Raw genomic sequence first — 57,671 nt, forward strand, 5'->3', positions numbered from 1 at the left:
ATGTTTAATAAAACAAAAGTTTTTTTTGAAGACTTTAAGAAAAAAAAATTTAAAGAAACTTGGGTTTATCAAACACAATTATTTAATAATATAATTAATATTAAATTATATAATAGATTAAATAAAAACAAAATAAAAATTGTACCTAATTATTTATTATTTGTAGAACACAACCATGTTTATACTTTAGGTAAAAGAGGATCATATAAAAATTTATTATTTAATAAAAAAAAAAAATCAATTTTAAAAATTGATAGAGGAGGAGATATTACTTATCATGGTCCTGGTCAATTAGTTTGTTATCCGATATTTGATCTTACTAATTTTGACTTAGATATATATAAATATTTACGTTTTCTTGAAGAGGTTATAATAAAGCTTATATATAATTATGGTATTAAAGGATATAGAATATCTAATAAAACAGGGGTATGGGTAAATAATAAAAATAAAATATGTGCAATTGGAATTAGAATAAGTAGATTTGTTACAATGCATGGTTTAGCGTTAAATGTAAATACAGATTTAAGTTATTTTAATAATATTATTCCATGTGGAATTAAAAATAAAGGTGTTACATCAATAAATGTAGAAACAAGATATATAATATATATGTATGAAGTAAAATTACTTTTAAAAAAAAATTTAATATATTTTTTTAAAATAAAATTTATTTAATTATATCCTAATATATGTATTTAAAGCAGTTACAATACCAACATTAAAAATAATTTAATATACAATTATGCTAAAAAAGCATGGGTTTTTATATGCATAATTTATATTTTAAAATTAATTATAGATATTTCACCCAATATTGGGTGAAATATCTATAATAAAATTAATGTATTGTATATATTATATAATATTATCTAATATAGAAATAGTTATGGAAACTAAATTTAATAAATTTTTAATTAATATTTTAATATTATTTATAATAATATCTTTTTTTTTTAAAAAAAAATCAAAATTAGAAAATTTTGAAAATGTATTTCTTACAAATAAATTAATTAAAAATGAGTATTTTAAAAAAAAAAAAAATAAAGATAAAGAAGTAATAATAGAAAATAATGTACTAAAATTAAGTATATCTACGATAGGTGGTAATATTAAAAATCTTTTTTTAAAAAAATATAAAAATTATCATAATAATGATGAAAATCTCTATCTTATTAAAGATAATAGCTCTTTATTTGGTTTAGAATTTACCAATAAATCTTGTAAAAAATTCAATACTTATGAAGTAGAATTTATTCCTAAAATAAAAGAAGATGAATTTAAATATACTATTAATATGCAGGCTAAATTAGATAATAATGTATATATTTCTTATGTATATGTTATTTATAAAAATAATAATTATAATATAGATTTTTATATCAGAACTAAAGGATTCTCTGATTTGTTATCAACTAATTTAGAATGGAATCAAAAATTATTAAGGCTTGAAAAAGACCCCAAAATAGAAAATAATTATAATCAAATTTTTTATAGTATTAATAAATTTAAAAAAAAAATAAATTTTTTAAATCCAAAAAAATCTCTTCATAAGAAAGCTAAAAATCTATATTGGATTGCTAATAAACAACAATTTTTTGTATCAATTTTATTGTTTAAAAAACCCTTAAAAGACAAAAAAATAATTTTTTTTTTAAAAAATGAAAATTTGAATTCAATAAATAAAAGATCTAATTTAAAAATTAAAATAATAAATAAAAATAATAAAGAATTGAATTTATCAAATAAATGGTATTTTGGTCCATTAGATTATAATATACTTAAAAAAAATAAATATGGTTTTGAAAATCTAATTCAATTTGGAGGTGTAGTTGGAAAATATATAAATAGGTATGTTTTTTTCTATCTATTTTCTATTTTAGAAAAAACTAATTTGAATTATGGATTAATAATCATTTTAATGACCATTATTGTAAAATTAATAATTCTTCCAATTACTTATAATCAATATAAATTGAATTCAATAATTGAAATGTTTCGTACATCATTTGATGATATCAATCATTATAAATTGACAAATAAACAATCTCTAATTAAATTAGATAAAAAAATTTTAATGAATAGTATATTATATGCTATAATACAAATACCTATATTTTATTCATTATTTCATTTTTTTCCAACATTAATAAATTTAAGAGGTAAAAGTTTTTTATGGATTGATAATTTAACATATTATGATTCTATTTTAAATTTCAAATTTAAGATTCCAATATATGGAAATCATATAAGTTTATTGACTATATTATATTCAATATCATTATTAATTTTGAGAAAAATTAATAATAGTAAATATCAAACAAATAATAATTCAATTTATATTATGTCTATAATAATTTTATTATTTATTAATAATTATTCTTCTGGTCTTTATTTATATTATTTAATTTCTAATATAATTAATATTATTATATATATTTATTATAAAAAAAATCTATAAATTCGTCGATATAAGAATATTCTTTTTCAATACTAAATTTTAAATTTTTTACTTTTATTTTATTTTTTTTTATTTCTTTTTTACCTATTAAAAATACAAAAGTAATTTTTTTTTTATTAGCATATTTTAATTGTTTTTTTATTTTTATATTATCTGGATATAATTCTGAAGAGATTCCATTTTTTCTTAATTCAAGTATTAATTTATAAGAATAAATAGATTCATTATAACCAAAATTAATAAAAATTACGTCTAAATATTTAAACAAAAATTTATTAAATAAATTCATTTCTAACATAGAAATATAAATTCTATCTAATCCAAAAGATATTCCAATACCAGATAATTTTTTTTTTAATCCAAAAATTTTTGTTAAATTATCGTATCTACCTCCTCCAGAGAGAGATAATATATTATTTTCTGTTAAAACTTCAAATATTATTCCTGTATAATAATTTAATCCACGTGCTAAATTAGTTTTAAAAATTAATTTCGATGATTTTAATTTAAAATTTTTTATTATTTTAAATATAAATTTAATTTCATTTATAAAATGAAAACATTTTTTTAATGGTAAAAAAAAATGATATATTTTTAATATATTTTTTTCTTCTTTAAAAATCCAAAAAATTTTTTTAAGTAAATATTTAGAAATTCCTATTTTAATTAATTTTTTAAAAATTTTTTTTGATCCTATTTTTTCCCATTTATCTAAAATTTTAGTAAATTCTATAAATTTTTTATTTATACCTAAAAAATATGATAATTGTTTAAGAATTTCTATATGATTAAATTTAATTATAACAGGTAAATTTAATTCATAAAAAATTTTATCATAAAGTAAGATAAGTTCTATTTCTTGCCAAATTGATTTGGATCCGATTGAATCTACATCACATTGATAAAATTCCCTAAATCTTCCTTTTTGTGGTTTTTCTGCCCGCCAAACAGGTTGTATTTGATATCTTTTAAAAGGAAATAAAATTTTATTTTTATTCATTACCACATATCTAGCCAAAGGAACTGTTAAATCATATCTTAAAGCTTTTTTAAAAATTTTTTTTTTATTCGATAATAAAGAATAATTTAAAATTATTCCTGAATTAATAATTTTAAAAATCAATTTTTCTCCTTCTTCTCCATACTTTCTTTTAAGAATAGATATATTTTCAATAGAAGTTGTTTCTATTGGAGAAAAACCAAATAATTCAAAATTTTTTTTTATAATATATATGATATAATTTCTTTTTCTAATTTCATTAGTAGAAAAATCTCTAGTACCATATGGTATACTTATATTAGACATAATTTTTTTATTGTAAAGTTTTATTTATATTATTATAATAATATTTATTTCATATATGAATTTTAAAAAAGTATATGATCATAAAAAAATAGAAAATAAAATTTATAAATATTGGATTTATAAAAATTATTTTTCATCTTTTACAGAAAAAAAAAAATCATATACTATAATAATGCCTCCACCTAATATTACTGGTATATTACATATGGGGCATATTCTTAATAATACAATACAAGATATTTTAATACGTTATGCTAGAATGAAAGGATACAATGCATGTTGGGTTCCAGGTACAGATCATGCTTCTATTGCTACTGAAGCAAAAATAGTTTCTCATTTAAAAAAAAAAAATATTTTTAAAGAAAAAATAGGTAAAAAAAAATTTTTAAATTATGGATGGAAATGGAAAAATAAATATGAAAAAATTATTATTAATCAAATAAAAAAATTAGGATGTTCTTGTGATTGGAATAGAAAAAAATTTTCAATGGATAGTATCATTAATGAATCTGTAACAAAAATTTTTGTTAAACTTTATAAAGAAGGAAAAATATATAGAAATTATAGTCTTGTTAATTGGGATCCAGATGCTGGAACTACAATATCAAATGAAGAAATAATTTATAAAAAATATAATGGAAAATTATATTATATAAAATATAAAATTGAAGGAGAAAAAAAATTTTTAACAGTAGCTACTACAAGGCCAGAAACTATACTAGCAGATACGGCAATTTGCATAAATCCAAAAGATAAAAGATATTTTAATATAAAAAAAAAAAAAGTTATAAATCCTTTATGTTCAAAATTAATTCCTATTATTGAAGATGATTACGTTGATATGAATTTTGGGACAGGATGTTTAAAAATAACTCCTGCTCATGATTTAAATGATAAATTAATTGCAGATAGGCATAAAATATCAGTTATTAATATTTTTGATGATAGAGCTGTTATAAATCATAATGGATTAAATTTTTGTGGAAAAGATAGATTTAAAGCTAGAAAAGAAATTATTGAATTACTTAAAAAAGAAAAAAAAATATTAAAAATTGATAAATATATATATAATATAGGTATATCTGAACGTACAAAATCTATTATTGAACCAAAATTATCATTACAATGGTTTGTAAAAATTAAAGATTTTATTACTCCCACTTTATTTTATATAAATAATAAAAATATTAATCTTTATCCAAAGAATATAAAAAATATTTTTAATCATTGGCTTTCTAATATTCATGATTGGAATATATCACGTCAACTTTGGTGGGGACATAGGTTACCTGTTTATTATTATAATGAGAATAATGAAGATTTTGTTGTATCTGAAACAATTGAAGAAGCTTTAAAAGAAGCACGTATAAAAAGTAACAATAAGATTTTATCTTATAAAAATCTTAGACAAGAAAAGGATGTTTTAGATACTTGGTTTTCCTCTTGGTTATGGCCAATATCTGTATTTGATGGAATTAGGTATCCTAATAATAATGAAATTAAATATTATTATCCTACTCAAGATTTAATTACTGCTCCTGATATTTTATTTTTTTGGGTCATTCGTATGATAATGTTAGGACATTATATAATGGAAACTGAACCTTTTAAAAATATATATTTTACTGGAATTGTTAAAGATAAAAAAAAAAAAAAAATGTCTAAATCTTTAGGTAATTCACCGGATCCTATTGATTTAATATATAAATATGGAGCTGATGCTGTTCGTGTTGGTATTTTATTAAGTTCTAATGTAGGAATAGATTTAATATTTGATAACAATTTTTGTTTAAAAGGACGTAATTTAGCTAATAAAATTTGGAATGCATTTCTATTAATAAATAGTATAAAATCAGAAAATGTTTTAAAAATGAAATATTCTGATGAATTAACCATAAAATGGTTTGATAATAAAATTAATAAATCTTTATCTAAAATAGAATTTTCTATAAAAAATTATAGAATTTCTGAATCATTTTTAATAATATATAAATTATTTTGGAATGATTTTTGTTCATATTATTTAGAATTAATAAAATATAACTCAAAAATTTTAAATAAAAAAATAATAAATAAAACTATTTTTTTTTTTAAAAAAATATTAAAATTATTTCATCCTTATATGCCTTTTATAACAGAATATATATGGCAATTTTTTAAAAAAAATGAAAAGGATTTAATTATTACCAACTGGCCAAAACATTATATTTATAATAATTTTTTTATTAAAAAATTTAAAAAATCTCTTTTTTTTATAAGATTTTTACGTAAATTGCGTGTAATTAATAATATTTATAATAAAAAAAACTTAATTTTAATAGTTTTATCTGAAAATAAAGACTTTTTATATTATTCTTTAATTTTAAAATTAGGAAATATAAGCTATATACAATTTTTTAAAAAAAAACCTAAAAAATATTTTTCTTTTATATTTGAAATGAAAGAGTTTTTTTTAAAAAAAAAATTAAAGAATTCTTCTTTAGAAGAAGTAAAAAAAAAAATTTTTTTTTATAAAATTTTTTTATTAAAAATAAATAATAAAATTTCTCATAATAAATTTTTAAAAAAGGCTACATTAAATATAATAAAAAAAGAAAAAAAAAAACAATTAGATTGTATTAAAAATATTTTTTTTTTAAAAAAAAAAAAAAATATTTATTTATATAAAACTTAATTTTTTTAAAAAAAATGAAATTTATATCCTCTAGTAATGATCTTTTAAAATCATTAAAATCTATTTATAATGTTATAAACATTAATAACAAATCACCTATTTTAGAAACTTTTCTTTTTAAAATTAAAAAAAAAAATTTATTAAATATAACCGTTTCTGATTTAGAAATAACGATGATAACTCAAATAAAAATTAATTCAATTAATTTTGGCAGTGCTGCAATTCCTTATAAAATTTTAATAGAAATTTTAAAAAAAATTCCTGAACAACCTTTAACTTTTATTAAAGAAATTGATAATAAATTAAAAATAATATCTCAAAACGGGGAATATAATATATCTATATCTTCTTCAGAAGAATATCCAAAATATTCTAAATTAGAAAAGACAGATTCTTTTTTTATATCGGAAAAAAAATTATTAAAAATAATAAATTATACTTTATTTGCAGTAGGAAATGATGATATACGTCCAGTTATAAATGGTGTATATTTTGAAATAAATTATAATATTTCAAGTTTTATATCAACAGATACTAATTTATTAGTAAAATATTCTATAAAAGAAATTTTTTCTAAAAAAAAAATTTTTTTTATTATTCCTAAAAAACCATTAAATTTATTAAAGAATAATTTAAATTATACAGATAAATCTGTTTTAATAGAATATAATAAATATAATACATCTTTTTTATTTCAAAATAAAAAACTTATATGTACTCTTATAAATGGAAATTATCCAAATTATTTATCTATTATTAATAATAAATATAATAAAATATTAATTATAAATAAAAATTATTTTCTTAATTCTATTAAACGTGTTATATTATTTTCAAATTTATTAACATATCAAATTATTTTAAATTTTTCTAAAAGTAAATCTAAAATTTCATCATGGGATATAAATTCTAATAATAAAGCATTTGAATATTTATTTTGTCATTATGAAGGAGATCCTATAGAAATAGGATTTAATTCAAAATATTTAATAGAAATATTATCAAATATTAATTGTGATGATATAAAATTGGAAATGTTCAATAATAACACTTCTTGTAGATTGACACCTATTATTAATTTATCTAAAAAAGAAGAAATATTAATATTAATAATGCCTATTTTTATTAAATAAAAATAAAATGAAAATATCTTATAATTGTTTAAAACAATATATTTCTACTGAAGTGGAAATTGAAAATATTTGTAATATTTTAACTGATATAGGGATTAATGTTGAAAATTTTTTTTCTTTCAAAAAAGATTATTTAATAGAATTAAATCTCCCCCCTAATAGGGGAGATATTATTAGTCATTATGGAATAGCTAGAGATTTAAATATTGCTTTAAAATTTAGAGGATTTAAATCTAAAATGAGAAAATTACCATCTGTTTTTCTTTTTAAGAAAGATTTTGATATAAAAAATATTAATTTTTTTATTAAAAATTATAAAAAATGTCTAAGATATACATATACGACTATATGTAATATTAATGTTTTTGATTCACCTAAATGGTTAAAAAATTATTTATCTAATAGAGGTTATAACTCTATAAATAATCTATTAGATATAGAACATTTTATAATGTCTGAATTAGGTCAACCTATAAAAATATTTGATTTAGATAAAATAATAAATTTTTCTCTAAAAATAGAAAAATTTAAAAAAAAAATTAAAATAGATAAAAAAAAAATTTTATCTGAAAAAAATTTGATTTTATTAAATAATAAAAATACTATTTCCTTAGCAGGACTATTAATGAATAAATATTTTATTGTGAATAATAAGACAAAAAATATTTTTATTGAAAGTGCAGATTATTCATCAGAATATATATATAAAACTGCAAAAAAATATCATATAAAAAATGATTCATCTATAAGATTTGAAAGAGGAATAGATACTAATTTTATTATTTATGCTTTAAAAAGAGCTGCATTATTAATAAAAAAAATATCTGGGGGGAAAATAACATCAGATGTTATAGATTTATCCCCCCAAAAAAAAAATAATATAGAAATATTTTTACGTTATAAAATAATAAAATATATTATTGGTTATAATATAAATATAAAAAAAATAAAAAAAATTTTATTTCTTTTAGAAATATATATTTTATTTGAAAATTTAAATGGGTTAAAAATTAAAATACCGTTTTATAGAAAAGATATAACTAGGGAAATTGATGTTATTGAAGAAATATTAAGAATATATGGATATAATAATTTTATAAAAAAAAAAAAAATAAATCAAAATTATATTATAAATAATAATCTAAAAATAGAAAATATTATTTCTAATCAATTAAATTCACATGGATTTTATGAAACTTTAAATATTTCTTTAAATAAAAAAAGATATAGAAAATATTATTCTAATAATAGATATAAGAAAATAAATATATTAAATTCTTATAATCAAAATTTATCTATTTTAAGGTTTAGTCTTTTATTTGGTTTACTTGAAAATATTTCCTATAATTTAAATAGAAATAAAAACAAAATAAAATTATTTGAATGGGGGAAAAAATATCTTTTTTTAAAAAAAAATATTATAGAAAATAATACTCTTGGTTTAATTTTTTATGATGAAAAAAAAAAAGATGATAATTATAATTTATTTTTTAAATTTAAAGGAATTATAGAACAAATAATAAGAAGATGTGGAATGATTATTTATCATCAAAATTTTTATAAAAATAATTTTTTAGAAAATGGATTATCATTTTTTTATAAAAAAAAAATTTTTTGTGTTATTGGATATGTTAAAAACAAAATTTTAATAGAATTTGAAATTTATAAAAAAATTTTATATGCAGATATAAATTGGGATATAATTAATATTATTATTAATAATAATTATTATTATAAAAAAATATATAAAAAAAAAGATAATTTTAATAGAGATATAAGAGATATCTCTTTACTTATAGATAAAAATATTTCTTTTGAAGAAATAAAAAATATTTCTTTTTCTTTAGAAAAAGAAAATTTAAAAAAAATTGTTTTATTAGATGAATATAAATCTACAAATTTACCTTTTGGTAAAAAATCTTATACTCTAAGTTTTTATTTTAAAAAAAAAACTTATAAGATTGAAAATCTTATTCATAACCTAAAAACAGAATTTAAAAAAAAAATAAAAGCTAAAATAAGATAATATATGTTTTATAATTTAAATTATATATATGAAAATATTAAAAAACCCATATTATGGGATATATTTTGGTGATAAATTTTATAAAAAATTAAAAAAAAAAAAAAAATCAATAAAAATTATTTTAGTAGATTCTTTAACAAAAAAATATTGTTTACATTATTTTTTATATAAAACAGATTTTTTTAAAAAAAAAAAAATTATAAAAATCTCCTCAGGAGAGAAAAAAAAAAATATTGAAACTTGTCAAATTATTTGGAAAAAATTAATAAAAATGAATGCAGATAGAAATAGTCTATTTCTAAATTTAGGAGGAGGAGTAATAACAGATATGGGAGCATTTGCTTGTTCAGTCTTTAAAAGAGGAATAAATTTTATTAATATCCCTACTACTCTTCTTAGTATGATAGATGCTTCTATAGGTGGAAAAACAGGTATTAATTTTTTTTCATTAAAAAATGAAATTGGATTATTTAATTTTCCTAAACAAATTATTATTGATAATAATTTGTTAAAAACATTATCATTTCCTGAAATGAAATCAGGTTTATCAGAAATAATAAAATATGGATTAATATCAGATATTAATTTATGGAATTTTTTAAAAAAAAGTATTTTTTTTAAAAAAAAAATAAAATATGATAATAATATTATATATCAATCTATAAAAATAAAAAATTCTATAATAGATAAAGATCCTATAGAAAAAGGATTAAGAAAAATTTTAAATTTTGGTCATACTATTGGACATGCAATAGAAAGTTATTTTATTTTTAATTTAAAAAAAAAAATTTCCCATGGACATAGTATAGCTATAGGTATGATATGTGAATCTTGGATTTCATATAAAATGAATATGATAAAAAAAAAAGAATTTAAAGAAATATATAATGTTTTATCAAAAATCTATTCTAAAATAGAAATATATAATAAAGATATAGAAAAAATAATATATTTTATTAAACATGATAAAAAAAATGAAAATAAAAAAATTAAATTTTCTTTAATTAAAAAATTAGGATATTGTTTATCTAATATTGAAGTAGATAATGAATTAATAAAAAACAGTATAAAAAATAGTAAAATAATTAATTTAATTTAAAAAAAAATGAAAGAAAAAGAAAAAATTATTACAATAAATATTGAGGATGAAATGAAATCTTCATATATAGATTATTCGATGTCTGTTATTGTTTCAAGAGCTCTACCTGATGTAAGAGATGGATTAAAACCTGTACATAGACGTGTTTTATATGGTATGTATGAACAAGGAGCGCGTTTTAGTAAAAATTATAGAAAATCTGCTCGTATTGTGGGAAATGTTTTAGGAAAATATCATCCTCATGGGGATAGTTCAGTATATGATGCTATAGTACGTATGGCCCAAAGTTGGTCTTTACGTTATATTTTAATAGATGGTCAAGGTAATTTTGGTTCTATAGATAAGGATCCTCCTGCCGCTATGAGATATACTGAAATTAAACTTAAAAACATATCTGAAGATATGTTACTGGATATTGAAAAAGAAACAGTAGATATGAAACTTAATTTTGATGATTCTTGTAAAGAACCGTTAGTTCTACCAACATGTATACCTAATTTATTAATTAATGGATCTTCAGGTATAGCTGTTGGAATGGCCACTAATATGCCTCCTCATAATATTGTTGAATCTATAGAAGCTATTTGTTCTTATATAGATAAACAAAAAATTTCTATAGAAGAACTTATGAAGTATATAAAAGCTCCTGATTTTCCAACAGGTGGAATTATATATGGATATGAAGGTGTAAAAAAGTATTTTTTAACAGGACGAGGAAAAATCTTTTTAAGATCAAAAGTTCATTTTGAAGAAAAAAATAACCGTATTTGTCTTATTGTTGATGAAATTCCTTATAAAATAAATAAAGAAGAATTAATAAATAAAACATTAAAATTAGTTAAAGAAGGAAAATTAGAAGGACTTTCTCATATTAGAGATGAATCTGATAGAAATGGAATGAGAATTGTTTATAATATAAAACAAAATGTTGATAAACAAAGATTATTAAAGAATCTTTTTAAAGAAACTTCTTTAGAAACTTCATTTAATGTTAATAATCTAGCATTAGTTAATGGAAAACCAACTATACTTAATTTAAAAGATTTAATAAAACATTTTGTAAATCATAGACATGATGTAATTATTCGTAGAACAAAATATGATTTAAATAAAGCTAAAAATAGAGCTCATATAATAGAAGGTTTTTATATAGTTTTAAAAAATTTAGAAACTGTAATTGAATTAATTAAATCTTCTAAAGATAGAAATGATGCCAAAAAAAAAATTTTAATTAAATATAATTTATCCGAAATACAAGTTCAATCAATTTTAGAATTAAAGTTAAATTCTCTTACTAAATTAGAAAATAAAAAAATAAAAGAAGAATATATACATATAAGAAAAAAAATTTCTTTTTTTAAAAAAATTATATCTAATAAATTATTACAAAAGAAAATAATAAAAAAAGAATTAAATATAGTAAAAAAAAAATATGGAGATTTAAGACGTACAGAAATAAATTATTTAGGTTTAGAAAATGAAGTATATAACAATAAATTTGTTATTACAATAACAAAGACTGGATATATTAAAAAAAATAATTTAAATAAATATAAAATTAAAAATATAGGAGGAATTGAAAATTTATTTACTTATAAATGTAAAAAAAATAATTTAGAAAAAATTATAATTGCAAAAAATTATCAAGATATACTTTTTTTTTCTGAAAATGGAAAATACTTTTTGTTAAAAGTCTTTAAAATACCAGAAGTATTAAAAAAATCAAAAGGTCAAGCTATACAAAATCTTCTTAAGATAAATAAAAAAGAAAAAATATGTTCTTCAATTTTAATTGAAAAAAATAAGGATAAAAAATATCTTAATAAGAATTCTGTTATTTTGATTACAAAAAATGGTATAATAAAAAAACAAACACTTATACAATATTACAAAAAAAAAAAAAAATTAATTAAAATTATAAACAAAGATTATCTTATTGATGCTAAATTAACTAGTGAAATATTAATTGCTTCCAAAAGTGGAAAAATAATTAAATTTGATGAATCAACAATTACAAATATTCCATTAAAGTCAAAAAGTGTAACTTTATCAAAAAATGATGATAAAATCATAGACATAATTTGTCTTAATGATTTAAAAAAAATATATATATTAGGAGTGTCTGAAAAAGTATTTGTAAAAATATCAAATTTACGATATAAAAGTATTTGTAAAGGTCTTAAAAAAATTAATGTAACTCATAAAACTGTATTTTTAGTTGCTATTAAAAATGTAATTAATAAAAATGATATAATTATAATTAATAAATATGGGTTAACTTTTCGTATTCCAGTATCAAAATTTTTTCTAAGAGGCCGAATAAAGTTAAAATATTATGATAAAATAACATATGTAGCTAAAGTAGAGTATGATAATAGTTTAAATATTTTAATTACGGAACGATAACATTAAAAAATGTTAATTATATTAACTTTATTAATAAATTATAATATATATGTCTTATAAGACAAAAAAACAAATTTTTTTTTTATTAGAAGATATAAAAAATTTAAATAAAAATGAAAAATTATCAATTTTTGATTGGAAATCTTATGAACTTGGTTTAACTAAAAAAGAACAAAAAGAAAGACAAAAAATTGAAAAATTTTATAATGATACTATTACAAGAATAAATGAATATTATGTATATAATGGAAAAATTATTAAAATAATTGATAGAAATGTTGTTATAGATATTGGATTTAAAGCTGAAGGAATAATATTATTAAATGAATTTCGTGAATATAAAAAAAAAACTAAAGTTAATGATATAATTGAAGTAATTGTAGAAAAAATTGATTATAAAGGACAATGTATAATTTCTTATAATAAAGCAAAAAAAATAATCTACTGGGAAAGTATACAGAAATCATTTATTAAAAATGAAAAAATAATATTTTTTGTTATAGCTCGTACAAAAGGAGGTTTAATAGTAATTTTATTTGGAATTGAATGTTTTTTACCAGGATCACAAATAGATATAAAACCTGTAAAAGATTTTGATTTTTTTGTAGGAAAAATAATTGAAGGAAAAGTCGTAAAAATAAATAATAAAACTAAAAATGTGGTTGTTTCACATAAAATTTTAATAGAAAAAAAACTTGAAAAAAGTAAAAAAAAATTAATTTCTATATTAGAAAAAGGTCAAGTTTTAAGAGGAATAGTAAAAAATTTAACCCATTATGGTAGTTTTATAGATGTAGGTGGTGGAATAGATGGATTATGTCATATTACAGATATAAGTTGGGAAAGAATAGAACATCCTTCAGAAAAATTAGAAATTGGTCAAATAATGAATTTTGTAATTTTATCAATTGATAATACAAAAAATAGACTTCAACTTGGGTTAAAACAATTACAGTCTCATCCTTGGAATTCTTTAGAAAAAAAAATAAAAACAGGTGAAATAGTTAAAGGAACAGTAACGGTTATTACAGATTATGGAGCTTTTGTTGAGATTTTTCCAGGTGTAGAAGGATTAGTACATGTATCTGAAATGTCTTGGGCTCAACAATTAAGATCAGCACAAGATTTTGTAAAAATTGGAGATAAAATAAAAGTATTAATATTAAATTACTCTAATTCAGAAAAAAAAATGTCTTTAAGTATGAAAAGACTTACACATGATCCATGGGAAAATATAGAAAACAAATATAAATTAGGATCAATCCATATTGGTACTGTTAAAAGATTTAACAAAATTGGCGTTCGTTTAGAATTAGAAGCAGGAATAGAAGGGTTATTATACACTTCTGATATATCATGGATAAAAAAACTAAAAAAGTCTTCGGAGATATATAAAAAAGGAGATTTAGTTAAAGTAATTGTGTTAGGTTTAGATGTAATTACACGTAGACTTAATTTAGGTTGTAAACAATTAATACAAAATCCTTGGGAAAAAATTAAAAAAGAATCGACTCTAGGTAGTATCAAGACTGGAAAAATTATAAAAATTTTAAAAAAAGGAGTTATAGTTAAATTTAATAAGATAATTATAGGAGCTTTTGCTCCTATTCGTTTTTTTAAAACTTTAAAGTTAATAAAAAATAAAATAAATTTAATAGAATTTAAAAAATTAGAATATAATAAAAAATTAAAAATAATTTATGTTTCTAATCCAGAAATAATTAGAAAAAAAGAAAAATTTTCTATATGAATATTCCCCATACTAATTTAACCAGAGTCGTCATTATTGGATCCGGATTTGGGGGTTTACAAGTAGCCATTAAACTTAATAAAAAATTATTTCAAATTGTTTTAATAGATAAAAATAATTATCATACATTTCAACCTCTTTTATATCAAGTAGCTACATTTGGGCTGGAACCGGATGCCATAGCAAAATCAATAAGAACTATTATAAATAAATATGATAATTTTTTTTTACGTTTAGCTAAAGTCTATTTTATTAATAAAATAAATAAAATTCTTTATTCCAATATGGGGGAATTATATTATGATTATTTAATTATAGCTACTGGATCTAAAACAAATTTTTTTGGTAAAAAAAAAATTGAAAAATATTCATTTCCTATGAAAAATATTGGAGAAGCTTTAAATTTACGTAATTGTATATTACATAATTTTGAAGATGCTTTATCCATAAAAAAAAAAATAAATTTTGTTATTGTTGGTGGAGGTCCAACAGGAGTTGAGTTAGCAGGATCATTAGCAGAATTAAAACATTACATCTTACCGAGAGATTATCCAGAATTAGATTTGTCTAAAATTAAAATTAATTTAATTCAAGCTACTGAAAAATTATTAGATGGAATGTCCAAATATTCTTCTAACATAGCCTTAAAATATATTAAGAAAATGGGGGTAAATGTTTGGTTAAATAATCCAGTCATAGATTTTGATGGAAAAAAAATTTTCACAAAAAAAGGCAAATTCAAATCATATAATGTCATTTGGGCTGCAGGTGTTAAAGGTGCTCTAATAAAGGGATTAGGAGAAAAATTTTTAGGAAATAATCGTCTTATAGTAGATGTATATAATCAAGTACAAGGAATTTATAATTTATTTGCAATAGGAGATGTTGCAATTATAAAAGGAGATGAAGAATATCCAAATGGTCATCCTATGGTTGCATTACCTGCTATTCAACAAGGAATTCATTTAGCCTTAAATTTTAATAGATTTTTGGTTAAAAAAAAAATAAAACCTTTCAAATTTAAAAATAAAGGTTCTATGGCAATTATATGTAGAAATAAAGCTGTATGTGATTTTTTCAATTTTCCATTAAGTGGATTTTATGCATGGATTATATGGATGTTTATACATTTAATTAAAATTGTAGGGTTTAGAAATAAATTATTAACATTAATAAATTGGATTACACAATATAAAAATTATAATAAAAGTATTAGTATTTTAATCCGTCCATCTGTTAAATATAACAAATTTATAAATTAAGAAAAAATTCTTTGTTATTTTTGGTATTAATTATACGAAATTTGATATATTCCATAGCTTCTACAGGAGTCATATCAGAAAAACGTTTTCTTAAAAGAAAAATTTGGTTTAATGTATTTTTATTTAATAATAATTCCTCTTTTCTTGTACTAGAAGCAATTAAGTCTATAGCTGGATAGATTCTTTTATTAGCAATTTTTCTATCTAATTGTAGTTCCATATTACCTGTTCCTTTAAATTCTTCAAATATTACTTCATCCATTTTTGATCCAGTTTCTATAATTGCTGTAGCAATTATAGATAGAGACCCACCATATTCAATATTTCTAGCTGCCCCAAAAAATCTTTTAGGTTTATGTAATGCGTTAGAATCAACTCCTCCTGATAAAACTTTTCCAGATGTAGGAGAAACAGTATTATATGCTCTAGCTAAACGTGTTATAGAATCTAATAATATTACTACATCATGCCCACATTCAACCATTCTTTTTGCTTTTTGTAAAACGAGATTAGCCACTTTTACATGTTTTTCTGCTGGTTCATCAAAAGTTGATGATACTACTTCACCATTTACGTTTCTTTGCATATCTGTAACTTCTTCTGGTCTTTCATCTATTAAAAGTATTAATAAGTATACTTCTGGATGATTATAAGCTATTGTATTGGCTATTTCTTTTAATAAAGTTGTTTTTCCAGTTTTAGGAGGTGCTACTATAATTCCTCTTTGTCCTTTTCCTATAGGAGCAAATAAATCTATAATTCTTGTAGAAATAGTTTTGTTTTTACCTGAAATTTTAAATTTTTTATTAGGAAATAATGGAGTTAAATCTTCAAAAGACTTTCTAAATTTTAAATAAGAAGGGAAACGTCCATTTACTTTAAAAATTCTTATTAAAGTAAAATATTTTTCTCCTTTTTTCGTAGGACGAACTTCTCCTATGATAGTATCACCAGTTTTCAATTTAAAAAGTCTTATTTGAGATGGTGATACGTAAATATCATCAGATGATGATAAATAATTAAAATAAGAAAATCTTAAAAATCCATAATTTTCAGGCATTTTTTCTAAAACTCCTTCACTAATTACAAGTCCTTCAAATTTATAATTTGGATTAATAAATTTATTATAATCATTTTTTTTATAAAAAACCCAATTATATTTTAAATTAAAAAACTTTTTTTGTTTATAAAAAAAAACTGATATTTTCAGTTAAAAAAACTAAAAAATCTTTTCTTTATAAGAACAATGATTCTATTTTTTTTAATAAAAAAAATATAATTCATATAAAATTAATAATAATATCATTTGGATGTAAATATAATACATTATTTAAATGTGAATTTTTTTTTATTTAAGATTATACATAATTAAAACAAAAGAAATATTAACTTTTATTTATAAAAAATCCTTATCATCATCAAAATGATTAAAATTGATAATTTTTTTTTAAAAAAAATAGAATCTATAAAAAAAAGATTTTCTGAATTATATTCTTTAATAATAAAACCTGATATTATACATAATAATAAAAATTATATTAAAATATATAAAGAATATAAAAATATAAATAAAATAATTAATTATTATAATAATTATAAAAAAAAGCTAAAAAATTTAAAAGAAATAGAAAATTTAATAAAATTAGATTCCGATAAAGAATTTTTAGAATTAGCTAATATTGATAAAAAATCTCAAATATTAGAATTAAAATTAATATTAAAAAAAATTAAAATTTTTTTTGAAAATAAAAATAATAATAAAAATGCTCTAATGGAATTAAGGGCAGGAACAGGAGGAGATGAAGCATGTATTTTTGTAGAAGATATATTTCGAATGTATACTATGTATTTTAAAGAATTATGTTGGAATTATGAAATATTAAACATGCAGCATGGTCCAATAAAAGGATATAAAGAAATAATATTAGAAATACAAGGTCAAAATGTATATGGAACATTAAAATTCGAATCAGGTGTACATAGAGTACAGAGAGTTCCATATACTGAATCACAAGGTAGATTACATACATCTGCAATAACAGTAGCTATTTTTCCAGAAGAAGATTCTAAAAAAAATATCAATCTAATTTTATCAGATATAAAAAGAGATACTTTTAGAGCAAGTGGGGCAGGAGGTCAACATGTTAATAAAACAGAATCTGCAATACGTTTAACTCATATACCTACTGGTATAATAGCAGAATGTCAAGAAGAACGTTCACAACATAAAAATTATGAAAAAGCAATTAAAGTTTTACGTGCTAGAATTTATCAATCAGAATTAAATAAAAAAAATGAAAAACTTTCTAAAGAAAGAAAAGATCTTATATCTACAGGTGATAGGTCTGCAAAAATAAGAACATATAATTATCCTCAAGGAAGAGTAACAGATCATCGTATAAATAAATCAATCTATAATTTAGATCATTTCATGAATGGTCAAATAAATGAAATGATAACAGCTCTTAAAATTCTTGAAAGAAATAATTAATTATATTATATGTTACATAAATTTTTAGGTTTTCTATTATTTTTCTTAATAAGTATATCTGGTTTTTGGTGTATAATATTTTTTGCAATTATTATTCCATATTGGATAATTCTTTATTTAGTAAAAAAAAAATTTAAATGAAATTTCTTATTTTTAAGTTCTTTTTATTCTCTCTTAGAAGGAGATTCTATCATTAAATCTTTTCCATCCTGACCTTTAGGGAATGCAATAAAATCACGTATATTCTCTTTGTAAGCAAAAACAGAAATTAATCTATCTAATCCAAAGGCAATTCCTCCATGGGGAGGAGCTCCATATTTAAAAGATTTTATTAAAAATCCAAATTCTTTTTCTATTTTTTTTTTAGAAAAACCTAAATGATTAAATATAATTTTTTGTATTTTATTATTATTAATACGTATTGATCCTCCACCAATTTCTTTTCCATTAATAACAAGATCATAAGATTTTGATTTAATTTTTTCGGGATTTTCTTTTAAAAATTTAATATCTATAATCTCTGGAGAGGTAAATGGATGATGTAAAGAATTATAACATGATTTTTCTTTATTCCATTTAAAATATGGAAAATTTATTATCCATAAAGGGGAAAATATTTTATTTTTTATTAAATTTAAACGTTTTGACATTTTTATACGAAATAAACCTAAGTTTTTTACTATTATATTTTTTTCACCTAATAATATTATTAATAAATCTCCACATTTTGAATTAATACGTTTAGCCCAATTTTTAATTAAATTAATATTAATTTCTATAGAAGATTTAAATTTCTCTTTTTTAAGATATTTTATCCAAATTAATTGTTTAATTTTTTTTTTTTTAAAAAAAAATAATATTTCTTCTATTATTTTATAATTAAAACAAACAGGAAGAGATATACCCATTATATATTCTTTTTGATTTGAAAAATCATTTAATTCAAATAATTTCATATCAAAACGTATATCAGGTTTATCTGAACCATATTTATTCATGGCTTCTTCGTATGTTAAAATTGGAAATTTATTTAAATTTATTCCTTTTATTTTTTTTAATAAAAAATGTATAAATTTTTCAAAAATATTTAATATATCATTTTCATCTACAAAAGACATTTCACAATCAATTTGTGTAAATTCAGGTTGACGATCTGATCTAAAATCTTCATCACGAAAACATTTAACAATTTGAAAATATTTATCTATACCCCCTATCATAAGTAATTGTTTAAATAATTGAGGAGATTGAGATAAAGAATAAAAAAAACCCGGTTTTTTTCTATAAGGAACATAAAAATTTCTTGCACCATCAGTTGTTGGATTAATAAGTATAGGAGTTTCTATTTCAAGAAAATTTTCTTTTAAAAAAAAATTTCTTATTTCTATATATAGATTATGACGAAGTATAATATTATTTTTAATAATATCTCTACGTATATCTAAATATCTATATTTCATTCTAATATCTTCATTTCCATCAGTGTTATTTTCAATTTGAAAAGGAGGTACCAAAGAATTATTTAATATTTTTAATTTTTTAACTAAAATTTCGATTTCTCCTGTAGGATTTTTAAAATTTTTTGAGAATCTTTCTATTACTTGACCTTCAACTTTAATAACAAATTCCCTTCCTAAATTATTTATTTTTTTTTTATTATTAAAATAATTAATTAAATTTAATTGTGTTATTCCATACATATCTCTTAGATCTATAAATATTATAGATCCTAAATTTCTAATTTTTTTAATCCATCCAGACATTATCACGTTTTTACCTACGTCTTTTAAACGTAATACTCCACAATTATTTGTTCTATACATAATTATATTATATTATTATTATATATAAATAAATAATAATTTTATGAAAAAAATAGCAATAATAAATGGCCCAAATTTAAATCTTTTAGGTAAAAGAGAACCAGAATTATATGGTAATAAAAAAATTGAAGAACATCTTTTGATTTTAAAAAAATCTATTAAGGCTAATATTTTTTTATATCAAAGTAATTATGAATGTGAAATTATTGATATATTACATTATATAGGTTTTGAATACCATGGTATTATAATTAATCCAGGTGCATATACTCATACTTCTCTTGCTATAGCAGATGCTATAAAATCTATATCTACTCCTGTAATTGAAGTTCATATTACAAATATATTTTGTAGAGAAAAAATTAGAAATAAATCATTGATTACAGAAGTATGCAAAGGCAGTATATTTGGATTGGGTTTAAAATCTTATGATTTAGGAATATTTAGTTTCCTTTATTAAAAATAAAATTTAATTTATTAATATAATTAATTATATTTATTTTATATTTTTTTTTTTTTATAGAGGTTTTAAAAAAACGATTTAAATAATTATATTTTTTATATATTTTTTTTTTATAAAAAAAAATATTTTTGTTTAAAACAAAATTACTAATTTTATCAATTTTAGTAAATATTATGCAAAAAAAAATTTTTTTTTTATAAAGCCATTTGATAAAATTTAAATCCTTTTTTTGAGGAGGTATTCTTATATCTATTAATTGAAATAAACATATTAAATTTTTTGTGTTTCTAATATAAAATTTAATAATTTTTAAAAAATTATTTTTCATTAATTTAGACCGTCTATAATATCCATATCCTGGTAAATCTACTATAATACATTTATTATTAATTAAATAATTATTTATTGATGTTGTTTTTCCTGGATAAGAAGATGTTTTAGCTAAATTTTTTTTATTTATAATTAAATTTATTAAACTAGATTTTCCCACATTTGAACGTCCTATAAAAGCATATTCTGGTAAACTATTGTTACACATTTTTAATTATTTATTTTTTTATATAATATTGAAATATTATGACCTCCAAATCCAAATGTATTAGATATGCTCATTAAAACATTTTTTTTTTGTGCTTTATTTAAAGTTAAATTAATTTTAATATCTATTTTATCATCATAATTTTTATGGTTAATAGTAGGTGGAATTATATTATATTTCATACTTAAAATAGATGCTATTGATTCTATCGCACATGACGCTCCAAGTAAATGACCAGTCATAGATTTAGTAGAACTAATATTAATATTATATATTTTTTTTCCAAAAACTTTTTTTATAGCTTTTATTTCAGTAATATCTCCTTTTATAGTAGAAGTTCCATGTGTATTAATATAATCTATTTTATTTTTACTAATATTTGCACTTTTTATAGCTAAATTCATAGCTTGAATTATTCCAAATCCATTTGGATCTGGTGATGTTATATGGTATGCATCTGAAGACATTCCCACCCCACCTATTTCAGCATATATTTTAGTTCCTCTAGATACGGCATGATTATATTCTTCAAGAATAAGACATCCAGATCCTTCTCCTAAAACAAATCCATCTCTATCTCTTTCAAATGGCCTAGAAGCAGTTTTATAATTAAAATTATTTGTAGATAAAGCATTTAATGCATTAAAACCACCTATTACAGTTTGTGTAATAGCTGCTTCTGATCCTCCCGTAATTATAATATCGGCTTTATCTAAACATATTAAATGATACGCATCAATTATTGCATTAGCTGATGAAGCACAAGAAGAAACTGTTGAATAATTAGGACCCAATATTCCATATTTAATAGATATTAATCCTCCAATAGTATCTATTAAAATTTTAGGTATAAAAAAAGTATTAAAACGTGTTTTTTTTTTATTATTTGCATAATTAAATACTTCATTTTCAAAATTTGATATTCCTCCTAGTCCAGATCCCCAAACAACTCCAATTCTATCTTTTTTTTCTTTTTTTAAAATTAATCCACTATCAAATATAGCTTCTTCACACGCTATTAATCCATATTGAGCACAAGGATCTAATTTTTTTTTTTCTTTTATAGAAAAAAAATTATCAGGATCAAATTTTTTAATTTGACATGCAAATTTTGTTTTAAAATACTTAGTATTAAAATAACTAATAGGAGTAGATCCACTTATTCCATTTATTAATGAATCCCAATATTCTTTAATATTATTACCAATAGGAGTTATTGCCCCAATTCCAGTTATTACAACTTTTTTATTCATATTAATTATCTTCTTTTTTAGAAGAAATATATTTTTTTATATATTTATTTGCATCATCTACAGTAATAATTTTTTCAGCTATATCATCAGATATAATTATATCAAATTTTTTTTCAAATTCCATAATTAGTTCTACTTCATCTAATGAATCAGCCCCCAAATCATTTAGAAAACTAGCTTCAGGAATAACTTTTTTTTCATCTACCCCTAATTTTTCTATTATAATAAATTTTATTTTTGAAAAAATATCATCCATAAATGTATAATTATATTAATATAGTTAATCTATTATTATTTATGTTTAAATAACCATAATTTATTTTAATTTTTATAATTGTTGTATTATCAATATATGATATATTTACATCATTATTATGATATAATTTTTTATCAATAAAAAAACTACTATAAATTTTTAGTATACCATATGATATCATTGATATCATTGAACAATGATTATTTAATATTTCAAATTTACCTTCTTCATAAGGTAAAAATACGGCGTATCCTTCTATATCAAAAAGTGTTGTTTCTTTTTTTAAAATTAATATTTTCATGTATAATAAATAAACATTACAATTTTTTTTTTGAAGAATCAATTACTTCATTTATTGTTCCTTTTAAGTTAAAATGAACTTCTGCTATATTATCAAGTTGGCCATCTAAAATAAGATTAAATCCTTCTATTGTATCTTTTATATTTACTAATTTTCCAGTAATACCTGTAAATTGTTCAGCAACATGAAATGGTTGAGATAAAAATCTTTGTACACGTCTAGCTCTATGAACAATAATTTTATCTTCTTCAGATAATTCTTCTATTCCTAATATAGCTATTATATCTTGCAATTCTTGATAACGCTGAAGTATTTGTTTTACACGTTGTGCACATAAATAATGATCATTACCTATAAATTCTTTAGATAATATACGTGATGTAGAAGATAATGGATCTACAGCTGGATATATACCTAAAGATGATATTTTTCTTGATAAAACAGTTGTAGCATCTAAATGAGAAAAAGTAGTTGCTGGGGCTGGATCACTCAAATCATCTGCAGGAATATAAACAGCTTGTATAGATGTTATAGATCCATTTTTAGTAGATGTTATTCGTTCTTGCATAGTACCCATTTCAGATGCTAAAGTAGGTTGATATCCCACAGCTGAAGGCATTCTACCTAATAATGCAGATAACTCAGATCCTGCTTGAGTAAAACGAAATATATTATCTATAAAAAATAGAACATCTCTTCCTTTACCATAATCTCTATAATATTCAGCTAATGTTAATCCAGATAATACTACTCTTGCTCTTGCTCCAGGTGGTTCATTCATTTGGCCAAAGACAAATGTTGCTTTAGATTTTTTTAATTCTTTTTTATCAACTTTAGAGAGATCCCATTTGCCCTTTTTCATATCTTCTAAAAAAGAAGAACCATATTTTATTATTCCAGAAGAAATCATTTCTCTTAAAAGATCATTTCCTTCCCTAGTTCTTTCTCCTACACCTGCGAAAACAGATAATCCTCCATATCCTTTAGCAATATTATTAATTAACTCTTGGATTAAAACCGTTTTTCCAACACCAGCACCACCAAATAAACCTATTTTTCCACCTTTTATATAAGGTTCTACTAAATCAATTACCTTTATACCTGTATATAATATATTAATATTTGTTGATAATTCTTCAAATTTTGGTGGATTTTTATGAATAGAAATTTTTTTAGACTTATTTAAGTCACCTAAACCATCTATAGTATTACCTACAACATTAAATACCCTTCCATTTATTTCTTCACCTATTGGCATACTAATAGGACTTCCTATAGAAAAAACATCTTGTCCCCTTTTTAAGCCATCAGTTATATCCATAGATATACAACGTACCGTACATTCTCCAATATGCTGTTGTACCTCAAGTATAATTTTATTTCCTTTATGATTAAAAACTTCTAAAGAATCATATATCATAGGTAATGATGAAACATTTTTAAATGAAACATCAATTACTGGACCTATAATCTGTAGAATTTTTCCTTTTACTTTGTAAATAGACATTTTTTAAGTATAAATAAATAACGTTTTACTAAATTTAATATAATTAAAATTATATAAATATGTTTTTAAAAAAAAAATTAGGTCAATTTTTTTTACATGATAAAAATATTGCTAAAAAAATAGTAAATAGTATTTCTTTTAAAGAATCAAAAAATATTGTAGAAATTGGCCCAGGAATGGGTATATTAACACAATATTTATTATTAAATAATAAAAATTTATTTCTTATAGAAATAGATAAAAAATATGTTTCATATCTTAAAATGAAATATCCTATTATAAAAAATAATATTTTTCATAAAAATTTTTTAAATTGGAAACCAAAGGATTTTTTTTTATATTCTTTTACATTAATTGGAAATTTTCCATATAATATATCATCACAAATATTGTTTTTTATAATTAAATATCGTGAATATATACCAGAATGTATAGGAATGTTTCAAAAAGAAGTTGCTGATCGTATTACCTCTAAACATATGAATAAAAACTATGGTAAATTATCTGTAATAATGCAAACATTCTATAAAATAGAATACTTATTTACAGTTAATAATACGGTATTTATACCTAAACCTAAGGTAAAATCGGCTGTTGTAAGAATGTTAAAAAAAACAAACAATATTAATATTAAAATTTTTTTTAAAATAGTTAAAACTGCTTTTCTTTATAGAAGAAAAAAATTATATAATTCATTAAAAATATTATCGTTATCTCCTGATTTTTATAAAAATCCTATTTTGAAAAAAAGAGTTGAACAATTATCTGTAAATGATTTTATTTTACTTACAAAGTATGCTAGCAATTTTTTAAAATAAAAAAAAGCTTTTTTTTATTTTTAAAAAAATGTATATTTATATAATAAATCGCGGGGTGGAGCAGTTGGTAGCTCGTCGGGCTCATAACCCGAAGGCCACAGGTTCGAGTCCTGTCTCCGCTACTTTATAATCTGTTAATACTTCATTAGGTAATAATTTTTTTTTTATATTCCCGTAGGGGGGGTAACAATATTTTTAGGTTTTATATTAAAACTAGCTATAGGCAGACTACATTTCATTCTAGAACAATTAGATATATTCTTGCGAATTAAAATTTAATAAAGTCTGATAATATTTAAATTATTAATAAATAATATTTAAATGTTAAAAAAACTATTTATACACGTGTCTGGTTATGTTTAAAGAATATAAAAATCTAGAAATAGATAAGATAACAAATGAAATAAGATGTTTTTGGGAAAAAAATAAAATTTTTGAAAAAAGTATTATTTATAGAAATAATAAAAAATTATATGTCTTCTATGAAGGTCCTCCTTCTGCTAACGGCTCCCCTGGAATACATCATATTCTATCTAGAACAATAAAAGATATATTTTGTAGATATAATACTTTAAAAGGGCAAAAAGTAACTCGTAAAGCAGGTTGGGATACACATGGATTACCAGTGGAATTAGTTGTAGAAACAAAATTAGGTATTACTAAAAAGGATATAGGTAAAAAAATAAGTATATATACATTTAATAAAAAATGTAAGGAAGCTGTAATGCGTTATTCTAACGAATGGAATAAATTAAGTAAACATCTTGGTTATTGGATTTATTTAGATAAACCATACTTTACATTTAAAACTAAATATATAGAAACTATTTGGTGGTTATTAAAAAATATTTATAAAAAAAAAATTTTATATAAAGGATATAAAATACAACCTTATTCTCCTGCTGCAGGTACAGGATTAAGTTCACATGAACTAAATATTCCAGGGGCTTATAAAAAAAAATCAGATTTAACAATAATAGTTCAATTTAAATCAAAAAAAAATACACTTCCCAAAAAATTAAAAAAAATAAATGGAGATATATATTTATTATCATGGACAACAACCCCATGGACTTTACCTTCTAATACTGCATTAACAGTAGGAATAAATATAGATTATGTAGTAATATCTACATATAATCCTTACTCTTTTTCAAAAATAAATATAATTTTAGCTAAAAAATTAATTAAAAAAGTTTTATACAAAAATTTTTTCCCTGTAAGTAATGAAAAAGAATTAAAAGAAATAAAACAAAATAAAATTCCATATTTAGTTTTAAATGTATTTAAAGGAGAAACACTTATTGGAAGTTGTTATGAACAATTAATTGATTGGTTTTTACCATATAAAAATAAAGAAAAAGCATTTAAAATTATATCCGGTAATATTGTAAATAAAAAAATTGGAACTGGAATAGTTCATATTTCCCCTACATTTGGAGAAGAAGATTTTTTTTTATCTAAAAAAAATGGTATTCCTCCAATGTTAATTTTAGATAAAAATAAAATTCCTATACCATTAGTAGATATGGAAGGAAAATTTATAAAAGAAACCCCTTATGGATTTAGTGGAAAATTTGTAAAAAATGAATATTATAGTTATGATAAACGTCCTGATAAATCAGTTGATTTGGAAATAGCTTTATTTTTAAAAAAACTAAATAAAGTATTTAAAATCGAAAAATATATTCATTCTTATCCTCATTGTTGGCGTACACAAAAACCGATATTATATTATCCTTTGGATTCTTGGTTTATTAAAACAACTTCTTTAAAAAAAGAAATGTTATATTTAAACCAATTTATAAATTGGAAACCCAAATCAACAGGTAAAAAAAAATTTGGATATTGGTTAGAAAATATAACTGATTGGAATTTATCGCGTTCTAGATTTTGGGGAATACCTTTACCTATCTGGCGTACAAAAAAAGGAGATGAAGAAATAGTTATAGGATCTATAGAAGAATTAATAAATGAAATAGAGAAATCTGTTAAAGAAGGTTTTATGAGTTACAATCCTTTTAAAAATTTTATTATAGGAAATATGTCAGAAAAAAATTATAATAGTATAGATTTGCATAAACATAATTTAGATAATATAATATTATTATCTAAATATAAAAAACCTATGATTAGAGAATCTGATATTATCGATGTTTGGTTTGATTCAGGTGCTATGCCATATGCACAATTACATTATCCTTTTGAAAATCAATTTTTAATTGATAAAAAAAAATTTTTTCCTGCTGATTTTATTTGTGAAGGTGTTGATCAAACAAGAGGATGGTTTTTTACATTACATACAATATCTTGTATATTATTTAATTCAATTTCATTTAAAAATGTTATATCTAATGGATTAGTTTTAGATAAAACAGGTAAAAAAATGTCTAAAAGTAGAGGAAATACTATAAATCCTTTTGAAATTATAAAAAAATATGGTCCTGATACTATTAGATGGTATTTTATATCAAATTCTTCCCCATGGGGGAATATTAAATTTAATATAGAAAAAATAGAAAACATAAAAAAAAAATTGTTTGGAACATTATATAATGTTTATTCTTTTTTTGCAATCTATGCTAATATAGATAATTTTAAATATAAAGAAAAAGAAATAAAATTAAAAAATAGGCCAACTATTGATAAATGGATATTATCAGAATTGAATACACTTATAAAAAAAACATATAATAATTATAATAATTATGAACCTACAAAAGTAGCACGTAAAATTGAAGTCTTTGTAATAGATAATTTAAGTAATTGGTATATTCGTTTATCTAGAAGAAGATTTTGGAAAGGAAATTATACAAATAATAAAATTTCTGCATATCAAACTTTGTATACTTGTTTATTAACAATATATAAAATATCATCTCCTATCGCTCCATTTTTTATGGATAATTTTTATAAAAATTTAAAAAATACTTTAGAGCCTTTTGAAAGTGTACATTTATCATATTATCCTAAATATAATATTTCTACTATAGATAAAAATTTAGAATTAAAAATGAGTATAGCTAAAGATATAACATCAATGATTTTTTCATTAAGAAAAAAAGAAAAAATAAAAGTTAGACAACCTTTAAAAAGAGCCTTGATATTAATCAATAATTTTCCCCCAAAAAAAAATTTTATTATAAATATAATAAAAAAAGAAGTTAATATAAAACATATTAAATTTTTATCAAATAAAAAAATGTATAATTTTACAAAAAAAACAATTAAAATAAATTATAAATTACTTGGACCTAAATTTGGTAAAAATATAAATTTAATTAATTCATTAATAAGTAAATTAAATAAAAAAGAAATAAAAAATATAGAAAATGTTTATTTTTTTATAATAAAAATACATGATCATAAAATATGTCTTTCTAAAAAAGATGTATATATATTAACAGAATATATGCAAGGTTGGAGCGCTATTTGTTATAATGGAATTACTGTAGCATTAGATACTAATATATCAGAAGATCTGAAAAAAGAAGGATTATCTAGAGAATTAATAAATAAAATTCAAAATATAAGAAAATATTATAAATATAAAATTACAGATAAAATTTTATTATATATAGAAACTTCTAAGTTTTTAGAAAAAATAATAAAAAATAATAAAAAACATATTTGTGAAGAAACACTTACTTCAGAATTAATTTTAATTAAAAATTTAAAATATGGAATATTTTTATATATTGAAAATAAGAAATTTAAAATTTTCTTAAAAAGAAACCTCTAAATATTGATTAAATATTATTTAATTACATTAAATTTAATAATTTTAGATCAATTTTTAAAAATTTATGTTAAAACACATTTTAAATTAGGACAGAGTATAAAAATATTTAAATGGTTTAAATTTTTTTTTATAGAAAATCCTGGTATAGCATATGGTTTTAATTTGAGATTTGGATATCTAGAAAAAATAATTATTAGTATAATTAAAACAATAATAATTGTTATTTTTTTTTATTTTTTTTTAAAAAAAAATAATAAAACATCTTTTTTTTTTAAAATATCAATATGTTTATTATTTGCTGGTTCTATTAGTAATTTATTAGATTGTTTTTTTTATGGTATTTTTTTTAATAAAGGAGTCTTCTTTAAGAATAATACTTGGACAGGTTATGAAGGAATTTCTAAATTTTTTTTAAAAAAAGGATATTCTTTTTTTATGTGTGGTTGTGTTGTAGATATGTTATATTTTCCATTTTTTAAATTAATAATTAATAAAAATTATGAATTAATAATTTTTAATATTATATTTAACATAGCTGATATTTGTCTAAGTCTAGGAGTCATAATATTTTTTTTATGCTCCCCAGGCTGGATTCGAACCAGCGACACCCTGATTAACAGTCAGGTGCTCTAACCAAACTGAGCTACTGAGGAATTATATAAATATATAATTTATTTTTTATTTTTAAAAATATATTTTAAAAATATATTTTAAAATTTTAAAATTGAAATAAAAGCAGATTGAGGTATATCTACCCAACCAATTGTTCTCATTTTTTTTTTACCCTTTTTTTGTTTTTCTAATAATTTACGTTTTCTAGTAACATCTCCTCCATAACATTTAGAAATAACATTTTTACGAAGTGATCTAATGGTTTCTCTAGAAATAATTTTTTTACCTATAGCTGCTTGAATAGGTATTTCAAATTGTTGTTTTGGAATTATTTTACTAAGGTTGTTACATATTTTTTTTCCTATTGAAAAAGAATTTTTTATATGTACTAATGTTGATAAAGCATCTACAATTTTTCCATTTATTAAAATATCAATTTTAACCATATCTGATTTTCTATACTCTAAATGAGTATAATCAAAAGAAGCATAACCCTTAGATAGGGTTTTTAATTTATCATAAAAATCAAAAATAATCTCAGAAAGAGGTAATTCAAAAATAAGTTCCACTCTATTATTAGTGATATATGATTGATTTTTTATTACTCCTCTTTTTTCAATACATAATTGCATTATTCCCCCTATGTATTTAGCAATAGTTATTATATAAGCTTTTATATAAGGTTCTTCAATTTTTTCTAATTGATTTTTATCAGGTAAATCATAAGGATTATTAATTAATAATGGATTTTTTGAACTCTTTTTTAAATAAGCATTATAATGTACATTTGGAAGAGTAGTAATAACATCTATATTATATTCACGTTCAAGTCTTTCTTTCATTATTTCCATATGTAGCATACCTAAAAAACCACATCTAAAACCAGTTCCTAGCGCATAGGATGTTTCTGGTGTAAATGATAAAGAAGAATCATTTAAATGTAATTTTGCTATAGCAATTCTTAATTCTTTATATTTTTCATTTTCTCTAGGATATATTCCTGCAAATAACATTGGTTTTACTTCTTTAAATCCTCCTATAGGTTTTTTTGCTGGATTTTTAACTTCTGTTAATGTATCTCCTACTTTTACTTCAGAAGGATTTTTTATTCCAGCAATTAAATAACCTACATTACCTGCATTAAGCATTTTTTTTTTTATATTTTTTAATTTAAATATTCCAATTTCCTCAACATTATAAACATTATTTGTTGACATAAACTTTATTTTTTGACCTGTTTTTAGAGTACCATTTTTAATACGAAAATATGTTTGTACACCTCTAAATGTATTATATATAGAATCAAATATAATAGCTTGTAAAGGAAGTTTAATATCTCCCTTAGGAGCTGGAATTCTACTAATAATAGAATTTAATATATTTTTTATACCTATTCCTTTTTTAGCACTTGTACAAATTATATCATCTTGATTACATCCTAATAATTCTATTATATCATTTTTTACTAACTCAATATTAGAATTAGGTAAATCTATTTTATTTATAATAGGAATTATAGTAAGGTCTTTTGATAAAGCAAGATATAAATTAGAAATTGTTTGGGATTGTATGCTTTGAGTTGCATCTATTATAAGTAAAGCACCTTCACAAGCTGATATAGACTAGATACTTCATAAGAAAAATCAACATGACCTGGTGTATCAATTAAATTTAGTATATATTTTTTTTCATTATATTCATACTCCATTTGAATTGGATGACTTTTTATTGTAATTCCTCTTTCTCTTTCTAGATCCATACTATCAAGTAATTGATTTTTTTTTTCTTTTATTGATATAGTATTAGTAAATTCTAATAAACGATCAGCTAATGTGCTTTTACCATGATCTATATGAGCAATAATACAAAAATTTCTTATATAATTCATTTAAATTAATTTATTTATTTTTAATGATAAATCTAAAAATACTATTTTAACCATAGCATGATTTTCTATATCGTAAATAGCTTTATTTATTTCCATGCTTATTTTTTCTATATTTTTTGTATTTATATAAATACAAAAATTATACCAATTAAATTTATTATAAGTAATAGGTATTTCTTTTATTAAAAGATTATTATAATTATATATAAAAGCTTTTCTAAAAATTTCTAATAAAAATAGAAAAAATTTTTTTTTTTTTTCTTTACTAAAAAAATTTATTTGATTTGAAAAATCAATTATTTTATTTAAAATAAAAAATTTTTTTTTAAGTAAAAATAAATGCCTTATCCAGGTAACAAAATTAATTTCTAAATATTTTTCTTGTATATTATTTAATTTTTTTAAAGCTTTATTTAAATTTCCTTCTGATTTCGATGCTATCAATTTTGATTGATATCTATCAATATAGAATTTTTTTTCTAAATATATTTTTATATAATTAAAAGAATATTTATTAAAACGTATAATATTAACTCTAGATTTTATAGTTGGTAATATTAAATTGTCATTTACACCAACTAATATAAAAATTGTTTTTTTAGGAGTAAATTCTAAAATTTTTAGTAATTTATTACTTGAATAAAGTGTTAATTGTTCAGGCATCCATAATATTATTATTTTATATTCACTTTCATAACTTTTATAGTTAATTATATTAATAATATTATTTATCTGTTCTTTATGTATTAAACATTGTTTATAATATGATTTTATTAATTTTATCCAATCTGATAAATCTCCGTAAGGTTTTTTTGTTAAAAACAATCTCCATTTAATTAAATAATTATTGTAAATTCCCCCTTTTGGGAAAGGAAATAAAAAATGTAAATCTGGATGTTGAATTTTTTTAAATTTTAACAAACAAGAATTATTATTTTTTTTACATAAAATTTTTTTAGAAAAATTTAAAGCTGTAATTAAATTTCCACAACCTTCAGGACCTAAAAAAAATAAAGCATGAGGTATTTTATTTTTTTTTAATAAATTCATTATTTCACTATTCATAATTATAATAGTATATATTTAATATAAAATATATTTATGCATACATATAAAAAATTAGAACTTATGGCCCCTGTAGGAAGTTTAGAATCTTTAGAAGCCGCTATTAATTCTGGAGCTGATTCTATCTATTTTGGATTAGATCAATTAAATATGCGTGCAAGATCTGCTAAAAATTTTTATATTTCTGATATTCCTTATATAGTAAAAAAATGTAATTATAATAATATTCGTACATATTTAACAATAAATACTATTATATATGATCATGATTTTTTTTTAATAAAAAAAATAGCAAATAATGCTAAAAAATTTGGAATAGATGCAATTATAGCAATGGATCAATCAATAATTAATTATGCTAAATCAATTGATCTAAAAGTACACATATCTACACAATTAAATATAACAAATATTGAAAGTATTAAATTTTATTCTTTTTTTTCTGATACTATAGTATTAAGTCGTGAATTAAGTTTAATACAAATTAAAAATATTATTTCTAATATAAAAAAGAAAAATATAATAGGTCCATCAGGAAATTTAATTAAAATAGAAATATTTTGTCATGGAGCATTATGTATGGCAATTTCAGGAAAATGTTATTTAAGTTTACATTCATATAACTCTTCTGCAAATAGAGGATCATGTAAACAAAATTGTAGAAAAAAATATACATTAATAGATAAAGATAATGGATTTTCTATAGATGTTGATAATGAATATTTGATGTCATCAAAAGATTTATGTACAATAAATTTTTTAGATAAAATTATAGATACTGGAATTAGTTTATTAAAAATAGAAGGTAGAGCGCGTTCTCCTGAATATGTTGCAAATACTACCTCATGTTATAGAGAAGCTATAGATTATATATTAAACAATAAAAAAATTACAAAATCTAAAATTAATTTTTGGGTTAAAAAATTAAATAGTGTTTATAATAGAGGATTTTATAGTGGTTACTATTTAGGAAAAACAATTAAAGAATGGTCTAATAAAGGAGATTACTTTTATACTAATAAAAAAATTTATTTAGGAAAAGTAAAAAAATTTTATAAAAAATCTATGATAGGGGAATTTATAATAGAATCATTTAATTTAAAATTAAATGATAATATTTATATTATAGGTACTAATACTGGATTAAAAAAAACTAATGTAAAATCATTAATGGTAAATGATATAAAAACTAATTTAGCATTAAAAGGAGATATTTGTACTTTTCCTATTAATTTTAATATTAAATTATCAGATAAATTATATAAAATAATTGAAAATTAATGTTTATAATAAGCTTTCAAAGGAAAAAATGTATAGGTTGTAATTATTGTATAGAATCTTCTCCATTACATTTTAAAATGTCTAAGACAGATGGAAAATCATTTTTATTAAATTCTATTAAAAAAAAAAATTTTTATATTTTAAAAACAAATAATTATTTTACATATTTAAAATGTAAAATAGCTTCTACAATATGTCCTGTTAATATAATTAAATTAATTATAAAATAATTAAATTATTTTATATTTATTGTTTTATTAAACAACAAATTTTTGTTATTACTTTTTTTATCTAAACAAAAATATCCAATTCGTTGAAATTGAAATTTATTTTTAATAGTAGCTGTTCTTAATGCAGGTTCTGCATATGCAATTTTAGTTTTAAAAGAATCATTATTAATAAAATTAATAAAATTATTATTTTTTAATATATCAGGATTTTTTTCTATAAAAATATTTTTATATATATTTATTCTAATTTTAATAAAAAATTTTTTAGAGACCCAATGTAATGTAGATTTTATTTTTCTTTTACTTGAAGTACCAGTTTTAGATAAACTATTTTTATCATAAGTACAATATATACTTTTAATATTCCCATCTAAATTACGATATACATTATGAGCTTTTAATATATAAGCATTTTTTAAACGTACTTCTTTACCTAAAGATAATCTGAAAAAATTTTTTTTTATTTTTTCCATAAAATCGTTATTTTCTATATATAGATATTTTGAAAAAGGTATTTTTCTATAAGTTTTTTTTATATCTTCAGGATTATTTTCAGAATTTAACCATTCTACTTTATCAGATGGATAATTTTCAATTATAATTAATATTGGATTAAATACAACCATTACTCTAGATGAAATTTTATTTAAATGTTTTCTAATACTAAATTCTAAAAGAGATATATCAATATTATTGATACGTTTTGATATACCAATATTTTTAATAAAATTATTTATTGATTCTGGAGTATAACCTCTTCTTCTAAGTCCTGAGATAGTTGGCATTCTTGGATCATCCCATCCATTTACAATATTTTTTTTTACTAAAATTTGTAATTTTCTTTTACTTAAAATATTATAATTTAAATTTAATCTAGAAAATTCATATTGTTTAGGAATTAACTTTTTTTTTTTTATATTATTTAAATACCAATTATATAATGGTTTATGATTTTCAAATTCAAAAGAACATAAAGAATGTGATATATTTTCTATATAATCTGATTGACCATGTGTCCAATCATAAGTAGGATATATACACCATTTATTATTTGTTCTATAATGTAATTTTTTTTTTATTATACGATACATTATAGGATCTCTAAGATTCATATTTGGTGATTTCATATCTATTTTAGCACGTAAAACACAATCACCGTCATAAAAATATCCATTTTTCATTTTTTTAAATAAAAAAATATTTTCTTTTATTGATCTATTTCGATAGGGACTATCTATACCATATTCAAAAGTATTTTTTCTTTGTTCTTGTATTTTTTTTTTTTTTTGATCATCTACATAAGCTTTTCCATTTTTTATAATGTGTTTAGCAAAATAATAAAGTTTATAAAAATAATTAGAAGCATAAGTTTCTTTTTTACATTTAAAACCTAACCAACAAATATCTATTTTAATAGAATCAATAAATTTTTTTTCTTCTTCTATTGGATTAGTATCATCAAATCTTAAAATTACTGAAGTTTTATATTTTTTTGCTAATTTAAAATTTAAATAAATAGATTTAGCATGCCCAATATGTAAATAACCATTAGGTTCTGGTGGAAATCTAAAAAGTAATTTTTTTATAGGAAATCCTAATTCTAAATCTTTTTTTATAATTTTTTCTAAAAAATTAATTTTTTTCATATTTTTTTTCTTAAAAAAAGAATTAATATACTTATATCTGAAGGAGATACACCACTTATTCTAGATGCTTCTCCAATAGAATTAGGTTTATAATTTATTAATTTTTCCATAGCTTCTATTGATATTGATTTAACTTTATTATAATTAAAATTATTTGGTATACGTATGTTTTCTAATCTTAACATTTTTTTTACATTTTCTTCTTCTTTTAGTAAATATCCTTTATATTTAATTAAAATAGATATTTGTTCTAAAATTTTTTTATTTATATTATTTTTTTTTATAAAATCTTTTATTAAAGAATATTTTATTATATCATTTATATAAATTTCTGGTCTAGATAATAAATCACATATTTTAATATTTTCTTTTTTAGATAAAAAATTATTTGCTATAATATAATTTATTTTTTTTTTTTTAAAAAAAAATAAACATTTTTTTATTTTTTTTCTTTTTTTTTCTAATTTTTTAATTCTATCAAAACTAACTAATCCTAGTTTTTCTCCAATATTAGTTAATCTTTCATCTGCATTATCTTGTCTTAATAAGATTCTATATTCAGCTCTTGAAGTAAACATTCTATATGGTTCTTCTGTTCCTTTATAAATTAAATCATCAATAAGTACACCTATATAAGCTTCATTACGTTTTATAATAAATGGTTTTTTTTCATTAATTTTTAAATTAGCATTTATTCCCGCTATTAATCCTTGTGCTGCTGCTTCTTCATATCCTGTTGTTCCATTTATTTGACCAGCAAAAAAAAGATTTTCAATTAATTTTGTTTCTAAATTATTTTTTAATTGTGTAGGAGGAAAATAATCATATTCTATGGCATATCCTGGTCTAATCATTTTGGCCTTTTCAAAACCAGGAATTGTAATTAATGCCTTATATTGAATTTTTTCTGGCATAGAAGTAGAAAATCCATTAATATAGACTTCTCTAGTGTTAACTCCTTCTGGTTCTACAAATATTTGGTGATTTTCTTTATTAGAAAATCTATAAATTTTTTCTTCAATAGATGGACAATATCTAGGACCTACACATTTAATATTGCCATTAAAAAGAGGAGATTTATTAAATTTTTCACGTAATAATTTGTGAGTTTTTACATTTGTATATGTAATATAACATTTTTTTTTATTTTTTATATTTAATTTACTTAAATAAGAAAAAGGTTCTATAGGAGAATCTCCTAATTGTTCAATCATTTTAGAATAATTTAATGAATTACCATCTAATCTAGGAGAGGTTCCAGTTTTCATTTTTCCTGATAAAAATCCCATTTTTTTTAATTTTTCTGTTAATCCTTTTACAGAATTTTCTGAAATTCTTCCACCATTATTTTTTTTATTTCCTATATGAATAATCCCATTTAAAAATGTTCCATTTGTAAGTATTACTGATTTACTTTTAATAAAAATTCCAAAAATTGTTTTTACTCCAATTACTTTATAATTTTTAATTATTAAATCTATCACTGTATCTTGATACAAATCTAAATTTACATTTTTTTCTAAAGTTAAACGCCATTCTTTAGAAAATTTGAATCTATCACATTGAGCTCTTGGACTCCACATTGCAGGACCTTTAGATTTATTTAACATTCTAAATTGAATTATACTTTTATCGGTTATTATTCCTGAATAACCTCCTAATGCATCAATTTCTTTAATAATTTGTCCTTTTGCAATTCCTCCCATTGCGGGATTACAGGACATTTGTCCTATATTATATAAATTGGTTGTAATTAATAAGGTTCTTGATCCAAGATTAGAAGCCGCTAAAGCGGCCTCTGATCCAGAATGACCACCACCTACTACAATTACATCATATTGATTAACAAACATATTTTTTATTAAAAATAAATATATAAAAATTTTCTTTTTTATACATTATTTTTTTTTCAAATTTATTTTTATCTTTATATCCTATTAAATGGAAACAAGCATGTATCATTACACGTTTTAATTCATTAAAAAATAATTTTTTAAATTTAAAAGAATTATATTTAATTCTTTTTATACTAATAAATATATCTCCATATAAATTTTTATTTTCATAATTTACAAAAGTAATAACATCTGTATAATAATTTTTATTAAGATATTTTTTATTAATATTAATTAAATAATTATCATCACAAAAAATAAAATTTAATTCTTTAATATTTTTTTTTTCTTTACTTACAACAAAAAAAATAAATTTTGAAAAAAAAATTTCATTATATAAATGAAATATTGTTTCATAATAATAATTTATCATATTATGTTATATATTGTTCCTACCCCTATAGGAAATTTAGAAGATATAACTTTTAGAGCAATTCGTATTCTTAAAAAAGTAGATTTTATTTTAACAGAAAATACTATTAATTCTAAAAAATTATTAAATTTTTATAATATAAATAATAATTTAAAATCATATCATTCATATAATGAATATAAAATTATATTAAATATAATTTTATTTTTAAAAAAAGGAAATCATATAGCTTTAATTGCTGATGCAGGTACACCAATTATATCTGATCCAGGATTTTTATTAGTAAGACATTGTATAAAAAATAATATAAAAGTTTCTTGTATTCCAGGAGCTACTGCTTTTATACCAGCATTAATAAATTCAGGTTTTAATATAAATGAATTTACATTTATTGGTTTTTTACCGCATAAACAATTTAAAAAAAAAAAAATAAAAATTCTTTGTAAAGAGAATAGAACCATTATTATTTATGAAAGTCCTTATAGGATTTTAAATACTTTATATATAATAAAAAAATATATAGGAAATATAAATAAAAAAATCTCTCTTTGTAGAGAAATTTCTAAAAAATTTGAAGAAACTATTATAGGAAATATAAATGATATAATTTTTTATTTTGAAAATAAAAAACCAAAAGGAGAGTTTGTTCTCTTATTAGAAGGTAAGAAATTAAGTTGTAATAATCCGTTAAATTATTAACAATATATAAACTTATCTAACCTACTATTATTTTTTTTAAAAAAAAATCCTTTACATAAAAAATGAGGCACTGAGCGGATTTGAACCGCTGTAAGAGGTTTTGCAGACCTTTGCCTTGCCACTCGGCCACAGTGCCAAATTAAAAATTTTAACAAAAGTAGTATAAAATATACTATTAATTTTTAAAATTATTTATAATATAATAAATTTTTTTTTTAAAATTACTTATATTAATAGTAATTAAATTAAATATTTTTTTTTATGAAAAAAAAATATTTTTTATTTTCAATGAAAAAGAGTTTTAACCTTTCAAAGGAAATAGCTCATTATTATGGAAATATAATATATAGTAAAAAATTTTCTGAATCTGTTAGAGGATATAGTATTTTTTTAATTGGATCTATATTACATCATATAGATGATGTAAATGAATTATTATTTATGTGTAATGAAGCATTCCGTGTAGGAGTAAAAAATATAATTTTAATTATTCCATTTTTTAAATTAAATATAAAAAATGATTTTTGTTTTATAAAACATTTATTTAGCCATTTAATGGCTTTTCCTTTAATAAAAAAAATTATTACAATGGATTTAAATTTAATGCGATATATTTTTAATATAAAATATATAGATTATTCTATAATTTTAAAAAAATATTTAAAAAAAAAAAAGTTAGATAATATATCAATAGCTTATAATTATAATATAGGAGTTGATAGAGCAAATATATATGCTAAATTTTTAAAAACTGATATCGTTTTTTGTTTTAAAAAAAAAAATAAACTTATGAATAATATAAAATATGAAAATATAAAAAATAAAAATCTATTTATAATAGATAATTTATTATTTACAGCAAATACTCTTTTAATGGTAACAAATATGTTTAAAAACCAAGGTGCTAAAAGTATAAGAGCTATTGTGACTCATCCAGTTTTATCAGAAAATGCATATAAAAATATAGAAAAATCTTTTTTAGAAGAACTTATAGTAAGTAATACAATGGAAATAGATAATAAAAAATTATTAACTAAAATTAGTATTTTAACTTGTGCAAACATTTTTGCAGAATTTATGCATTTTATAACAAAAAAATAATATATTTAAATGAATTGTATAAATATTCAAGGAAAAAAAAGAAAAGAAATAAAAAAAAAATATAATAGTGAATTAAGAAATTATGGTTATATACCTTGTATAATATATAGTAAAAATAAAAATATAAAATTTTATTTATTATTATCAATATTAAAAAAAATAATTTTAACTTATAAAGTATATAAAGTAATTTTATCAATTAAAAATGAAAATAAAATAGAAGCTATTTTAAAAGAAATACAATTTAATCCAATAAATGATGAAATTATACATGTAGATTTTTTTGAATTAAAAAAAGATAAATATATTATTATTTCAATTCCTATAATATCTGTAGGTCATTCTTTAGGAGTTTCTAAAGGAGGGGAATATAAATTATTTTTAAATAAAATTAAAATTAAAATAATTACTGATGATATATTAGATCATATAGATCTAAATATTAATAATTTAGATATAGGAGATAGTTTATATATAAAAAATATATATAATCCTAAGTATATTATACTTCATAATAGTAATGAAGTAATAGCGTCAATAAAATCGTCTAGAACTTATATAAAAGAAGTACATGAAAAATAAAAATATATATAAAAAACGTTATACTGTAACCGCAGCATTACCATATGCTAATGGACCAATACACATTGGTCATTTATCAGGAGTTTATTTACCAGCAGATATATTTGTGCGTTATCTTAAATATAATGGTAAAAAAGTTATTTTTATTTCTGGAACAGATGAACATGGTGTACCTATAACAATAAAAGCAAAAGAAGAAGGTTTAACTAAAAAAAAAATAGTAGATAAATATCATATATTAATAAAAAAATCATTAAAAAAAATCGGTATATTATTTGATAATTTTTCACGTACTACATCTAAAATACATTATAAAACATCTATATCTTTTTTTAAAAAACTTTATAAAAAAAAAAAAATTCTTGAAAGAGAAACTGAACATTATTATGATAATAAAGTCAATAAATTTTTACCTGATAGATATATATTAGGAATATGTCCTAAATGTAATTATAATATAGCATATGGTGATCAATGTGAAAAATGTGGATTTTCCATTTCTCCTGAAGAATTAATAAAACCTTATTCTTATTTTACTGGAGTAAAACCAATTTTAAAAAAAACTAAACATTGGTATTTACCATTAAATAAATATCAAAATTTTTTAGAAAAATGTATAAAAAATAAAAAAAAAATTAAAAAAAATGTTTATGGACAAATAAAATCATTGCTTAATGAAGGATTAAAAACTCGTGCGATTACAAGAGATTTAAATTGGGGGATACCTATACCAATTCCTAATAATATTGGAAAAGTTTTATATGTATGGTTTGAAGCTCCTATAGGATATATTTCCTCTACTATAGAATGGAGTTTAAAAAAAGGGAAAAAATGGGAAAAATATTGGAAATATACAAATACTGCTATTATTAATTTTATAGGAAAAGATAATATTATATTCCATTGTATAATATTTCCTATTATGCTTAAAATTCATGGTAATTATATCTTACCAGATAATGTTCCTGCTAATGAATTTCTTAATATTGAAAATAAAAAAATATCTACTTCTAAAAAGTGGGCTGTATGGTTACATGAATATTTAGAAGATTTTCCAAATAAAGAAGATGTTTTAAGATATGTACTTATTTCTAATATGCCTGAAACAAAAGATACTAATTTTAGTTGGAAAGATTTTAAACAAAAAAATAATTCAGAATTAGTTTCAATTTTAGGAAATTTTGTTAATAGAGTAGTTGTTCTTACAAAGAGATATTTTAATGGAAAAGTGCCTTATTCAGATAAATTATATAAAAAAGATTTATATATATTAGATAATATAAAAAAAAGTACTTTAAAAATAGGATTTTTTATAGAAAAATATAATTTTAAATATGCTCTTATTAAATTTATGAATTTAGCACGTTTAGGTAATAAATATTTAACTTTAGAAGAACCATGGAAAAAATTTAAATTAAATAAAAAAAGAGTTAAAACTATTATATATATATCTTTACAAATAATAGGTGCATTAGGATATTTATCAAATCCTTTTTTACCTTTTACATCTAAAAAAATTTTAAAAATGTTAAATTTAAAAAAAAAAAAATGGAATTTTATACTAAAAAGTAATGAAATTGTAAAACCTGGATTAAAATTATTAGAATTTAATTTTTTATTTAAAAAAATAAAAAAATTAATTAAAAATTATGAATAAACTTCTTTTTTTTAAGTAAAAAAGATATAGTATATTAGTATTTAATATAAATAAAAAATAATTATTATTTATCTCATTTTTCTTAGAGATTTAGTAATTATATAATTTTTTTTATAAAAAGTGAAATAAAAGATGCCAAAATTAAATATAAAAAAATATAAGTCTTTTTTTTTAGAGAGTTTTTTAGTATTTACTATAGGTTCTAAATTAGCCAATTTAAGAATTTCTGAATTATTAATAATTAAAAAAAAAATAATAAATCTTATATATTTTCTAGATAAACATTTAATGTTTTATTATTTCGATAAGAATTCTTCTATAATTAAGAATTATATATTAATAATAATTATTTTTCTTTTTCTTAAAAGATTGAGAAAAATAAATGTAATAAAATTTTTTTTATAAAAGTATTAGTTTTTAGGGTCGGGTAGGGTAGGGTAATATTATTAAATTACTTACTAATAGTTTTTTTTATTAAAAACTTTAAAATAAGAGGTAAATTTTATAATAATAAATAAATTTAAAGACATATTATATGATAAAAGTTATATGATATTATATATTAATTGGGATCCAATTAAATTAATAAATATATGTGGTTATAATATATATACATATAGTATACTATTTATAGTATGTTTTTTTTTTGGAGTAAAAAAAATATTTTTAATTTTTAAAAAAAATGAATTAGGATTAAAAAAAATAGATTATTTTATATTATATAGTCAAATAGGTTTTCTGCTTGGAGCAAGAATATTTCATATAATATTTTATAATTTTTTTTTTTTTAAAAAAAACATAATTGAAGCTATTTTTCCAATTCATAAGAAAATAAATTCTTATTTTTTTTTTTTTATAAAAAATTATAAATTTATAGGATATCAAGGATTATCTAGTCATGGGGCCGCTATAGGTTTATTAATATCAATATTAATATATAATAAATTTTTTTTTAAAAAAAAAAAAAATTGGCTTTGTGATAAAATTTGTCTTATTTTTACTTTAAGTAGTTCCTTAATAAGGATAGGCAATTTATTTAATTCTGAAATTTTAGGAAAAAAATGCAATATAATTTTTTCTATATATTTTATACAAATACATTATGATAAGATTTTTCATATAAAAAGACATCCTTCTCAATTATATGAATCTATTTTATATTTATTATTATCTAATATAATTATTTTTTTTTTAAAAAAAAAAAAATTTAAAAAAAATTTATTTTTTCTCTGTTTAATTAGATTTATTTTAGAATTTTTAAAAGAACCTCAAAAAAATGAATATTTTACAATAAAAATTTTTAATACAGGACAATTATTAAGTATTCCTTTTATAATTATTGGATTTTATTTATTAAATAATAAAAATATTAAAAATTTTTATTATACGTTTTATAGATTCTTTTTTTCCTATTATTGATATAATTAAAAATATATCTAATCCTTTTAAGGATCCTACCATAGATAAACGTAAAAGCTGTAGAATATAATTTTTATTTATATTTTTATAAAAAATACATTTATTAATTTTTTTTTTTATATTTAAAAAATCAAATTTTTTTACATATAAAAGTAAATTTTTAATTTGATGTAAATGTTTAATACTATTATTAGTATGTATTTTTGTTATACAAAACAAATCATATTTTATTTTTTTTTTAAAAAAAAAAATTGTGTTATCAACAATTTCATGTAAAAATGAAAATTTTTTTCTAAAAATATTTAAAATTAAATAAATTAAATTATTTTTAATATAAATTATATTACGTTTTTTTAATTCTTTTTTAAAAAAAAAAAAAATATCTTTAGATGATTTTAATTGTAAATATTTATTATTAAACCAATTTGTTTTTTTATAATTAAATTTAGCCGAAGATTTATTAATCTTTTTAAGATCAAAAATTGATATTAATTCTTTTAAAGAAAAAATTTCTTTTGAACCTCCAGGATTCCAACCTAATAAAACTAACATATTTATAAAAGCTTCATAAGAATAACCTAATTCTCTATACCCTTTAGTTTTTTTCCATTTTAATGGAAAAATTGGAAAAATATATTTATTTATATTTCTTTTACTAATTTTTCCTTTTCCTATTGGATTTAATATTAATGGTAAATGTAAAAAATATGGAGGATCCCAATCAAAAGATTTATATAAAAGTAAATTTATTGGCATAGATGGTAACCATTCTTCACCTTTTATAACATGAGAAATGTTCATTAAATGATCATCAATTACATTAGCTAAATGGTATGTAGGAGTTTCATCAGATTTAAATAAAATTTTATCATCTAATGATTTATAATTTATATAAATTTTACCTCTAATAAGATCTAATATTTCTATATTAGAATATTTTGGTATTTTATATCTTATAACATAAGGTATTCCTTTATTTATTTTGTAAAAAGTTTCTTCATTAGAAAGATTTAACGAATTATCTAATTTTTTTCTATTAGAATAATTATATAAAAAAAAATCTCCATTTTTTTTATAATCATTTCTTAATTTTTCTAATTTTTTTTTTTTATCAAAAGCATAATAAGCAAAATTATTATTTAATAAATATTTTATATATTTTTTATATATTTTATTTCTTTCTGATTGACTATAAGGTCCATAATATCCTTTAATTGTTGGACCTTCATCAGTCTTAATTCCACACCATTTAAGAGATTCAATTATATAATTTTCAGCACCAAACATCAATCTTGATTGATCTGTATCTTCTATTCTTAATAGAAATTTTCCATTATTTTTTTTAGCAAATAAATAATTATATAAAGCTGTTCTAATGCTTCCTATATGAAGTGGTCCAGTTGGACTAGGAGCAAAACGAACTCTAATTTTTTTCATAGTTTTTTTTTAAAAAGACTTAAATTCCTCCAACTATTTCAAGAATTTCTTTTGTAATTTTTTCTTTTCTTAATTTATTATAAAAAAATAATAATTCATTTTTTATTTTAATTCCATTATCTTTTGCTTTATGCATTGCTATCATTCTTGATAAATGTTCTGAAGTTATTGATTCTAAAATAGAATTATATATTTTTATTTTTAATATTTTAGGAATTAAAAATTTTAATATTTTTTTTTTATAAGGTTCAAAAATATAATTGAGATTATATATTTTTTTTTTTTTAAAAGGTAAAATTTTTTTAATTGAAATTAATTTATAATTATTATATATAATTTTTATTTCACTAAAAAAACCTTTTAAAAATTTCTTATAAAAAATGTTTACTATTGTAGATAAATTTTCTTCATTAAGATTATCAATTAATTTATTATTATATAAAAAAATTTGATATTTTTTTTCTAAATATTTTTTTCCAATTTTTCCTATTGGAAATAGATATATATTTTCTTTAAAATATTTTTTTTTAATTAATTTTTCTATTGTTTTTAACAAAAAATTATTAAAAGATCCACAAAGACCACGATTTGATGTTATTATTATTAATAGTATATTTTTTTTATTTTTTTTTATTTTTATTTTTTTTTTATTTATTAAAATAAAATAAAATTTTTCTATTTTTTTTTTATATAATTTTAAATTGATAATTTTATTTTTAAATTTTTTTAATTTTACAGACGAAACCATTTTCATGGCATTTGTCATTTTTATAATAGAACTTACTGTTTTAACTCTACTTATTATTTCTTTTAAATTAGACATAATAAAAAAATTAATTTTTAAATGTAAAATTATTAATTAATGTTAATACAACATTATTTAATATTGATCTAATTTTATTATTTAATTTACCTTTTTCTAATAAATTTATTATTTCGGGATAATTTTCATTTAAATTATTTAAATAAATTTTTTCAAAATTTTTAATTTTATTAATTGGTATCTCTTTAAGAAGATTATTTGTACCAGCATATATAATTGCTATTTGATTTCCTAATCTATAAGGAGAATTAATTGATTGTTTTAATATTTCTATATTTCTTTTTCCTTTTTCAATAATATTTTTTGTAATAAAATCTAAATCAGAACCAAATTGAGAAAAAGATTCTAATTCTCTAAATTGAGCTTGATCTAATTTAAAAGTACATGATATTTTTTTCATTGATTTAATTTGTGCTGAAGCACCTACTCTTGAAACAGATATACCTTCATTTATTGCAGGACGTATTCCTGAATTAAAAAGATTGGTTTCTAAAAAAATTTGGCCATCTGTTATTGATATAACATTTGTAGGAATGTATGATGATACATCACCAGATTGTGTTTCTATTATTGGTAAAGATGTTAAAGAACCCCCACCTAAAATTTTTGTTTTTATACTTTTTGGTATGTCATTCATTTTAGATGCAACTTTGTTATCACTTATTATTTTAGATGAACGTTCTAATAAACGTGAATGTAAATAAAAAATATCACCTGGATATGCTTCTCTTCCAGGAGGCCTACGTAATAATAAAGATATTTCTCTATATGCTACGGCTTGTTTAGATAAATCATCATATATAATTAAAGAGGAACGTCCAGTATCTCTAAAAAATTCACCTATTGCCGTACCAGAAAAAGGAGCAAAAACCTGCATTGCAGCAGAATCTGAAGCATTTGCAGTTAATATAACTGTATATGAGAGAGCCTCATTTTTTTCTAATAATTTAACTATACTAGCTAGAGTTGAAGCTTTTTGACCAATTGAGACATAAATACAATAAACTGGATTTTCCATATCCTTAAATTTTTTTTGATTAATTATAGTATCTATAGCTATAGTTGTTTTTCCAGTTTGTCTATCTCCTATTATTAATTCTCTTTGCCCTCTTCCTATAGGTATCATAGAATCTATACATTTTATACCAGTTTGTAGAGGTTCTATTACAGGTTCTCTAAAAATGACCCCTGGGGCTTTTCTTTCTAATGGCATTAAAAAAACTTCTCCAGAAATAGGTCCTTTTCCATCAATAGGAACCCCTAAACTATTTATAACACGACCTAACATACCTTCTCCCACATTTATAGAAAATATCATTCCGGTTCTTATAACTTTATCACCTTCTTTTATTCCTTTAAAAGGATCAATTAAGATAATTCCTACATTTTCTTCTTCTAAATTAAGAACAATTCCTTTTATTTGATTTTCAAATTCAACTATTTCTCCATAAATTGCATTATTTAATCCATAAACATTAGCGACTCCATCTCCTATATTAATTATTATTCCTGATTCAATTATATCATTTTTATAATTAAAATCTGAAATTTTTTTTTTAATTAAAACTGATATATCAGCATAATGTTTTTTTAACATAAAGATTATTATGTTTTTTTAAAAAATTATTAATTGTAAAATTATAATAATTAAAGTTTTTTTTAATAATAAATCCGCCAATTATATTGGTATTAATATAATTATTTATAATTATTGTTTTTTTTTTATAAAGGTAAACTTTTTTTTGTGTTAAAAAAACATTATATATTAATATATTAATTTTTTCTTTTGAAAAAAGAAAAATATTATCTATTTTATATTTAGATTTAAACAATATAATATAATTAAAAAGAATATTAATAAATAAAAAATTTAAATTATTTTTAATAATTAAATTAATTAATTTTAAAATTAAAAAGTTTTTTTTTTTAAAAAAAGAACTAAAATATTCATTTTCTAAAAATGAATATTTTATAAAATTATTTAGAATAGGGTTATATTTTATAATAAATAAAATTTTTTCTATTTCATTTTTTATAAAAATTTCTTTCTTATAAGAAGAAACATAAAAAAAAAAACAATTAACATTTCTTTTAACAGAAATTTTATATTTTAAATTCATTTTTAATAAATTATATTTTGGATTAAATCTTTAACAAAAAAATTATTTTTTTTTTTTAAAATTCTTTCTGAAAGAATAATAGAATTATTTAATATTTCTTTTTTAAATTCTTCTAAAGCCATTTTTTTATTATTATTTATTAATAAATTTGTTTTTTTTATTAAAGAATCACATATTAAAATTGCTTTTTTTTTAGCTTCTTTTTCAATTTTTTTTTTTCTTTTAAAAGCTTCATTTATAATTAAATTTTTCATTATTTCAGTTTTTTTTATTATTTGATTTTTTTTATTTTTTATTTCTTTTATTTGATTTTTTTTTTTTTTTGCATCATTTATTGAATCTAAAATAAATTTTTCACGATTTTCTATAAAATTATTGATTGGTTTCCAAGCAAAACTGCTAAGTAAAATAAATGAAATTAAAAATATTATTGATTGCCAAAATATTAAACCTAAAGCAGGCGTCATTAAATCCATATATCATATTTAATTATTTTAATACGGCTAATAAAGCCGTTACTATTCCAAATAAAGATGCTCCTTCTAGAAGAGCTGCAGATATTATCATAGCAGTTTGTATTTTATTTGAAGCTTCTGGTTGCCTTGCTATGGCTTCCATAGCAGAACCTCCAATTTTTCCTATGCCTAATCCTGCACCTACTACTGCTATTCCGGCACCTAAAACAGATAATCCGACAAAATTTGAATCCATAAATTAAAAAAATCTAATGATTAGATTTTAAAATCTACTGAATAAGTGTAATTATAAAAGTTAATTAATCCATTTTCATAGAAATACCTAAAAATAATGCGGATAAAGAAGTGAAAATAAATGCTTGTAAAAAACTTACTAATATTTCTAATAAAAAAATAAAAATAGAAAAAGGTATAGATATAATTATTGAAAATAAATTTTTAAAAATAAAAATTAAAGAGATAAAACTCATTGAAATTATATGTCCTGCTGTAATATTAGCGAATAAACGTATACAAAGAGTTAGAGGACGAATAAATAAACCAAATAATTCAATTGGAATTAATAAAAGTCTTACTAAAAAGGGAATCTCTGGCAGAGTCAAAAAATCTTTCCAATAATCTTTGTTAGCACTAAAAATTATTGTAAAAAATACAATTGTAGATAAAGTGAAAGTAACGCTAATATTTCCTGTAAGATTAGGTCCTGTAGGAATTAAACCTATAAGATTATTTATTAAAATGAAAAAAAATATTGTTAATAAAAAAGGTAAATATAATTTATAATAAGGTTTTCCTATATTAGGAATAGCTATTTTATCTCTTATAAAAAGAATTATATATTCTAAAATGTTTTGAAATTTTGATTTTGGTTGTTTATTTTTATAAGTTAAAGATAATTTAAAAAAAATTAAAAATAAGATAATTAAAGATATTATTAATGCAAAAACATTTTTTGTTATAGAAAAATCCAAAGGATTCTTATTAAGAATATAACCTTTATCATCTATTTCTAAATATCCTTCTGAATTAGTTTTATATATTTTTTCATTAAATAATCTATAATAATTGTTTTTTTTTAAAACTAAGTTTTTTCCTTTATCAAATTTTGATGACAAAAATAATATTAATTTTTTATCAAATAAAATTATAGGTAATGGAATAAAATAATCTTTATCTTTTTTTTTAAACAAATGCCATTTGTGAGAATCTCTAATATGAGATTTAATAAAAAAAGCTGGATTAAAAATTTCTTTATTATTTATCTTTATCTTTTTATAATTTCTCTTATTAGAGATCTCTTTCTTATCTTTATCATTTATTTTTTTATCATTTATTTTTTTATCATTTATTTTTTTATCATTTATTTTTTTATCATTTATTTTTTTATCATTTATTTTTTTATCATTTATTTTTTTATCATTTATTTTTTTATCATTTATTTTTTTATCATTTATTTTTTTATCATTTATTTTTTTATCATTTATTTTTTTATCATTTATTTTTTTATCATTTATTTTTTTATCATTTATTTTTTTATCATTTATTTTTTTATCATTTATTTTTTTATCATTTATTTTTTTATCATTTATTTTTTTATCATTTATTTTTTTATCATTTATTTTTTTATAATTTCTCTTATTAGAGATCTCTTTCTTATCTTTATCATTTATTTTTTTATTAAAAAAAAAATTTCTAGTTTTAGTATCTAAACAAATTAATTGACTAAACCAAAAAAAAAAAATAAATAAAAAATTTAAATTGGTTTTATGTGACATAATTTAAAAAAATTTATTTTTTCTATAAACATAAGTTTTCTAAAACATAAGTATTATTTATATTTTTTTTTTATGAGATCTTTTTAAGAAAGTTAATTATATAAAAATAAATATATAAGATATTTTATGATTAATAAAAAAATTATAGAAAAAATATTTGAAATCTCAAAAGTAGAAGAAGTAATTAGTGATTTTATTTGTTTAAAAAAAATTGGTGTTAATTATAAAGCATTAAGTCCATTTTCTAATGAAAAAAATCCTTCTTTAATAGTCTCTCCATTAAAACAAATTTGGAAAGATTTTAGTTCTGGAAAAGGAGGAAATGTTGTAAATTTCCTTATGGAATATGAAAAATTAAATTTTTTAGAATCAATAAAATATTTAGCTAAAAAATATAACATAGAAATTATAAATTCTTATAAAAACAAATTTATAAATTCTTATAAAGAAAGTATTTTTATAATTAATAATTATGCAAAATTTTTTTTTAAAAAAGAATTAAATTTAAATAAAAAAAGTATTTTTTTTTTAAAAAAAAGAAAATTTAATTTAAAACAATTAAATAAATTTGATATAGGATATGCTCCATATAATTATAATAAATTTACTAATTCAGCTTTAAAAAAAGGATTTAAATTAAAAATTTTAAAAAAAAGTGGATTAATTAATAATAATACAAATAATGATTTTTTTATAAATCGTATTATATTTCCTATACATAGTATATCTGGGTTAATATTAGGATTTGGAGGTAGATCTTTATCAGAAAAAAAAAATATAGCTAAATATTTAAATTCCCCTGAAAGTGAAATTTATCATAAAGGTAATAATTTATATGGAATATATCAAGCTAAAAAATATATATTAAAATATAATTTTTGTTATTTAACTGAAGGATATACAGATGTTATTTCTATGTATAAATTTGGTATAAAAAATGTTGTTGCTTCATTAGGAACTTCCTTAACTTTAAATCAAATTTTTTTAATAAAACGTTTTACAAAAAATATTACTATTATATATGATTCTGATGAATCGGGAATAAATTCTTGTTTACGTTTAATAGATATTCTTCTTGAACAAGAGATTCATATTAAAATTATTTCTTTACCTTTGAAAGAAGATCCTGACTCTTTTTTTAAAAAAAAAAATTATAATAAAATTATAAATTTTTTAAAAAAAAATACATTTAATTTTATTAATTTTAAATTAAATTTTTTTAAAAAAAAAAATTCTAAAAAACAAAAAATTATATTTATAAAAACTATTATAAATAGTTTGTCAAAAATATCAGATCTAATAATTAGAGATCTTTATATAAAAGAAATTTGTATATTATTAAATATTAATGAATCTATTATTTTATCTGAAATAGAATTTTTATTATTAAATAAAAATAAATTTAAAAAAAAATCATTTAATTTTATTTTAAATGAATCTAAAAAATTTAAGACTTTAATAGTTTTAGAAGAAAAATTATTACAAATAAGTTTATTATATGGTAATGTAATAATTACATCAAATAATTATATTCCTTTAAAAGGAAATAAAAAAATAACAATAATTGAAGAATTCATATTTCAAATGAAAATATATAATTTTTGTTTTTATTTAGAAAAACATAAATATGTATTTAATGTAATAAATAAAAAATTAAAAAATAAAAAAACTTTTTTTTTTAACAAAATTTTTTATAAAGATCTAATGAAATTAATATCATTAATTGATCAATATGATTTTGATTTTTTTAATTTAGATAAAAAAAAAATATCTCAATATTTTATTGAAACTTTATTACGATATAAATCGTATTATATATCAAATATCATAAAAAAAAAATTTTTTATTTTAAATAGAGAAAAAAAAATAAACAAAAAATTGTTATTAAAAACAATTAATTTAACTAAAATAAAAAATAATATTAATAAAAAATTAAATATATTAATTTAATTTCAATATCCATTGAATATAATCAGAATTTATTTGTCTTAAAATTAATTTATATTTTTTTATTATAAAATTTATATTATATACATTATAATGTAATAATGTATATAAATAAACATTATTTAATAATTTTATTATAAATTTTTTTTTTAATTTTTTTATTAAAAAATATAAATTATTAAATTTATCTTCTATACAAATAGAAATACTAATTGGAGAATTTTGAATTAAAAAAAAATTAATTTTAAAATATGAAATATATTTAAATATAAAACTAATATCTTTTTCTAAAAAGAAAGAAAATTTTTTTTTCGAAAAAAAAATCAATTTTTGTTGTTTTTTAACAATAAAACAAGATGTAATAACATTATTAATATATTTTGCACTTACAAGGGTACCTTTTTTTTTAGGAAAAATAAAAGAACGAATATATAATGGAATTTTTTTTTCTTTTAAAGGATATAAAGTTTTAGGATGTATAACTGATGCACCATAATAAGATAATTCAAGAGTTTCTTTATAAGAAAGACTTTTAAATATTTTTTTTTTTAAAAAAAATCTAGGATCTGCATTTAATATACCAGGAACATCTTTCCAAGTAGTTTGACTTTCTGCATTTAAACAAAATGAAAAAATTGATGCGGTATAATCTGATCCTTCTCTACCAAAAGTAGTAGTAAAATAATTGTTATCAGCTCCTATAAAACCTTGAGTTATATAAAAAAAATTTTTATTTATTTGTTTTATTTTTTTTTTTGTTTGTTGCCAATTAACGTGTGCTTCACGATATGAATTATCCGTTTTTAGATAATTTCTACAATCTAACCAAAAATTGGGAAATCCTATTAAATTTAAATATTCACTAACTATTTTAGTTGAAATTAATTCACCAGATCCAACTATTTGATCATATATAAAATGATATTTGATTGATTTTTTTTTTTTAAAAAAAAAAATCAATTCATTAAAAAAAAATTTTATATATTTAAAAATAAAATGATTTTTAATAAATAAATTTTTTATTATTTTAAAATGATTTTTATATATATTTAATACTTGTATATATGTATTATTTTTAATAAAAAAATTTTTTACAACTTTTTCAAGTTTATTAGTGTTTTTTCCAATAGCTGAAAGTACCATAATTTTATTATTATTTTTATTAATTTTAATAACTTTAGATAAATTTTTTATTCTTTTATAGTTTTTTATAGAAGATCCTCCAAATTTATATATTTTCATTTTAAATAATTATTAAAATTATAAAATGATTTTTTAAAAAAAAAAAAAAATATATATAAATTTTAATAAAAAAATAAAAATTATTATTTATTTATAAAAGTAAAAATATTAGATCATATGATGATTTCTTTTTTTTTTTTTAAAAAAAATATTATAAAATATATAAGTTTTTTTCAATTATAACTAATATAGTATTAATTATAATGAAAAAGATATTTATTATAAATAAAATAATAAAATTTTTATTAAATAATAAATTTTTATTTAAATAAAAATTTATTATTTGTATAAATAATAATAATATTAAAATTATTAATAATATATATAAATATTGTTTTTCCACTGTTTAAGTTTTAATTAAATTTAAAATATTTTCACTATTAAAAATATAACAAATATTACGTACAAATAATTTTATTGAAAAAGATAATAATATTATTCCAAATAATATTTTAAATATATTTAAATATTCATTATTAATTTTTTTTTCTATAAAAGAAATATGTTTTAGAACAAAATAAACTATTATTAGATTAATAATTAATGATAATAATATGATTTTTATCTCATAATTCTCTGTTAAAGAGATTAAAGTTGTTACAGAACCTGGTCCAGCTATTAATGGAAATGAAATTGGTATAATTGATATTTGTGCACTTTTTTGAATTTTATTAAAATTAATACCTAATATCATTTCTAATGAAATGAGAAATAATATGATTGAACCCGCTAATGAAAAAGAATATATATCAATTCCAAAAATATTAAAAATATAATCTCCTAAAAAGAGGAAAAATAAAAAAATTCCTGATGAAAGGAAAATAATTTGATTTACATTTATTTTAAATCCGGTTTTTAGGTATCCTATAATAATCGGAGCATTTCCTATTATATCTATAATACTAAATATTATAAAAAAACATGTAAAAAATAATTTTATATGTTCCATAATTAATATAATTTTTTTCTTAAAATTTCATATAAAATAATAGCCGTAGAAGTACTAACATTAAGTGAATCTATTTTTCCTTTAATAGGAATATTAATAATATTTTTTTTTTTTTTAAACCAAATATCTGATAATCCTTTGGATTCAGATCCAATTATAATTGCAAAAGATTTATTTTTTATTTTTTTAATAAAAAAATTATTATAAATTTTATTAACTGATGTTGAAATAATTTTAATTTGGTTTTTATTTAACCATGAAATTATTATTTTATAATTAGCTATAAAAATTTGATTGGTAAAAATAGTTCCTAAACTTGAGCGAATAACATTAGGATTGAATATATCTACTTTATTATTACATAATAATATAGCATCTATACCAACAGCATCAGCTGTACGGAATATAGCTCCTAAATTTCCTGGTTTTTCTATTCCTTCTAATATTAAAAATAAAGCAGATAAAGAAATTTTCATATTTTTTATATTTAATTTTTTTTTAAAAAATGAGGCTATAATACCTCCTGTTTTTTTTCTATAAGAAATTTTATTATATAAAAAATATGTTATCATATATTTTTTTATAAAAAAATTAGAAATAAATTCATATTTACATATTTTATTATATATTAATATATACTCTGGTATATAATTAGCTATTAAGGCCATTTTAATTTCTTTAAGTCCTTCAACAGAAAAAGAATTATTTAATTTTTTTTTTTTTTTAATTTTTTTTAATTTATAAAAATATTTAAAAATATTATTTTTAATACTAAATATTATCATTTGTGTTGTTTTTTTTCTATTTAAGAATAGAATCAACTAAAAAATCTCCTACTTGTTTAGTAGAAAAAAATTTTTTAGAATTTATGTCTTTAGTCAAAATTCCATTTTTAATTGAATTATTTACAAGTTTATTTATTAATAAACTTTCTTTATTCATTTTAAAATCTTTTAACATCATAGAAACAGATAATATAGATCCTAATGGATTTGCAATATTTTTTCCAGCAGCTTTTGGATATGATCCATGTATAGGTTCATACATAGAAGTTTTTTTCCCAATAGAAGAAGAAGGTAATAATCCTAATGATCCAACTATTGCACTAGCTTCATCTGAAAGAATATCTCCAAACATATTTTCAGTTAATAATATATCAAATTGTTTAGGATTAATAATCATTTGCATAGAAGCATTATCTATAAAGAGATAATCTAATTGTACTTCTTTAAATTTTAAATTTATTTCTTTTAAAGTTTCACGCCATAATCTAGAAGTAGCTAAAACATTTGCTTTATCAACTAATGTTACTTTTTTTTTACGTTTTAAAGCTGCTTTAAAAGCACGTATTGCGATACGTGAAATATTTTTTTTATTATAATTACATATATCATATGCTTTATTTCTATTTTTAGAGATTCCTTTTTTACCAAAATATATACCATTAGTAAGTTCTCTATATATAATAAAATCTACGTTTTCTATATAGGCTTTTTTTATTGGAGATTTTTTAAGTAAAGATTTATAAACTTTAATAGGTCTTATATTACAATATAACCCCATTTTTTTTCTAAGTTTTAATAAACCTTGTTCAGGTCTAATTTTTAAATTAGGATTATTATCATATTTAGGATCTCCTATAGCTCCAAACAAAATAGAATCACATCCTAAACAAGTATCTAAAGTATCCTTTGTTAAAGGAATTCCTGTTTTTTTTATAGAAATGCCTCCTATTAAACATTTATGATAAATAAAATTATGATTATATTTTTGACCTATAGCATCTAATATTTTTAAAGATTGATTAATTACTTCTGGTCCTATACCATCTCCTGATAAAACAGCTATATTTTTTTCCATTTAATTATAAAATTTTTTTTTTTATAAATTTAATTATAAAAATTTTTTTTTTCAAAAAATTTTATTTTTTTTTTAAAACTTAAAAGAAATTCAATATCATCATATCCATTTATAAAACACTTTTTTTTATAATCATCTATTTTAAAAGATTCTTTATTATTTTCAATTTTTACATATTGATTTTCAATATTAATTTCAAAAATTAAATTATTATTTAAATAAAGTTTTTTTAAAATTAAATTTAAAAACGTTTTTTTTAGTTCTATAGTTAATAATCCATTATTTAAAGCATTTTGTTTAAAAATATCAGCAAAAAAATTTGATATTACAACTTTAAATCCATAATCTTTAATTGCCCACGCTGCATGTTCTCTACTAGAACCACATCCAAAATTTTTTCCAGTTATTAATATTTTTCCAGAATAATTTTTATTATTTAATATAAAATTTTTATTTATTTTTCCATTTGAATTATATCGCCAGTCTCTAAATAAATTTTTTCCAAAATCTGATTTAGTTGTTAATTTTAAAAATCTAGCTGGTATAATTTGATCAGTATCTATATTTTCTAGATCTAAAGGAACTGCTGTACTAAATAAAGTAATAAATTTTTCCATATATAATTTATTTAATTGGATTATTTTTTAGATATTCTGTAATATTAACAATTTTACCTTCAATAGCTGTAATTGCTGCAACTAAAGGACTAGCTAACAAAGTACGTGCTCCTTTTCCTTGACGTCCTTCAAAATTTCTATTTGATGTAGATAAACAATATTCACCATAAGGAATTTTATCTTCATTCATTCCTAGACAAGCTGAACAACCAGGTTGACGTAATTCAAATCCTGCATTTAATAAAATTAAATTAATTCCAGAATTAATAATTTTTTTATATACTTGTTTTGATCCAGGTACTACTAGAACATAAACATTATCTGCTTTTTTTTTATTTTTTATAATTTTAGAGATTAATCTAATCTCTTCTATTCTAGAATTAGTACAACTTCCAATAAAAACATAATTTATTTTTAATCCTAATAAAGAGTTTCCTTCTCTAAATCCCATGTATTTTAAAGATTTAATTTTAATTTTTTTTTTATTTTTAATTTTTTCTATTGGAATAGTATCAGATATATTTATACACATACTTGGATTAGTTCCATATGTTATCATAGGATAAATATGATCTGAATTAAATTCATATTCTTTATTAAAAATAGCTTTTTTATCTGTTTTCATTTTTTTACATAAAATTTTTAATTTTTTAAATTCTTTTTCTTTT

45 protein-coding genes, 3 tRNA genes and 3 pseudogenes (1 of these 51 running past the window's edge) are annotated in these 57,671 nt (G+C 19.2%); 23 read left to right on the top strand and 28 right to left on the bottom strand.

The annotated features are described in order from the left end of the window. Together lipB and yidC are read left to right on the top strand one after the other, a co-directional pair. Positions 1-678 carry a lipoyl(octanoyl) transferase LipB gene (gene lipB / locus SMPSPU_RS00005; protein WP_041093667.1) on the top strand — a complete coding sequence of 226 codons (678 nt, stop codon included), beginning with the start codon at positions 1-3 and terminating at the stop codon, positions 676-678. A gap of 166 nt (positions 679-844) precedes the next feature. Next, positions 845-2,461, top strand: coding sequence for a membrane protein insertase YidC (gene yidC / locus SMPSPU_RS00010; RefSeq protein ID WP_231850133.1), 1,617 nt, complete (start codon positions 845-847; stop codon positions 2,459-2,461). Here the strand turns inward: yidC and hisS are convergent. After that, positions 2,430-3,767: a histidine--tRNA ligase gene (hisS, locus tag SMPSPU_RS00015; protein ID WP_041093668.1), complete on the bottom strand. Its 1,338-nt coding sequence runs from the start codon at positions 3,765-3,767 to the stop codon at positions 2,430-2,432. The genes yidC and hisS overlap by 32 nt on opposite strands. Positions 3,768-3,822: 55 nt before the next feature. Here hisS and SMPSPU_RS00020 point away from each other — a divergent pair, with 55 nt between their 5' ends. From SMPSPU_RS00020 to SMPSPU_RS00050, 7 genes are read left to right on the top strand one after another with little or no spacing between them, the layout of a single operon-like run. Continuing rightward, positions 3,823-6,441: a valine--tRNA ligase gene (locus SMPSPU_RS00020; RefSeq protein WP_041093669.1), complete on the top strand. Its 2,619-nt coding sequence runs from the start codon at positions 3,823-3,825 to the stop codon at positions 6,439-6,441. A gap of 14 nt (positions 6,442-6,455) precedes the next feature. Then, positions 6,456-7,574: a DNA polymerase III subunit beta gene (gene dnaN, locus SMPSPU_RS00025; RefSeq protein ID WP_041093670.1), complete on the top strand. Its 1,119-nt coding sequence runs from the start codon at positions 6,456-6,458 to the stop codon at positions 7,572-7,574. 7 nt (positions 7,575-7,581) lie between these two features. Further along, on the top strand, positions 7,582-9,600 hold the full coding sequence (locus SMPSPU_RS00030) for a phenylalanine--tRNA ligase subunit beta (RefSeq protein ID WP_041093671.1): 2,019 nt from the start codon (positions 7,582-7,584) through the stop codon (positions 9,598-9,600). A gap of 28 nt (positions 9,601-9,628) precedes the next feature. After that, positions 9,629-10,699 (top strand): 3-dehydroquinate synthase, encoded by a 1,071-nt coding sequence (gene aroB, locus SMPSPU_RS00035; protein ID WP_041093673.1) that lies wholly within the window; start codon positions 9,629-9,631, stop codon positions 10,697-10,699. 6 nt (positions 10,700-10,705) lie between these two features. After that, on the top strand, positions 10,706-13,105 hold the full coding sequence (locus SMPSPU_RS00040; protein ID WP_041093675.1) for a DNA gyrase/topoisomerase IV subunit A: 2,400 nt from the start codon (positions 10,706-10,708) through the stop codon (positions 13,103-13,105). Positions 13,106-13,154: 49 nt separating this feature from the next. Continuing rightward, positions 13,155-14,855, top strand: a complete 1,701-nt coding sequence (locus tag SMPSPU_RS00045) for a S1 RNA-binding domain-containing protein (protein ID WP_041093677.1) — start codon at positions 13,155-13,157, stop codon at positions 14,853-14,855. After that, the gene (locus tag SMPSPU_RS00050; RefSeq protein ID WP_041093679.1) at positions 14,852-16,117 is read left to right on the top strand and encodes an NAD(P)/FAD-dependent oxidoreductase; all 1,266 of its coding nucleotides are present in this window, start codon (positions 14,852-14,854) and stop codon (positions 16,115-16,117) included. The genes SMPSPU_RS00045 and SMPSPU_RS00050 overlap by 4 nt, the downstream gene beginning before the upstream one ends. Here SMPSPU_RS00050 and rho read toward each other — a convergent pair. Further along, positions 16,107-17,300, bottom strand: a pseudogene (gene rho, locus SMPSPU_RS00055) (transcription termination factor Rho); the annotation flags it as partial. The gene SMPSPU_RS00050 and the pseudogene rho overlap by 11 nt on opposite strands. Positions 17,301-17,540: 240 nt before the next feature. On the opposite strand from rho, the gene prfA reads away from it, so the two are divergent. Beyond that, positions 17,541-18,608 carry a peptide chain release factor 1 gene (gene prfA / locus SMPSPU_RS00060; protein ID WP_041093683.1) on the top strand — a complete coding sequence of 356 codons (1,068 nt, stop codon included), beginning with the start codon at positions 17,541-17,543 and terminating at the stop codon, positions 18,606-18,608. Between the two features lie 164 nt (positions 18,609-18,772). Here prfA and aspS read toward each other — a convergent pair whose 3' ends face one another. Then, positions 18,773-20,431: an aspartate--tRNA ligase gene (gene aspS, locus SMPSPU_RS00065; protein WP_041093685.1), complete on the bottom strand. Its 1,659-nt coding sequence runs from the start codon at positions 20,429-20,431 to the stop codon at positions 18,773-18,775. A gap of 43 nt (positions 20,432-20,474) precedes the next feature. Here aspS and SMPSPU_RS00070 point away from each other — a divergent pair, with 43 nt between their 5' ends. Next, positions 20,475-20,891 (top strand): type II 3-dehydroquinate dehydratase, encoded by a 417-nt coding sequence (locus SMPSPU_RS00070; protein ID WP_041093687.1) that lies wholly within the window; start codon positions 20,475-20,477, stop codon positions 20,889-20,891. On the opposite strand, the gene yihA is transcribed toward SMPSPU_RS00070, so the two are convergent. The 5 genes from yihA to atpD are packed head-to-tail and all read right to left on the bottom strand — an operon-like array spanning position 20,875 to position 24,749. Continuing rightward, positions 20,875-21,432 carry a ribosome biogenesis GTP-binding protein YihA/YsxC gene (gene yihA, locus SMPSPU_RS00075; RefSeq protein WP_075050666.1) on the bottom strand — a complete coding sequence of 186 codons (558 nt, stop codon included), beginning with the start codon at positions 21,430-21,432 and terminating at the stop codon, positions 20,875-20,877. The genes SMPSPU_RS00070 and yihA overlap by 17 nt on opposite strands. Before the next feature lie 2 nt (positions 21,433-21,434). Next, positions 21,435-22,685: a beta-ketoacyl-ACP synthase II gene (fabF, locus tag SMPSPU_RS00080; RefSeq protein WP_041093689.1), complete on the bottom strand. Its 1,251-nt coding sequence runs from the start codon at positions 22,683-22,685 to the stop codon at positions 21,435-21,437. 1 nt (position 22,686) lies between these two features. Then, positions 22,687-22,941 (bottom strand): acyl carrier protein, encoded by a 255-nt coding sequence (locus SMPSPU_RS00085; protein WP_041093691.1) that lies wholly within the window; start codon positions 22,939-22,941, stop codon positions 22,687-22,689. Between the two features lie 10 nt (positions 22,942-22,951). Then, positions 22,952-23,242, bottom strand: a complete 291-nt coding sequence (locus SMPSPU_RS00090) for an ATP synthase F1 subunit epsilon (protein WP_041094115.1) — start codon at positions 23,240-23,242, stop codon at positions 22,952-22,954. A gap of 16 nt (positions 23,243-23,258) precedes the next feature. Further along, on the bottom strand, positions 23,259-24,749 hold the full coding sequence (gene atpD, locus SMPSPU_RS00095; RefSeq protein ID WP_041093693.1) for a F0F1 ATP synthase subunit beta: 1,491 nt from the start codon (positions 24,747-24,749) through the stop codon (positions 23,259-23,261). A 59-nt stretch (positions 24,750-24,808) separates the two neighbouring features. Here atpD and rsmA point away from each other — a divergent pair, with 59 nt between their 5' ends. The 4 genes and pseudogenes from rsmA to SMPSPU_RS01555 form a co-directional block, all read left to right on the top strand. After that, complete coding sequence (gene rsmA, locus SMPSPU_RS00100; RefSeq protein ID WP_041093695.1) at positions 24,809-25,567, top strand: 16S rRNA (adenine(1518)-N(6)/adenine(1519)-N(6))-dimethyltransferase RsmA; 759 nt, start codon at positions 24,809-24,811, stop codon at positions 25,565-25,567. 49 nt (positions 25,568-25,616) lie between these two features. After that, positions 25,617-25,689, top strand: a tRNA-Met gene (locus SMPSPU_RS00105). A gap of 233 nt (positions 25,690-25,922) precedes the next feature. After that, the gene (ileS, locus tag SMPSPU_RS00110) at positions 25,923-29,309 is read left to right on the top strand and encodes an isoleucine--tRNA ligase (RefSeq protein ID WP_041093697.1); all 3,387 of its coding nucleotides are present in this window, start codon (positions 25,923-25,925) and stop codon (positions 29,307-29,309) included. 3 nt (positions 29,310-29,312) lie between these two features. Continuing rightward, positions 29,313-29,825, top strand: a pseudogene (locus SMPSPU_RS01555) (signal peptidase II); the annotation flags it as partial. 62 nt (positions 29,826-29,887) lie between these two features. Here the strand turns inward: SMPSPU_RS01555 and SMPSPU_RS00115 are convergent. The 3 genes and pseudogenes from SMPSPU_RS00115 to SMPSPU_RS00125 form a co-directional block, all read right to left on the bottom strand. Then, a tRNA-Asn gene (locus SMPSPU_RS00115) sits at positions 29,888-29,962 on the bottom strand. A 57-nt stretch (positions 29,963-30,019) separates the two neighbouring features. Then, a pseudogene (gene lepA / locus SMPSPU_RS00120) lies at positions 30,020-31,809 on the bottom strand (translation elongation factor 4). Beyond that, complete coding sequence (locus SMPSPU_RS00125; RefSeq protein ID WP_041093699.1) at positions 31,810-32,874, bottom strand: DNA polymerase III subunit delta'; 1,065 nt, start codon at positions 32,872-32,874, stop codon at positions 31,810-31,812. It abuts the pseudogene before it with no gap. 36 nt (positions 32,875-32,910) lie between these two features. Here SMPSPU_RS00125 and SMPSPU_RS00130 point away from each other — a divergent pair, with 36 nt between their 5' ends. Continuing rightward, positions 32,911-34,155, top strand: a complete 1,245-nt coding sequence (locus SMPSPU_RS00130) for a peptidase U32 family protein (RefSeq protein ID WP_041093701.1) — start codon at positions 32,911-32,913, stop codon at positions 34,153-34,155. After that, complete coding sequence (locus tag SMPSPU_RS00135; protein WP_041093703.1) at positions 34,155-34,385, top strand: ferredoxin; 231 nt, start codon at positions 34,155-34,157, stop codon at positions 34,383-34,385. The genes SMPSPU_RS00130 and SMPSPU_RS00135 overlap by 1 nt, the downstream gene beginning before the upstream one ends. 5 nt (positions 34,386-34,390) lie before the next feature. Here the strand turns inward: SMPSPU_RS00135 and glnS are convergent, their stop codons facing one another. The 3 genes from glnS to ybeY are packed head-to-tail and all read right to left on the bottom strand — an operon-like array spanning position 34,391 to position 38,299. Then, the gene (gene glnS / locus SMPSPU_RS00140; protein WP_041093705.1) at positions 34,391-36,031 is read right to left on the bottom strand and encodes a glutamine--tRNA ligase; all 1,641 of its coding nucleotides are present in this window, start codon (positions 36,029-36,031) and stop codon (positions 34,391-34,393) included. Further along, the gene (mnmG, locus tag SMPSPU_RS00145) at positions 36,028-37,884 is read right to left on the bottom strand and encodes a tRNA uridine-5-carboxymethylaminomethyl(34) synthesis enzyme MnmG (protein ID WP_041093707.1); all 1,857 of its coding nucleotides are present in this window, start codon (positions 37,882-37,884) and stop codon (positions 36,028-36,030) included. Before mnmG ends, glnS begins: the two co-directional genes overlap by 4 nt. After that, positions 37,874-38,299 carry an rRNA maturation RNase YbeY gene (gene ybeY, locus SMPSPU_RS00150; RefSeq protein ID WP_041093709.1) on the bottom strand — a complete coding sequence of 142 codons (426 nt, stop codon included), beginning with the start codon at positions 38,297-38,299 and terminating at the stop codon, positions 37,874-37,876. The genes mnmG and ybeY overlap by 11 nt, the downstream gene beginning before the upstream one ends. A gap of 3 nt (positions 38,300-38,302) precedes the next feature. Here ybeY and rsmI point away from each other — a divergent pair, with 3 nt between their 5' ends. Beyond that, complete coding sequence (gene rsmI, locus SMPSPU_RS00155; RefSeq protein WP_041094116.1) at positions 38,303-38,998, top strand: 16S rRNA (cytidine(1402)-2'-O)-methyltransferase; 696 nt, start codon at positions 38,303-38,305, stop codon at positions 38,996-38,998. A gap of 65 nt (positions 38,999-39,063) precedes the next feature. Here rsmI and SMPSPU_RS00160 read toward each other — a convergent pair. Continuing rightward, positions 39,064-39,134, bottom strand: a tRNA-Cys gene (locus SMPSPU_RS00160). A gap of 125 nt (positions 39,135-39,259) precedes the next feature. Here SMPSPU_RS00160 and SMPSPU_RS00165 point away from each other — a divergent pair. The 4 genes from SMPSPU_RS00165 (at position 39,260) to SMPSPU_RS00185 (ending at position 43,757) form a co-directional block, all read left to right on the top strand. Continuing rightward, positions 39,260-40,099, top strand: coding sequence for a ribose-phosphate pyrophosphokinase-like domain-containing protein (locus SMPSPU_RS00165; RefSeq protein ID WP_041093711.1), 840 nt, complete (start codon positions 39,260-39,262; stop codon positions 40,097-40,099). Between the two features lie 9 nt (positions 40,100-40,108). Continuing rightward, positions 40,109-40,681 (top strand): 50S ribosomal protein L25, encoded by a 573-nt coding sequence (locus tag SMPSPU_RS00170; RefSeq protein ID WP_041093713.1) that lies wholly within the window; start codon positions 40,109-40,111, stop codon positions 40,679-40,681. Continuing rightward, a complete protein-coding gene (metG, locus tag SMPSPU_RS00175) occupies positions 40,671-42,338 on the top strand; it encodes a methionine--tRNA ligase (protein ID WP_041093715.1) in 1,668 nt (555 codons plus the stop codon). The genes SMPSPU_RS00170 and metG overlap by 11 nt, the downstream gene beginning before the upstream one ends. 549 nt (positions 42,339-42,887) lie before the next feature. Continuing rightward, complete coding sequence (locus tag SMPSPU_RS00185; protein ID WP_041093720.1) at positions 42,888-43,757, top strand: prolipoprotein diacylglyceryl transferase family protein; 870 nt, start codon at positions 42,888-42,890, stop codon at positions 43,755-43,757. On the opposite strand, the gene gltX is transcribed toward SMPSPU_RS00185, so the two are convergent. From gltX to atpB, 7 genes are all read right to left on the bottom strand, one after another. Further along, the gene (gltX, locus tag SMPSPU_RS00190; RefSeq protein ID WP_041093722.1) at positions 43,692-45,194 is read right to left on the bottom strand and encodes a glutamate--tRNA ligase; all 1,503 of its coding nucleotides are present in this window, start codon (positions 45,192-45,194) and stop codon (positions 43,692-43,694) included. The two genes, SMPSPU_RS00185 and gltX, sit on opposite strands and share 66 nt — an antisense overlap. 19 nt (positions 45,195-45,213) lie before the next feature. Beyond that, on the bottom strand, positions 45,214-46,017 hold the full coding sequence (locus SMPSPU_RS00195) for a F0F1 ATP synthase subunit gamma (protein ID WP_041093724.1): 804 nt from the start codon (positions 46,015-46,017) through the stop codon (positions 45,214-45,216). 10 nt (positions 46,018-46,027) lie between these two features. Then, entirely contained in the window at positions 46,028-47,614 is a 1,587-nt protein-coding gene (atpA, locus tag SMPSPU_RS00200) for a F0F1 ATP synthase subunit alpha (protein ID WP_041093726.1), read from the bottom strand. Further along, positions 47,592-48,137 carry a F0F1 ATP synthase subunit delta gene (locus SMPSPU_RS00205; protein WP_041093728.1) on the bottom strand — a complete coding sequence of 182 codons (546 nt, stop codon included), beginning with the start codon at positions 48,135-48,137 and terminating at the stop codon, positions 47,592-47,594. The genes atpA and SMPSPU_RS00205 overlap by 23 nt, the downstream gene beginning before the upstream one ends. A 2-nt stretch (positions 48,138-48,139) precedes the next feature. Beyond that, positions 48,140-48,613: a F0F1 ATP synthase subunit B gene (gene atpF, locus SMPSPU_RS00210; protein ID WP_041093730.1), complete on the bottom strand. Its 474-nt coding sequence runs from the start codon at positions 48,611-48,613 to the stop codon at positions 48,140-48,142. A gap of 13 nt (positions 48,614-48,626) precedes the next feature. Then, on the bottom strand, positions 48,627-48,848 hold the full coding sequence (gene atpE / locus SMPSPU_RS00215) for an ATP synthase F0 subunit C (protein WP_013315505.1): 222 nt from the start codon (positions 48,846-48,848) through the stop codon (positions 48,627-48,629). Between the two features lie 64 nt (positions 48,849-48,912). Further along, positions 48,913-50,388 (bottom strand): F0F1 ATP synthase subunit A, encoded by a 1,476-nt coding sequence (atpB, locus tag SMPSPU_RS00220; RefSeq protein ID WP_231850134.1) that lies wholly within the window; start codon positions 50,386-50,388, stop codon positions 48,913-48,915. 126 nt (positions 50,389-50,514) lie between these two features. On the opposite strand from atpB, the gene dnaG reads away from it, so the two are divergent. Continuing rightward, on the top strand, positions 50,515-52,338 hold the full coding sequence (gene dnaG, locus SMPSPU_RS00225; RefSeq protein ID WP_041093735.1) for a DNA primase: 1,824 nt from the start codon (positions 50,515-50,517) through the stop codon (positions 52,336-52,338). Here the strand turns inward: dnaG and SMPSPU_RS00230 are convergent. The 6 genes from SMPSPU_RS00230 to leuC all read right to left on the bottom strand — a co-directional run. Beyond that, positions 52,330-53,577, bottom strand: coding sequence for an aspartate kinase (locus SMPSPU_RS00230; protein ID WP_041093737.1), 1,248 nt, complete (start codon positions 53,575-53,577; stop codon positions 52,330-52,332). The two genes, dnaG and SMPSPU_RS00230, sit on opposite strands and share 9 nt — an antisense overlap. A gap of 346 nt (positions 53,578-53,923) precedes the next feature. Then, a complete protein-coding gene (locus tag SMPSPU_RS00240; RefSeq protein WP_041093741.1) occupies positions 53,924-54,526 on the bottom strand; it encodes a MarC family protein in 603 nt (200 codons plus the stop codon). Positions 54,527-54,528: 2 nt separating this feature from the next. Then, positions 54,529-55,311, bottom strand: a complete 783-nt coding sequence (locus tag SMPSPU_RS00245) for a TrmH family RNA methyltransferase (RefSeq protein WP_041093743.1) — start codon at positions 55,309-55,311, stop codon at positions 54,529-54,531. A gap of 16 nt (positions 55,312-55,327) precedes the next feature. Then, the gene (gene leuB, locus SMPSPU_RS00250; protein WP_041093745.1) at positions 55,328-56,386 is read right to left on the bottom strand and encodes a 3-isopropylmalate dehydrogenase; all 1,059 of its coding nucleotides are present in this window, start codon (positions 56,384-56,386) and stop codon (positions 55,328-55,330) included. 29 nt (positions 56,387-56,415) lie between these two features. Further along, positions 56,416-57,003: a 3-isopropylmalate dehydratase small subunit gene (leuD, locus tag SMPSPU_RS00255; RefSeq protein ID WP_041093747.1), complete on the bottom strand. Its 588-nt coding sequence runs from the start codon at positions 57,001-57,003 to the stop codon at positions 56,416-56,418. Positions 57,004-57,010: 7 nt separating this feature from the next. After that, on the bottom strand, positions 57,011-57,671 hold the final stretch of the coding sequence (gene leuC, locus SMPSPU_RS00260; protein WP_041093748.1) for a 3-isopropylmalate dehydratase large subunit. The gene runs 749 nt beyond the window's last position; 661 of the gene's 1,410 nt are visible here — the last part of the coding sequence; its start codon lies beyond the right edge, outside the window; the stop codon is at positions 57,011-57,013.

It is taken from the genome of Candidatus Karelsulcia muelleri PSPU, assembly GCF_000829155.1.
GTDB lineage: Bacteria > Bacteroidota > Bacteroidia > Flavobacteriales > Blattabacteriaceae > Karelsulcia > Karelsulcia muelleri_A.

What these genes read in the sequence shown, in the direction of transcription:
- lipB (WP_041093667.1), top strand. Translation starts at nt 1, where the DNA reads ATGTTTAATAAAACAAAAGTTTTTTTTGAAGACTTTAAGAAAAAAAAA.
- yidC (WP_231850133.1), top strand. Translation starts at nt 845, where the DNA reads ATGTATTGTATATATTATATAATATTATCTAATATAGAAATAGTTATG.
- hisS (WP_041093668.1), bottom strand. Translation starts at nt 3,767, where the DNA reads ATGTCTAATATAAGTATACCATATGGTACTAGAGATTTTTCTACTAAT.
- SMPSPU_RS00020 (WP_041093669.1), top strand. Translation starts at nt 3,823, where the DNA reads ATGAATTTTAAAAAAGTATATGATCATAAAAAAATAGAAAATAAAATT.
- dnaN (WP_041093670.1), top strand. Translation starts at nt 6,456, where the DNA reads ATGAAATTTATATCCTCTAGTAATGATCTTTTAAAATCATTAAAATCT.
- SMPSPU_RS00030 (WP_041093671.1), top strand. Translation starts at nt 7,582, where the DNA reads ATGAAAATATCTTATAATTGTTTAAAACAATATATTTCTACTGAAGTG.
- aroB (WP_041093673.1), top strand. Translation starts at nt 9,629, where the DNA reads ATGAAAATATTAAAAAACCCATATTATGGGATATATTTTGGTGATAAA.
- SMPSPU_RS00040 (WP_041093675.1), top strand. Translation starts at nt 10,706, where the DNA reads ATGAAAGAAAAAGAAAAAATTATTACAATAAATATTGAGGATGAAATG.
- SMPSPU_RS00045 (WP_041093677.1), top strand. Translation starts at nt 13,155, where the DNA reads ATGTCTTATAAGACAAAAAAACAAATTTTTTTTTTATTAGAAGATATA.
- SMPSPU_RS00050 (WP_041093679.1), top strand. Translation starts at nt 14,852, where the DNA reads ATGAATATTCCCCATACTAATTTAACCAGAGTCGTCATTATTGGATCC.
- prfA (WP_041093683.1), top strand. Translation starts at nt 17,541, where the DNA reads ATGATTAAAATTGATAATTTTTTTTTAAAAAAAATAGAATCTATAAAA.
- aspS (WP_041093685.1), bottom strand. Translation starts at nt 20,431, where the DNA reads ATGTATAGAACAAATAATTGTGGAGTATTACGTTTAAAAGACGTAGGT.
- SMPSPU_RS00070 (WP_041093687.1), top strand. Translation starts at nt 20,475, where the DNA reads ATGAAAAAAATAGCAATAATAAATGGCCCAAATTTAAATCTTTTAGGT.
- yihA (WP_075050666.1), bottom strand. Translation starts at nt 21,432, where the DNA reads ATGTGTAACAATAGTTTACCAGAATATGCTTTTATAGGACGTTCAAAT.
- fabF (WP_041093689.1), bottom strand. Translation starts at nt 22,685, where the DNA reads ATGAATAAAAAAGTTGTAATAACTGGAATTGGGGCAATAACTCCTATT.
- SMPSPU_RS00085 (WP_041093691.1), bottom strand. Translation starts at nt 22,941, where the DNA reads ATGGATGATATTTTTTCAAAAATAAAATTTATTATAATAGAAAAATTA.
- SMPSPU_RS00090 (WP_041094115.1), bottom strand. Translation starts at nt 23,242, where the DNA reads ATGAAAATATTAATTTTAAAAAAAGAAACAACACTTTTTGATATAGAA.
- atpD (WP_041093693.1), bottom strand. Translation starts at nt 24,749, where the DNA reads ATGTCTATTTACAAAGTAAAAGGAAAAATTCTACAGATTATAGGTCCA.
- rsmA (WP_041093695.1), top strand. Translation starts at nt 24,809, where the DNA reads ATGTTTTTAAAAAAAAAATTAGGTCAATTTTTTTTACATGATAAAAAT.
- ileS (WP_041093697.1), top strand. Translation starts at nt 25,923, where the DNA reads ATGTTTAAAGAATATAAAAATCTAGAAATAGATAAGATAACAAATGAA.
- SMPSPU_RS00125 (WP_041093699.1), bottom strand. Translation starts at nt 32,874, where the DNA reads ATGAATAGTGAAATAATGAATTTATTAAAAAAAAATAAAATACCTCAT.
- SMPSPU_RS00130 (WP_041093701.1), top strand. Translation starts at nt 32,911, where the DNA reads ATGCATACATATAAAAAATTAGAACTTATGGCCCCTGTAGGAAGTTTA.
- SMPSPU_RS00135 (WP_041093703.1), top strand. Translation starts at nt 34,155, where the DNA reads ATGTTTATAATAAGCTTTCAAAGGAAAAAATGTATAGGTTGTAATTAT.
- glnS (WP_041093705.1), bottom strand. Translation starts at nt 36,031, where the DNA reads ATGAAAAAAATTAATTTTTTAGAAAAAATTATAAAAAAAGATTTAGAA.
- mnmG (WP_041093707.1), bottom strand. Translation starts at nt 37,884, where the DNA reads ATGTTTGTTAATCAATATGATGTAATTGTAGTAGGTGGTGGTCATTCT.
- ybeY (WP_041093709.1), bottom strand. Translation starts at nt 38,299, where the DNA reads ATGATAAATTATTATTATGAAACAATATTTCATTTATATAATGAAATT.
- rsmI (WP_041094116.1), top strand. Translation starts at nt 38,303, where the DNA reads ATGTTATATATTGTTCCTACCCCTATAGGAAATTTAGAAGATATAACT.
- SMPSPU_RS00165 (WP_041093711.1), top strand. Translation starts at nt 39,260, where the DNA reads ATGAAAAAAAAATATTTTTTATTTTCAATGAAAAAGAGTTTTAACCTT.
- SMPSPU_RS00170 (WP_041093713.1), top strand. Translation starts at nt 40,109, where the DNA reads ATGAATTGTATAAATATTCAAGGAAAAAAAAGAAAAGAAATAAAAAAA.
- metG (WP_041093715.1), top strand. Translation starts at nt 40,671, where the DNA reads ATGAAAAATAAAAATATATATAAAAAACGTTATACTGTAACCGCAGCA.
- SMPSPU_RS00185 (WP_041093720.1), top strand. Translation starts at nt 42,888, where the DNA reads ATGATATTATATATTAATTGGGATCCAATTAAATTAATAAATATATGT.
- gltX (WP_041093722.1), bottom strand. Translation starts at nt 45,194, where the DNA reads ATGAAAAAAATTAGAGTTCGTTTTGCTCCTAGTCCAACTGGACCACTT.
- SMPSPU_RS00195 (WP_041093724.1), bottom strand. Translation starts at nt 46,017, where the DNA reads ATGTCTAATTTAAAAGAAATAATAAGTAGAGTTAAAACAGTAAGTTCT.
- atpA (WP_041093726.1), bottom strand. Translation starts at nt 47,614, where the DNA reads ATGTTAAAAAAACATTATGCTGATATATCAGTTTTAATTAAAAAAAAA.
- SMPSPU_RS00205 (WP_041093728.1), bottom strand. Translation starts at nt 48,137, where the DNA reads ATGAATTTAAAATATAAAATTTCTGTTAAAAGAAATGTTAATTGTTTT.
- atpF (WP_041093730.1), bottom strand. Translation starts at nt 48,613, where the DNA reads ATGGATTTAATGACGCCTGCTTTAGGTTTAATATTTTGGCAATCAATA.
- atpE (WP_013315505.1), bottom strand. Translation starts at nt 48,848, where the DNA reads ATGGATTCAAATTTTGTCGGATTATCTGTTTTAGGTGCCGGAATAGCA.
- atpB (WP_231850134.1), bottom strand. Translation starts at nt 50,388, where the DNA reads ATGTCACATAAAACCAATTTAAATTTTTTATTTATTTTTTTTTTTTGG.
- dnaG (WP_041093735.1), top strand. Translation starts at nt 50,515, where the DNA reads ATGATTAATAAAAAAATTATAGAAAAAATATTTGAAATCTCAAAAGTA.
- SMPSPU_RS00230 (WP_041093737.1), bottom strand. Translation starts at nt 53,577, where the DNA reads ATGAAAATATATAAATTTGGAGGATCTTCTATAAAAAACTATAAAAGA.
- SMPSPU_RS00240 (WP_041093741.1), bottom strand. Translation starts at nt 54,526, where the DNA reads ATGGAACATATAAAATTATTTTTTACATGTTTTTTTATAATATTTAGT.
- SMPSPU_RS00245 (WP_041093743.1), bottom strand. Translation starts at nt 55,311, where the DNA reads ATGATAATATTTAGTATTAAAAATAATATTTTTAAATATTTTTATAAA.
- leuB (WP_041093745.1), bottom strand. Translation starts at nt 56,386, where the DNA reads ATGGAAAAAAATATAGCTGTTTTATCAGGAGATGGTATAGGACCAGAA.
- leuD (WP_041093747.1), bottom strand. Translation starts at nt 57,003, where the DNA reads ATGGAAAAATTTATTACTTTATTTAGTACAGCAGTTCCTTTAGATCTA.